The organism is Bradyrhizobium sp. UFLA05-153, from assembly GCF_054185185.1.
In genome coordinates, this window is sequence record NZ_JBBIAM010000013.1 from 1 (window position 1) to 57,160 (window position 57,160).

The following is a 57,160-nucleotide window of genomic DNA, read 5'->3' on the forward strand; positions in this document are numbered from 1 at the left end:
AAGAGACGCAACGCGACCATCACCGGCACTTCCCCGCGCGCAAGCGTCAAAGACACCAGCGTTTGGCAATTTGCCGTTTTGCCGAGAGCCGACGCGTATTGAGCTGCAACACCAACCGAGCGTTCGCCCTTCTTTGGGATTGCGGTGTCATCAATAACCAGCACCGCATCCTTGCCGCCGACAAGCCGGTCCGCCTGGTTGAGCAGCTCAGATTCCAGCGGTGATGCGTCCCAGACGCCATCGGCGATGAAATGGTGCAGCTGATCGTAGTTGCCGGTTGCGAGGCGTTCCGCCATCGGCTGAACGCTCTTGCGATCGCCAGGACCGATCAGTCCCGCAACGTACAGAGGACACATCCGCTGCCGAGTCTTATGACCCAGCCGGTCCAAGAACGGCATCAGCCAGCGTTCGAGTTCGTCTTCCCATCCCGCCATGGTCAGCCCTCCAAGAGCCGACCACCCATGAATCATTGAAAAATTGATTCGGGAATCCTAAAAGCACGGCAAAATCAACGATCTGCCAAAGTAGTGCTAGGCAGAATCGACAATACGACCCGGTCTCAGGTTCGACACACATCACTAAACATAATGTCGATCCAACCTACTTTGACGCGCCAAGGAAGCGATGGTTCGTGATCTCCCTGAGCAGCGGCAATCGTTAGGTATGCGCGTGGATCGCATCTGACGCGCGGCGCATGGGTGCCGCAGTCACACGCTATGGCAAAACGCAACAGCCGGTCGATCAGCTTCCCGACATAAGCGATCCGGGTCCACATTTTGGATCGACGCGGCGACCTCGTTGGCGCCGTCGACCTTGACTGCACAGATGATGAAGCGGCGAAAGAGCGCGTCCGAACGGTCGACGGCGGGCGAAATCGCGGTGAATGATTGGGCTTCCTCGCGATCGTGGATGTGAGCAGCAGTCGACCGGTTCGCCTAGACAAGCAGACGACTATTGTCCCTCCGTTGCAGCATGTCCGCTGGACTGGCCTCGCAGGTCCGTACTTCGTTGAGTTTGCGTCAGCGCCGCTGGCGCATCGGCCCACCCGCGAAGCGCTGGTTCCTGATCTCGCGAAGGAGCAACATGCGCTTGGTTTGTGCTGCATTGAGCAAGTCTTCGAACAGGACCAAGACCTCGCGCGCCTGCACGTAGACTTCAGTGGTGATGGCGTGTTGATCGAAGCCGTAGGCTGCAAGGCGGGCGTCGATTTCGCTCGTAGCCACCGGATCAATCTGCCAGCTCAGGGCATTTTGCAGCGTGTAGTACTCGGCTTCGCGTTCGAAGTCGGGATCGATCCCGACCATGTCGATGCGCCGTAACGCTGCCTCAATCGCCTTTTGACGATAGGTCTCCAGAAGCTTGTGACGCAACACGCGGTAGCGTTGGATCTCCCAAGACAGTTCGGCGACGTCGATGGCGAGCAGCCACTCGATGGCGGATCGCGGCGCAAGGTCTGCGAAGATCGCCTGCCGCAGCGCCTGGTAGTGGTCAAGCTGTTCGCCCGGCAGTAGCAGGGGTGGCGGTGCCAACACTTCAAACTCGACCGGCAGCGCGGCGGCGGTCAGTTGGTGCGCCGCTTGGATGGGAACGTTCATCGTGGTGAGGCCTCCGAGCCAAGGTTTGCGGGGAGGGCTGCGGACCTGAAGGAGGCGTTGGCCGGGCCGTGGACGGGGCTCGCCGCCCACAGGTCCTGCGCCGCCGGCAACGGCGCGATCTGCAGGTTCGCCCACCAGGCCCGTTCGTTGCCGTGCCGGTGCAGCTCCTGGTGATGGGCGCGGCACAAGGGGACCGTGAACTGGTCGCTGACCTTGCGGCCAAGCGTCCGGGGTTGGGCGAATTTCAGATGGTGGGCATCGCACGGGGTCTGCTGGCAGATGAGGCAAGGCTGCTCCCGGACAAACAACAGGTGCGCCTTGCTGCGCTTGCGGGGCGGCTCCTTGGGATGGGCGAGCCCTGCCTCGGGCGTGGCCGGCAGAGCTGGCTGCAGCGCGGCCTCGCCCTCCGCGCGACCTACCAGCTCAGGCGGCACACTTTGCGCTCGCTCCGAGGCGGGTGCTGGGTCGGCAGCGGCGTCCTCAAGCTTGGTCCGATAGGCGGCCTCGACGACCCGGGCGTCGGCCTCCAGCAGCGCGTTCTTCAGTGGCAGGCTGGCCTTGGCCCAGGCGAGCAGATCTTCGCTGGCAGCTAAGGATGCGAGCTGGGTCAACAGCTGGTCCCGCAGCTCGGCGGACTGCGGCGGCTCCAGCACCGGCGCACGGTTGAGAACGCCTTTGGCGGGCTTGGCCTTGACGAGAGGAGGTCCGTGCGGTCCGGCCTCGGGCACGCTTGCCAGCGCATCCGGCGCGTCCAGATCGTCTTCACCCGCAATCCCGACCAGGGCGAACAGGGCATAGCGCCGTGCATAGGTCAGCGCCGCCCCCATGCGGTGCGGCGCCTCAACGTCTCTGGTGGCGCAGACCGGCCAGACCGAGGCAATCCACTCGCCCGAGGAATGGGCGAGCAGGGTGGTGAGGTGGATCTGGCCGGTGGTTTCCTCGATCCGGGTGGTCTGGATGGTGGCGATCTCCTGCTGGCTGAGGGTCTTGCGCACAATGTCGAGGCCCGAGGCTAGCGAGGCGTAGCGGAAGGTCCGATCGTCATCGCGCAGGAACGGCGAGCGGATCTGAGCGGTCAGGGTCTTTTCCGGGTTGGTCAGTTCGGCTTGCGCGCGGGCCAGCGCCGCCGCAATCGCGCCGATATGCTCACTGGCCTGGTGCATGGACGGCCTCCATCTCAACCGGATCAAAACTGACCGCGCCGGCTTTGGAGCGCTTGGCGCGAATGCCGTGGCCAAAGGCCTCCTTGGCATCCTCGGGCATCAGCTTCTTGAGCTCGGCCTTGGCCTGCTCATGGTCGCCGTAGGCCTCTCGGGTGCGCAGGTAGGTCGCCGCGCACTCCGCCCACAGGTTGGACGCGGTCATGTCGACGACCTTAACGGCGGCGAGCCGTGGGCGCGGGGTCTCGATGGCGAACAGCAGCGGCGGCTCGCCGCTCTGCACGCAGCGCCAGAACTTCTTTTCCGCGCTGAGGCCCGAGCCCCGACGCAATCGCGACGGCAAGCTTTTCGGTCGCAGCTGGAGCGCTGCTATCGCTGCGCGCCAAACCATGGCGCACCGCATTTTGGCTGGATCTGTTTTTTCCGCCCGCCGTCCTTGGGCCGAGCTCAAAAGAGCAACAAACTTGCTGCAAAAGGAGCTCAAGCCCTGTGAGCTGTTGCAGTCGGGCCGTCTGCCTATGCGGGCTTCTTGGTCATCTCCTGGCAGGCTGGCGTACCCACCGTCAGGCAGGCATCGCTACTACCCGTGGCGGTCCCGGCCGCACTTGCTCGGTTTGCTAATTTATGGCACCATAAAATCATGAAGTCAAAAATAAATAGCGCTAAGAAATCGAAGCGTGGCCGACCTCCCGTCGATAGCGAGGCGGTGAACGTCCGCATGGCAGTTGATGCATTGCAAAATCTCGACGACTGGCGCCGAAAGCAGGATGACCTTCCCGGCCGCCCTGAGGCCATCCGCCGGCTGGTCGAGATCGGATTGAAGGCGAGGGCGAAATGAATGACGGTCCGGAAAAGAGCTCCACAAAGCTTCGCTACTGCATTGAGGACACGCTAACATTCCTAATCGAGCAGCTTAAGCAGGCCATGTCGCCAGCCGATCAATTCGCTGCAGTAACTGTAGCAAAGGCCGTGATCCCATTGCTGGCCTCTCACTTGCGAGAGGACCAGCGCTCTAATGCGCATGTGGCCTTTTCATATCCCTTTGGCGATTATATTGCGCAACCCGATTGGTCAGACAGATGGGACGATTTAGCGAGAATGCCGCCACCCTTATTTGCTCAGACAGCGTCGGAGCTGATCGATTGCCTGGGTGAATGCATCAATCAAATCGCTCAGCTTCCGGCGTCTGACGAAATTGAACTGCGCGGCGGTCCCTGAGCGCGACAGCCGGGGGCCTCTCATTTGCTCGCGAGGACGGTCCTGTCACAAACCTGTGGCATGACCATTGCATAGTCAAAATCAACTGGGATTTCAGCGCCCAGTTAGAAAATACGGCGCTGCCGGGACCTGTATTTCCAGCCCGATAGCGCCTTTTTCAGGAAGTGTATTTTCGGAGTACCCATGCCATCGAACACCATTGAATTGATCGTTTCCGCTTACGTACGTTTGAAGAACCGCCGAGCATTGGAGGACATGCGTGAACTTCGGCGCCAGTTGGTCGGAGGCTTACAAGCCGCGTCCGGCATCAATCCGGGTCCTGCCCTGAAGCAGGTTCAGGAGGACCTGCGAGTAATCGAGCAAGGGCTAGAGCAGCTCCAAGTGCAAACACACTGCAGATTTTAGGCTAGATCGGCTGCCGCAGGATCGACCCTGGTCGCGTGTCGGCTGGTGCTTGGTCTGCTCAGAGTGCGGCGCCGCAGGATCTGTGAACATCGTACCCAATTGGCATGACATGCCCGGCCGAACTGCGTCATCAAGCATGGGCTATAGATTTTGATTCCTGCGATGAATCTCACCACGGAACTCTCTTCGTGAGGCTTTGAAGCTATGACCGCCGTTTCACGGGGGATCCACTGGGTGCTGCGACAAGCCCTGCTCTATGGCTCTCTGCACGAGCGCAGCGGCCGGCTATATCACCCGGGAGGCAGCAGGCCTTTATGCAGCCGGCATTTGGCAGACCAAGTGATCAAAGCCGGTTTCATTCTGAGGAATGGACAGAAATACGAGCTAACGGAGAAAGGGCGGCGCGCCGCTCAATAGTGCTCAGGACTGGAGTGAGTAGCGATGATTTAGTTGCGGCCGCCACCACCCCGGACTCGAGAACCTTCTACGGCGCCTGTCTCCCTAATTTCTCCGGTGCTTGCGACCGCCTCGCCAGTTCATGACCGCATCTCAGGCACCGGAAATCAATTTCCTGCGGCTGGCCGGTCCACTTCGATTGGGTGAAATGCGCTGCCATCGGCCACATACGGCAGTTCGGGCACCCAATTAAAACCTGATCGGCATTGAGTACGGGCGATCCTTCGCCAATGTGCAGGGGATTCCCCGGTCAATCCCAACCGGGCGTTTTTTTTGGATCGTTACCGAGGCCGCGCTGAAGAACCGACAGAAGCATTTCGTCATCGATGGCGAAGCCGTGATCCTCGGCGTCGACGGCATCTCCGACTTCAACGCGCTGCACTCGCGCAAGCACGATCACGAGGTCCAGCTCTACGCCTTCGACATCCTTGCTATGGGCAGCGACGATCTGCGCAATCTGCCGCTGCACCTACGCAAGACGAACCTGGAGCGGCTATTGGCGCGCCGGCCGGACGGAATCACCGTGGCGCCTTTCGAGCGCGGTGAGATCGGGCCCGACCTATTCCGAGCAGCGTGCCGCATGGGCTTGGAGGGGCTGGTCTCCAAACATCGCGATCGGCCGTACCGTGGCGGCCGGCAGAAGCATTGGATCAAAGTGAAGAACCGCAGCCATCCAGCGATGGAGCGCGAACTCTAGAAGTCCATGAAAAAACCCCCAGCGCTCGCACGCCGGGGGCGGATGTTAAGTATGACCTAGGTTAAACAATGAACCGTCAGTAGCAGACAATCATTGCTGCGTTTGTGAAGTGGTTCACACATGGCAGAAAAGCCTGCCAAGTGATCCGCGCTATAAGCGACGCCCCCGCTGAGAAGCAGTGATCGGCATCGTCTGCTCGCTGGTACAACCCAGTGTGCTGGGGATACCGATAGATGGTTTCCCCGTTGCCATTTTTTCCCGATATGGTGGCGTTGCGCTCGGATGGGCGCTCTAAGGAGCGGGCGGCTCCGGCGTCACCAGCCCTGGCCGGGGCCGTCTGCTTTGGCACGCGCTGTTAAGGTGGCTGGCGCTAGGACCGTTAATGGATTTGCCGGAACGCCTCTTGATTGGTCTGGCTATTGTAGCGGCATTGTTTCTGTGCGCGGTCGTTTCCGCGCTTTGGATAGTGGGCTAGGAGGTAACGCACGGATGTCCGATCGAGAAATCGAGCATGAAACCGTCGTCAAGCAACTCCTAAGGAAGGCAGCCAGACGAAGGCGTCCAAGTCAGCTCTACTCAGTAGTCCCGCACGGCCAAGAGACTGATGCAAACCGTGAGTTCGCACCGCATCGCGAGCCGAACGGCCTCGTATGGTTCTTCCTCTTTCTCCCTGCATTTGTGATTGCCTGGGCGATTTGTGTGAAGATGGGCGCGATTTAGAGTGGCCATCCCGCCGGCTGGTGGGGTTCGGCTTTTTAACCTCCATCACTTACGTAATTGGATTCGCGTTGTTGCGCGACTGCAATTGGGCGAACGTTTCGAGGCATACCCGCACGCTTAGGAGTGTGATGCCGTGCTGAGTCGCATTCGGAATGTGATATTCAAGATCCAGAAGCGAACTCCCTCGCGGCGCTTCTCAGACAGTTGCCAGCGGGTGAAGCGCTTGGCCCGCCTGATGAGCGTTATGCAGAGAAGGAAGGTGCGAAATTGAGCCAAGATACGTTGGCCAAGCTCATTGTTCTCATCCTGATGCTGAGTGCATTCACAGTGTGGCGCGCCTCGGACCGGGCTGGCTCTTACCCGACTGACATCTCAGCAATCCGCAGATAACGATCCAGATGTCCTTTAGGTCGCGCCGCCCAAACTATCTGGCATAGGCACCGGATTACGCAGTGTAGGACTATTAGGCGAGGCGGCCTGCGAGCACGTCCACGAGCTGGTGGAATAGTAACGGCTTCGAGCCGCCTAGGAGCGCGTGGGGCGACCAGTAACTAGCGACGCGGGCCTATCTCCAAGTCCACGACCTGCAGTAGCTCGCCACCACTCCGAGCCGCGAGGAATCGTCATGCGCGCCTTAACCGACACTATGTCCCTGCGTTCAACCCGAAGGGAAAGGAACCGCATTGGGGCCGCCGCAAATTGAAGTGGGATCAATGGACCGTTTCCCAACGCAGTTCCCGAATTAACCCGCGGTCGGGACATCAAGCTTAATCCGAGAACTTGATTGCTGTTGCGCGCCAGAGCGCTAGGCTTTCTCTCACCGGACATTGCCCTCGTCCGGGTCCACCCCAAGGCGAAGTCGTCGCGCCAGCATTATTCGGCGCGGCGGCTTCGTTTGATCGGCACGAGCCTTCCTGTGCGTAAGCTACTGTCGGCGGTATTCAATGCCTGCCTCTGGATTATCTTGCTCGCGCTGGCCATTGTCGGCGTTGCGCGCGTGGGCGTCGAGTCAATGGAGCGACGAGGCCAACCGCACCTTGCGCGACTCCAGCGCTGAAGCAATTCTGTCGCGTCCGGGCCACACCCGCGATGTTCCATCTCGCAACGTGCTTTCCGGAGTCAACGTCGCCGCCGATTCGTGGAATCATCCGCCCTAACCGGGGCTGGAATTCGAGCAGCATATTTTACATTCAATTTCCCCGGACAGGCCGCAGGATAGGGGCAGGGTTCTGCGGCCTTTTTCACGCGGTCGATGTCGCTAACGGGGGCCGACCAAGGGTGTGAACCGATCATGATGCGCATATTGCTTCTTGGCATCGCGTCGTTTGTGACGGCGATGATCTTCAATTCTCCCGACGCGAACGCGGTATACTGGCGCGGCATCACTGCCCCGACCGATATCGCTGTTAACGGATGGCCAATCATCAAGGAGCCGCCGCCCAGCCCCTGCCAATTAATCCGGGTAAATGGATACTGGGTCCGGCAGTGCATAGACCTAAGGGGCCGCTGGTGAGGTTGATGCTTGCTGCCAAAGCGTTGGCGCGCGAGTTTTGATGAGTTGGTAGTTGAAGAGCGGCGGCGACGCGGCCTCGGCCGAGCTTAGCGCCAGCATCATCCAGTTCTACATGCAAGGGTTCCTTCACCTTGATCTAGGGATACATTCGAATGGGCAATAGCCGAAGATCCCTTCGCGTTGAATAGTGAGACCGCTGCTGCTGGGGGCCAAACGGAGATGTCCGATGGGTGCGGCAGGCTGGCGCGTTGCGCATATGAAGAGGGCTTTCCGCGCCCGCGCAGTTCTTATCGGCTTGCTGGAAGAGCTGCCGTTTATCTGCCCGGCGGCAGTCGCGATCGGCTCGCTGATCATGATCGGTATCATGCTCTACAAGGATTGGCCGCGGTGAGTTGCGGCAATCAGCGCCGCGGCGTCGGTGCGTTTCTCGATCGGGCGGGGCTAACTTCGTTGTTGGAGCGTTGAGTGATGCCAGAAACCGCGCCGTTGCCAACCTTCGATCAGACGATGGAGGCGTCTCTTCATAGGGTCCAAGATTACCCGCATCAAGAGACTTCGCATGAGGATCGTGTGTTCGAATTCTTGCTGTTGAGCGCCCTGCTAACGTTGACGGGCGTTTGGATTTACTTTCTCGCACGTGCCTTCTGGGCCGCTGCCGTATGGATCGCAGGCTAAGTTCGAAGGGCGGGCCGACGATCGGCGCACTCGTTGCAGAACCTCAGCCAACTGTTGGACGCAGGCCGCGGCGACCGGTTGAGCCGTTATTGTCTGCACGATGCGGGTGTCCATGAAGCCCTTGAGTCGGTTGCGAACCGCGCCCTCGAATGCGATCACGTCATCGCCGCTAAGCTCGTGTGCGTATTGGCGCACCAATGCGCGCTGCTCTGGGGTCAACATCTCAGCAAACCAGTCTGTTTCGCTGCCATCATTTGCCTCGTGACAGCTCTCTCGTAACGGCAGCTCGAACGTGGTTCTTGGTCACCGCCTTGATCAGGCCAACGTCGAGATCTGCCTGAAGCCGCGCGGCCACTGCGTGAAGGCTGGTGACCTCCGAGCCGTTCAAAGAACCGGCTGAGTGTCGTACCATCTGTTTGTCGGCATCGCTTAGATTGTAACTCATTCATCTGTTCCTTTGTGTGGACTCCGCTGCCGATACATCCACGGCCAGCGAAACTGTTAATCGTCACGCAGCTTCACGCCGCTCGTAGGCCACGAAGTCTTTGTAGAAGATGCCGCGCTCAACCTTGTCCTCGCTCGCAAGTGCCCAGGGCCAGAGCTCGAGCCTGCGCCGGGCTTAAACACTCGAATGACGTTTGCGCCATTTTCATTGACGCGCTTAATCCATGGCGCATCGTGCGGGTTCTCAAAAATCTCCGCCATATCGTTGAATGTCTCCTCGTATAGCGCGGTGCCCTCGATAGGATCGAAGGCGCGGCTCGTCTCGCGCGGCTTGGGAAGGCCGGTGCTATTGCTGGTGGGCGCATAAACCTGGCAGCACGCCAAGATCCTTGCAGATCTCCTTGCGGCTTAGCTCGGAAACACCCTTCGCTGTTTCCAGCGCCAGCTCGAGCTTCTGGAGATCATCGACCGCGCTGCCGTGAATGCGGCGCAATTCGCGATCCCTAAAATAGGCGTGATCGCCCTCCATGACGCCGCTCATCACAGGCGCCATCTCAATGATGGCCTGCACCCATTCGGGATCGAGGGTCTCGCGGTTTTGCGAAATGTAATGACGGCGCTTCTCTTCCGGCATCGCGGCGAGATGCCCGCGGATCTCAAGCCGGCGCAGATATGAGACCGCATCCGTCTTATCGATTGGCGGCACGGTGATAGTTGCGCGGATTGCCTTGACGTCGGCGGTTGCCTTCCGGATGGCCTCGCGGCTTCGGTGGAGCGCCGGCATTGCGACCGATAGAGCGTATTGCTCCACTTCTTGAAGGAGTCCGGCGTCGGTGAACCGGCCGCTCTTCCGGCCTTCGTTGAACCTGTCCTCGAAGGCGTCGATGGTTGCGAAGATCGTTCGTGTATGACTGCTCAAGGCGAGCGCCGACACTCTTGGGCGCGAAATTCCATTGCCACAGGGGAATGCGGACAGCATTCGGGCCTGAGGCACCCCGACGAAGCGTTAAACGTCCTCTGAAACCGGCATCACTGGCCATCAATTCTGCAATGGTGGGCAATTGAGCGGTCAAAGTCTTTTGCGAGTCGGTCAGTTCGGTTGCGCGCGGGCCGGCCCGCCGCAATCGGCCCGATGTGCTCTCACTGGCTTGGTGCATGGACAGCCTCCATCTCAACGAGATCAAAGCTCGTCGCGCCGGTTTTGGAGCGCTTTGCACGAATGCTGTGGCCAAAGGCCTGCTTGGCATCTCGGGTAGCAGCAGGTTGAGCTCCGCCTTGACCAGCTCGTGCTCGCTATGGGCCGCGCGGGTGCGCAGAAAAGTCGCCGCGCAGTTGGACCACAGATTGGAGGAGATCATGTCGACGACCTTGACGGTCGCTAGCCGCGGGGCGGGATTTCGATCCCGAACAGGAGCGGCGGTTCGCCGCTCTGCTTGCAGCGCCCACCTCTTAATTCTCGTGAGCGCGCCCGCATGCCTGGAAACGGAAGCAGCCGTGGCGAGGGCAAGCAAAAGCCGCTGGTCTCACGCGCGATCATCTTATGCGAGCTCTCATTCGCTCCCACGGCTTGCGACGCTCCATTAATTGGAGCGCAAACAAAATCTGACAGGCTTGCCGCCAAAGTGTCGCTTCATACCGGCTCAAGCGGTCAAGCGCGTAGGTGGGTAGGTTCGACAAGCGAACGAAAGAGAGGGTCAGGTCGTCAGGTTCGCCCTCTGACATGATCGAAGTAGAGCCGTCGGCATCGGAGTCCTCACCCTGCTGAGACTCCGCCCCATCACTAGCCGTGGCAGCGAAATTTAAGTGTAGCCTCTCGATTGTTTGCTGTTGACATTGACGCGCCTGACGGCGTTGTCGAAATTGGAGCAGCTGTTGGGCCTGGATCTTGAAGAGCCCGCTTTCAATGGTAGTAGCCCGACGCAGGCGCCACAGCAGGCTTGCCAATCGAAGCACGAGCTCGCGCTCGACCGATGATTGCGCATCAAAGTCCGCGGTAATGGCGATCTCAAACGCGGCGTAATCTTCCGCGTCTTCCACCGCATCGATTACCGTTTCGGCGGTAAGCCCATGGCGGACCGCATTCCGTCGCGACCGCTGCTTGCCTTCCTCGGTCGCTGGGCCGGTGCTGAGGCGCGCATTGCGGCGGTTGGACTCGAGCTGTCGAAGGGAGGTCATTCGTCTTCGGCCTTAAACTGGGTTCGTTTCGTTCTTTTGATCGCCGCGCGTGGCATCCGCGTTGAACCGGCCACCGTTGGTACTCCCATCGAGCTGGATCCCACGGCTTGCCGCGGTCTCAATGGCATGCGTCGTCCGCCAGAGTGCGGCAGCGACATCCAACGGCGCGACCCGGTAATGTTGCCACCAGGCCCGTTCGTTGCCACGCCGATGAAGTTCGCGGTGATGGAGCCGGCAAACTGGGACGGTAAACCTGTCGCTGACCTTGCGACCCATTGCGCGCTGCTCGGCGAATTTGACGTGATGGGCGTCGGAAGGCGTACGACCACAAATCAGGCAGGGCTGAGTGGTAATAAATTTGAGATGGTGGCGATCGCGCTCACGGACTGGCTTGCTAAGGACGACGACCGTGTCAACGCTCGATTGTCCCCGTATCGGCTCGCCTTCGGTACGTAGCGGGCTCTCCTCTTTCGCAACGGGAACGATCTGCGCTTCCTCAAGCAGCCTGAGCTTGGCGTCAAAAGCTGCCTCGACGGTCTGCGCGTCCGCGCTGGAGAGTTGGTTCTTGAGAGGGAGGGCTCGGTAGGCCCAAGCGGTCAGCGAAGTGGCATCCCCGAACAGCTCAACTTCAACGGCCAATTGATTACGCAGGCGCGCTGAGGCTTCGGGCGTGAGCTTGACAGCTTTCTGCCGCCGTTCGCGGGTGCGACTTGCGACGGTCAGTCCGCTCCAGCTCGCTGTCGATGCTGGTCGGGGAGAGGCGGAGACGGGAGGGGCCGATCGGTCCGCAAGCGTGCTGTTGGAGCCCGGCGAGGGACTAGTCGAAGCTAGATCCGGCGCGTCCAGATCATCCTCCCCGGCAATACCAACCAGCGTGAACAGGGCGTAGCGCCGCGCATACGTCAGGGCCGCGCCCATTCGATGCGGGGCGACGGTCTCGGAGACAGGGCACACCGGCCAGTCGGAGGCAATCCATTCCCCCGAGGTGTGGAGGAGCGTGGTGGTCAGCTTGATCAGCCCGGTCGCCGGTTCGATCGAGGTCGCCTGGACGGTGGCGATCTCGTGCTTGGTCAGGCATTTCCGGACGATCTCAAGCCCGCTCGCCAGCGAGGCATAGCGGAATGTCCGCGCCTCCTCCCGTGGGAAGGACGACACAATGATCGCGCTGAGGGCTTTTACCGGGTTTTCCAGCTCTGCCTGCGCCTTCGCGAGGGCGCCAGCGATTTGGCTGAGGCTGTCGCTCGATCGCTGCATGTCGATGCCTCCCGAAGTAAGTGCGACTAGTGTCCGGCTAACAGCTCAAAGCTGATCGCACCGGATTTCGTGCGCTTGGCCCGAACGCCGTGCCCGGAGGCCTCTTTGGCATCTTCCGGTACGAGCGCCTTGAGCTCGCTCTTGGCGCGCTCGTGCTCGACGGCGGCTTCACGGGTGCGCCGGTAGATCGCCGCGAACTCGGTCCACGAGTTCGAGGCGCTCATGTCGACCACGCGGACCACTTCCAGGCGCGACCTTGGCGGCTCAATGCCGAACAGGTGTGGCGGTTCGCCGGTTTCCACACAACGCCAGAACTTCTTTTCCGCAGTTAGCAGCAGGTGCTGATAGAGTGGGTCGGCGGGGACGGTGATCTCCACCCATTTGCCGCCGCCGGTGATGATCGACAGCACGGCAGTGCGCGCCGCGGTCACCCACATATTGTGCTGCAGCTGGGCCATGTGTTTCTCGGCGGCACCCTCTTCGGAGAAATTCCAGGGCAGCATGAATTTGGCCTCGAACACCGCGCCTGTGGCTTCGACCCGGCCGTCGAGCGTCGCCGCCATCCAGCGGTGCACGGCATGAAATACCTGCCATTGGACTTCCGTGACGACCTGTCCGGTGTTCTTTTCGTACCAGCGCCGGTTCAAATGCTCTGTCACGGTGCCGAGCTGGACCAGGAGGTCGCCCGACAAATCTTCCGGCACGACCTCGCCCCGCTTTTCCTTCCAAAGGCGGAGGAGCGCTGCCTCGTCCTCGCCCATGATGATCCGGGCATCCGAGCCCCCTATGAAATGACGACGGCCATTTAGTGGGTTGGCAAAAGCGCACATCGTTGTAATCCTCAATTCTTCGAATTCAAGGATGGTCCATTCGGATGGTCCATTCGATACTAAAAGTATCTATCTTGATGGAAAGAAAGTCAATACTAAAAGTATCGATTAGGCAGATCAAAGCCGCCCGCGCACTGCTGGGCTGGTCGCAGGAGGATTTGGCGGGAGAAGCCGATGTATCAATTCCGACTATAAAACGCCTGGAAGCATTGGATGGGCTTCTTGGTGGTCGGACTGAGACTGCCGAAAAGATTGGGATGGCGCTAACGTCTGCCGGTATCGAGTTCATCGACGAGAACGGTGGCGGGCCGGGGGTGCGCCTTCGAAAGCCGCCAAAGCACAAGCGGTGAAAGCCGGCCGCGACGTCTTTGTGCGAAACGAATCCAATCTTCCCCGCCATGAACGGAGCGGCTAGAGCCGTCTTGGAGCCCGCCAGGGTGGGGAGAACGGCGGCGAGCAGCCTTCGCAAGTCAAAGCGTGACGCAGGGAAGAAGAAGCGCTGTCGGTGCTGGAGCGCGAGTTTGCCGCGCTCTATTCGCCGATTGGGCGGCCGTCGATCCCGCCGGAGAAGCTGCTGCGGGCGATGCTTTTGCAGGCGTTTATTCGATCCGCTCCGAGCGGCTTCTGATGGAGCGGTTGGAATACGACCTGCTGTTCCGCTGGTTCGTCGGAATCGGCATCGACGACGCAGCTTGGGACCATTTTCTCAAAGAACCGCGACCGGCTGCTGGAAGGCGATATCGCGGCCAAGTTCCTGGCGGCGGTGCTGGCGCAGTCCAAGGTGAAGAAGCTTCTATCGAGCGATCACTTCTCGGTCGATGGGACGCTGATCGAGGCCTGGGCCTCGATGAAGAGTGTCAAGCCGAAGGACGGCTGTGGCGAGCCGCCGGCCCAAGGCGGCGGGCGCAATGCCGAAGCGGACTTCCATGGCCAGAAACGCTCGAACGACACCCATGCTTCGACCACTGATCCGGACGCCAGGCTGTACCGCAAGGGCAAAGGCAAGGAGACGAAGTTGTGCTTCATCGGGCACGGGCTGATGGAGAACCGCCACGGCCTGCTGGTCGACGCCTGCCTGACGCAGGCCGACGGGCATGCCGAGCGGGTGGCCGCGCTGCACATGATCGAGCCTCATGCCGACCGGCCGACAGCGATCACGCTTGGCGCCGACAAAGCCTATGATGCAGAAGACTTCGTCAACGAACTGCGCTCGATGAACGTGACGCCGCATGTTGCGCAGAACACCAGCGGCCGTAGCTCCGCGATTGACGGGCGAACGACCCGGCACGGCGGCTATGCCGTCAGCCAGCGCATCCGCAAGCGGATCGAGGAGGCATTCGGCTGGATCACGACGGTCGCCGGGCAAGAGAAGACCAGCTTCCGTGGTCGCGATCGCGTCGCATGGGCCTTTACCTTCGCTGCCACCGCCTACAATCTGGTGCGGCTGCCCAAGTTGATCGCGGAGACCGGCTGACCAAGGTGCCCGGCTTCGCCAAGGCCTTTGTCGGCCGCTGGCGCATCGTCGAAATGGACGTCTGGGACAGCGAATTCCTCGATCTTGTCGAAGAGGCGCATCTCACCTTCCAGGGCAAGTCCGATGGCGAAATCGCCTTTGGGGCTTTCAAGGGCTTCCTGGACGTGCGCTACGGCACCCGCGACGGATCGGCCTGCGCCGAGTTCTCATGGGAAGGGCACACGACGACAATGATCCGTCCTGCGGTCGCGGATGGGCTATGATCGGCACTGCGGGCAGGCTCGTCGGCTTCTACATCCACAATGGCGACGATTCGGCCTTCGTTTGCGAACGCGGCTGAGTTCTTCAACAGCCTGCTAGGGTCACATTCCTGGCTACCGGTCCTTGTTGTGCCCGTCGTAAGTTGGGCACCTATTCCCAAGCCTTGCGACCAGCCACTGCCCTCGAACTTGGCCACGCGCACACGCAGCGGACATCTCGCTGCGTGTTCGACAAATCTGTGGAGTCCTAAATGAAGCTGGACAGCAAGAAAGATGAGCGCGCCTATCAGGTGAAATTCGGCCCCAAGACCGAGTTTGCCATTCTGCCAGGCGAGAATCCCCTCGAGTTCGAAATTCTGCGCGGGCAGGTGGCTGGCGAGCATGCGCCTGATGGTCCTCTCGAAGAGGACCTGGTCCTAACCATTGCAAAATGCATCTGGCGCAAGCGGCGGTACCAGCGCTTTTTAGCATCCAGAGTAACTGCCGCCAAATTCGAATCCGGCCACGAGGCATATGATGAAGCGATGGCGCTTAACGCATTCTATCATGCGATAGATGGCGCCGTCTCCTTTCCAGAAATTCGGCGAACTCTCGATCAATTGGGCGGGCATTTTGCCGATCATCTCCATGCCAAGTGCCCCAAGGGGGAGTTTGGGACGCCGCAGGAGTGGGTCAAGGCGCTGCAAGAGGAGGTCCAAAAAGTGTTGATCCCGGCGGCCACTCGCTTCGGATGCCCACCGGACGAGGTGCTGATCAAACAATCGTCGGCCGTTCTCACAGACGATGCGTTTGCACGTGAACTCGAGTTCGAGGAGCGCATCGATAGAAAACTAGAGCAGACGCTCGATCGCCTTGAGAAGGTGAAAGCGGCAAAGCGGCGGGTCTCCTTTCATGAAGCCCAACGCTTCAATCGTTCGCATCCGGTCCGAATTGTCGGATTTGCAAAGTAGTTGGCCTGCGCGGGCGCTCAAAACATCGAGCGCGAACCCAACAGGTAATTGCACAGCGAGTACAAATGGAGCAAGTCATGAAACGCGAAAGAGCGGCACTGCCGAAGCGGGGCCGCTATGTTTTGCCAACCGAGTCAGCCGAACAATTTGAAAGCGAGCATCTCGCCTTCGAGAACGCTATCAAGCCGCGAGACAAGATTGAGCAGATGCACGTCGAGGACGTCAGTTATCATAATTGGAAAACCTCTGAGCGGCGACGCATTGGCTTTGCTATCTTTAAGGCGGCGTTGATCGAAGCACTCTACGACCTTCTCACTCGGCAGCTGGGCGCGCGTGACAGCGGCAACGCGCAAATCTTGGTCGAGCGGTGGGCCAAGGGAGACAGCGGTGCCAAGGTTGAGGTGATCGAAATCCTTAAGAGGTATGGCCTTGACGAAACGGCGATCGAGGCTGAAGCCTATACCCGTTGCTGCGGCAAATTGGCAGTGGTCGAACAGTCGGAGGCGTTGCACGCATCGCGCCGGGACAAGATCCTGCCGAATCTTGCCTTCTATCGGGAAATGATCGCGCGACAATCGCAACGGGAAACAAATCTCTCGCAGGAAGATGATAGGCTCGCGCGTATTGAACACATGAAGGAGGGGGAGGACAGGCGTGGCCACTGAACGACAGATCGCGGCTAACCGCGCGAACGCCAAAAAGAGTACTGGGCCGAAATCGCGCGGCGGCAAACGCCGCGCAAGTCAGAACGCCTACCTTCACGGGTTGGCTGGACAGAGCCCGATCGACCCCGAATGGATCGCAAGGGTGGAACAGCAGGCGCGTGAAATCGTCGAATCGACCGGCGGCAAGATTAATCTCTCTCACGCCCGATCGATCGCGCAGGCACAGCAGGAAGTGCTCAGAGCCAGATCAATTTCAACCGCCCTCGTTACGAAAGCGCTCGCAAGCCATGTTGACGGTGGCACTGTTCCCCCGTCGTCTGGTCGATCGGCGCAAGACGCGGATGGCGCTGGGCCAATTGAGCGTGCGGTCCAGCTTATTCGCCTGCTCGACCGGTATGAGTATCGAGCACTCGCATGGCGGGACCGAGCCATCCGCCTTTGTTTCGAGGGATGAACAGGAGCAATAATAATTTGGCGAAACGAACCCAATTTTTCCCAATGAATTCAATGACGATCGAAAGCTATCAGTGGTTTCCGCGACCGGTTGAACCTGCGCCGGAGGGGGATACTCATTCACGCAGCGCGGAAATCTGAACGCGGCGCGACGGAAGTTTGACAAGGCCTATTCGCTCGATCCAGGTAATCCGGTTGTCGCCAACCTTGAGCTTCTCAACGGCAGTCGCAGGTTCATTGAAAGGCCGCCGAACAACCAGCCTTGATAAGCCCTAGGCGACTGTCTGATCTGGTCTGACTAAGTTGGGGGCCGGAGCCCGGGAGAATTGACCCACTCATCGATGTGGGCCGCCGTGTCGGCTTGGCTGGCCTTCCTCTGAAGCTCTTCTCTCTCCTTGCCGGCAGGCATCGTCTTCGCCTGCTCACGGCTCTCTTGCGCGACTTTCGAGAGCTGATCCTGAAGAGAAACTGTCTGCCCAAAAGCGTATCGCATGACGCTGCTCCCGCGTTGGCGAAATCGCGATTTTCCAATTTACGGCTGACGTGATGCTGGTTGAGGAGAGTTTCTACCCTCTCGCTCTCGAACGCCAGTTCTTTTTTGACCGGCTTCAAAGAGATGGACTCAAGAATCAGTCAGAGGTGATGTCGCGATTTTCGATGCCCCGCTGAAGCCTGCCTTGAAATTGTTGGTCAATTGGCGCGGCCCGTCGCTTGGGTTCGTAGCGCTCCACCAACCTCAGAAGACGCCTTTTGATAAAGGGATCAGTGCTCGGCGAGATCTCGCAATATCTTCGCACGCTGCTTGTTAAAATCATCGTCCAACATCGTCGTCCCCGTACAAGAAAATGATACTGCAATCGGGGTAGTATAGCGCCCCATCGCTCTTGAGGAAGTCCCCAAGCAGGCGTCTTGTTTGACGAGTTCGTGAAGGTGGGAATCAGTGGCCGGCTGCTCTGTCGAGAAACTCCAGCAGAGCTGGCGCCACGTCGTCGAGTTCGACGAATCGGCGGCGAATCTCATCAGCGACGTCGGCGGTCACATCGCGCGACCATCCCTCCATCGGATTGAAGGCAACGATGCGGACGGGATGTTCGTATTGGCCCTCGACCAGGTGCCGCATCAGCGTGGTGCGATTTGCGTCCTCCTCGGCAGTCTCACACCAGGCACACCCGAGCCGGCCGCCGAAGTCTTCAAGCACAAGATAGACGTCATGGTTGACCGGCGCGTGCGGCACGATAGAGGGTGAGCGACTCATGGGGTCTCCGCCAGGAAGATTTGGCTTCGCGTGATGCCGAGAACTTTGAGCCTTTGCGGTGAGAAAGCGATGGATATAAAGGGTTAGTCGTGGCCGACGCCGCGCATTGCGCTGCAGCAGATCGGTGCCGTTCGGGTGTCGAATGGCTTCGACGGACGACCGCAAAGTTGCGGCGCAGCCATCCAGACCTTTGGTGCGTGCCCACGACGGCTACTTCTTCAACAGTATTCCCACCGTCCGCGCCATCCGCCTCACCGAGCCGGCGTGACGGCCCAGTGCGGCGGCAATCTTCGATGCGCCAACTCCCTGCCGGGCGAGCCTGACCAATTGTCGGACTTCCTGCTCGGTCCATTGCTTTGGCTTCGGTGTTTTCATGGTGCTGCGCTCGACCGGCACCAGTTAACCAGTGAGCCCAGTGGCCAACACCTGGGAAATTTACGGGTAGCCTCCACGCGCGGACATCATCCTTCTGAAGATGCAATCGAGGGAACGGCCGAGCCGGCCTTTGCCAGAGCGCAATGCCTCTTGCGCCCTATCCCTCGTATTGGTCCGGTCCCATCGCCCAGAGCGATTGATCGTGGCCGGACGCGTAGTTGCGGTTGGTCAGCGCCGGATTGCGATTGACCATCGGCCGCATGAACATCGGGTGGGTCGCGCTGCGCACCTCGTGCTCGACCGTGAAGAGATGCTTGCCGCTGTCGAGATCGACGATGTCGCAAAACCGATACTGGTATTGATTGTCCTCGCGGGAGATCAGATTGCGTGCCGATAGCCTCCGGTAGGGGCCGGAGAAATCGGTGATGTACATCTGCACATGGTGGCCGTCATAATCCGGCTGGGGCCGATCGGTCTCGCGGAAAAGGAGGTGCTGGCCGCGGCCCGTCTTCACGGCGGCGACCTGGCCGTCGCCGTTCCTGAGCTCGGCGGGCATGCCCATGATCTCGGGATAGAAGGCGCAAATTCCAGGGGCAGATCCTGCCGGCACCTCAAATTCGACATAGGGAATGCCGAGAGCGATGCGCCCGAAGCGCGCGGCGTCCGGTTCATGGCAGCGCAGGCGATTGCCCCACGGACAGGTCGCCTCGACATAATCATTGTGCTCGGTGAACGCGAACGCCGTGCCCTCGAGCTTTTTGGCGACCGCTGCCAACCGCTGTAGCAGCGCTTCACGGCCCGCGATGACCAGCCCGATATGACCGCGCAGCACCTGCGGCTTGCCGCTCGGCAGGTGAAACTGGCTCTGACCGGCATTGATCCACATGTTGGTGTCGGACACCATCAGATAAGGATCGCGGGTGAGCCCGAGCCCCGCGACATAAAACAAGGTGGCGAGGCGCTGATCCGGGACCTGGACGTTGACGTGCTCGAGATGGACCGCGTTGCCGAGATCTTCAGCGGATCGATCGAATTGTTGAGGCATGGATACGGCTCTGGGTACGATGACGGACTGGCCATACTAGAGCAGAAGTTCCGTCAGCCGAAACCGTTAGCCGATCACATCTGCGGGCAAGCACGATGCTGGTTGCCACCTTGCCGCGGCAGCCAGTCCCTGTAATCTGGCAAAACATAGGGCAAAAAACGACACGGGAAGGCATCGATGGGGGGAGTTCTGGAGGGCGTGCGCGTTCTCGATTTCGGGCGCTATATCGCGGGGCCGTATTGCGCAACGTTGCTGGCCGAATTCGGCGCCGAGGTCATCCGCGTGGAAAAGCGCGACGGCAGCGAGGATCGCTTCGTGGCACCGGTCGGCGAAGGCGGTGAAGGCGCGCTGTTTCTGCAGGTCAACCGCAACAAGAAATGCATCACGCTGGATCCGATGAAGCCGGAAGGGCAGGAGGTGATGCGCCGCCTGGTTGCGAGCACCGACGTGGTCGTCGCCAACCTGCCTCCACAGACTCTGCGCGCGATGAAGCTCGACTACGACTCGTTGAAGGCGATCAAGCCGGACATCATCCTGACGACGGCAACTGCGTTCGGCGGGCCGGGACCCTGGTCCGACCGCGTCGGCTTCGACGGTGTCGGCCAGGTCATGTCGGGCTCGGTGTACATGACGGGCGCCGGCGATCCCCCTTACCGGGCCGCGGTGAACTGGGTCGATTTCGGAACTGCGTTGCACTGCGCGTTCGGGACACTTGCCGCACTGATCGAGCGCGGCAAATCCGGACGCGGGCAGATCGTCGAGGGTGCGTTGCTTGCAACCGCGCTGTCCTTCACCAATGCCACGCTGATCGAGCAGGCCGTGATATCAGTCAATCGCGTTCCGACCGGCAATCTCGGCCAGACCGCAGCTCCAGCCGACATCTACCGCACCAAGGACGGCTGGGTGCTGTGCCAGGTCACGGGTCATCCGCTATTCAAACGCTGGGCCAAGCTGATGGGTGAGGAGGAGCAATGGCTCGGCGATCCGCGCTTTGCCGACGATATCAGCCGCGGCAATAACGGCCCTGTCATCAGTGAGCGGATGGCGCGCTGGTGCGCCGAGCGCACCACGCAGGAGGCTGTCGACACGCTGGGACGTGCGATGATTCCGGCCGGGCCCGTCCTGAGCCCGCAACAGGCGTTGGATCATCCGCACATCCGGGCCGCCGGATTCATGCAGGATGTCGACTATCCAGGCTTGCCGAAGCCCGCACCGGTGACACGCGCTGCCGTCCGGCTGTCGGAAACGCCGGGTGAAATTGCAACGCGCCCGCCGACGCTCGGCGAGCATACCGATCTCGTGCTGGCCGAACTCGGCTACGATGAGGCTGCGATTGCAGCGCTTCGGCAAGGTGGCATCATTTAGAACATGACCCGAACTCGGAGGGCCGCGTTAGCGAAAAGTGTGAAGCGGTTTTCCCTCGCGACTAATGCGGAACGCGTTTGGGTGGAGATCATGCTCAAACAATTCAGCGAACGCATACGGTCAGCCGTCGATGGCTAATTCGAAGCCAGCGCCGTCTTGGCGACTTCGGCCATCCAGCTTGATGCCACCGGCAAGATCGCATCGTTGAAATCATAGCGCGGGCCGTGAAGCTCGGCGCCGTCGCGCAAGGGCCCGTTGCCAATCCAGACGAAGGCGCCAGGGCAATGTTGCAGGTAGAAGGCGAAATCCTCGCCGGCCATGCTGGGGGCGAGGTCGTGGCGCAGCGGTGCCCGCGCCTTCTCCGCGGCGATCCGCGCAAGACCCGCCTCCGCCGGCGTATTGACGACCGTGCCCACGCCCAAGGCGATGTCGGGTGTGACCTTGACACCAAAGCTCGTCGCGATGCCGGCGCAGGTCCGCTCGATGCCTTCGACGATGATATCGCGCACCGCGCCGCGATGATGGCGCAGCGTGCCGCGGATCACCACGCGTCCGGCGATCTGGTTCGCCGCCGTGCCGCCCTCGATCGCGCACAGCGACAGCACGGCGGTGTCGAGCGGATCGACATGGCGCGCGACGATCGATTGCAGCGCAACGATCAGATGGCCGGCGGCAACAACCGGATCGCGCGTCAGATGCGGCATGCCGGCGTGGCCCGCGTGTCCCTCGATCGTGAGCGTGACGCGTCCGCCGGACGCCATGACGACGCCGTCGTGGATCGCGATGGTGCCGGCGTCCAGCCCCGGCCAGTTGTGGAAGCCGAAAATCCGCGTCATCGGAAAGCGCTCGAACAGGCCGTCTGCGACCATCGCGCGCGAGCCGCCAAAACCCTCCTCGGCCGGCTGGAAGATGAAATCGACCGTGCCGCTCCAGCTTGTATCGGCCGCGAGCAGCGCCGCAGCGCCAAGCAGGGATGCGGTGTGGCCGTCATGTCCGCAGGCATGCATGACGCCTTGATGGCGTGAGGCGTAGGCAAGCCCCGTCTCCTCACGGATCGGCAGCGCATCCATGTCGGCGCGCAAGCCGACGCGGCCTCGCGCCGATCCGCGCGTCAGCGTCGCGACGATGCCGTGGCCGCCGATGCCGGCTTCGAAGGGAATGCCGAGCTCGGCAAGCCTGTCCTGCACGAAGGCCGATGTCGCCTTCTCCTGCAGGGACAGCTCGGGATGGGCATGCAGATGCTGGCGCCACGCGGTCAGTTTCTGGTGAAGCTCAGGTGTCAAGGCAGGTGTCTTTCGGATGGTGCCGGCACCGCCACCATAACCGAATCTCTCATCTGCACATCCCCGCACGCCGGAATGCCTCGCGTGCAACAAAACGCTTTCCACTACGGCGAAAGCTGTGCCAGCCTCTTCCAGTCGAAGCCGATGCCGTGTCCGGGGCGCGCTGGCGCCAGCGCCATGCCGCGGTCGAGCACCAGCGGGTGCTCGATATAGCGATCGAGCCCGAAACCATGCGCCTCGAGATAGGAGCGGTTCGGGCAGGCCGCGAGCAGGTGCACGGTGATGTCGTGCGCGCCATGGCTGGTGACGGGCAGGTTGAAGGCCTCGGCGAGCCGCGCGATCTTCATGAAGGCGGTGACGCCGCCGCAATTGGTGACGTCGGGCTCGGGATAGGACACCGCGCCCGCGGCGATGTAGTTCTTGAACTCCCACAGCGAGCGCAGATTTTCGCCGGCCGCGATCGGCACGCCGCCGGACTTAAGGATGCGGGCATGACCGGCGACGTCGTCGGGAATGATCGGCTCCTCGAGCCAGGTGAGATCGAACGGCTGCAATGCGCGGGCGGCGCGGATCGCCTCCTCGACGCTCCATTTCATGTTGGCATCTGCCATCAAGGGAAAGCCGTCGCCGAGATGTTTTCGCATCGCCGCGACGCGCGCGACGTCGGATTTGAGATCGGGCCGGCCGACCTTCATCTTGATGGCGCGATAGCCCTTGGCGAGATTATCGTCGGTCTGCTTGAGAAGCGCTTCGACGGAAAGATCAAGGTCGATGCCGCCGGCATAACAGGGCACGCTTGCATCGAAACCGCCGAGCAGGCGGAACAGCGGCAGGTCCGCGCGGCGCGCCTTCAGGTCCCACAGCGCGATGTCGAGCGCGGAAAGCGCGAGCACCGCGGCGCCGCCGCGTCCGCCATAATGCAGGCCCCACCAGACGTGATGCCAGATCGCTTCGGTATCGTCGGCCTCAAAGCCTTCGATCAGCTCAGGGATTTCGCGTTTCAGGATATCGGTGATTGCGCCGCCATTCCGGCCGACGGTGTAGGTGTAGCCTGTTCCTTCCGCGCCATCGGCATCGCGCACGCGGCAGATGATGAGCTCGAACGCTCTGATCTCGCCATGCGTGCTGTCGGAAAGGGTGACGGGGAGGGGGATCCGGTAGAGCCCGGTCTCGGTCGTTGCGATGCGTGCCATGCTTCCATCCCGGCGTTTTCCTTGCAGGCTAGGCTGCCGGGCGCCGCCCGGCAATGCCGTCGTTGCAGGAACTCGCCGGAGCCCGAAAGGCAGCAGCGCGAAGAGCTCGATGTTCCATCAGCTACACAAGACGGGGGCGATCTCGCGCCCCGTAGGCTGCGGACGTCAGACCATCGTTGGCGGGATCGATCGGACGCCGCGCGGGTCGATATTGGGGTTCGAGGCGACGTAGTCGATCTCCCCACGCGAAATGCCGATGTCGATCAACTCCCTGTCGCCCAGATCGGACAAGGCGGCCTGCAGTCGCGCGCGTTTGCGCCGCTCTTGAAACGCCTCCCAATATCTTTCGAGAAAGCGGACGACGCGCCGGGCAGAAGCGAGCCGCCTGTCCAACCGCGCTGCATTGTAGGTCGTGCTCATGGCGCAATCTCCGGATACCCAACTGCCGGCACGCGCATCATCGCCGCCGCATCGCTAGCGGGCAGTCTTCAAAATCGCCTGTGACCGCAACATGGTTGGCTTCGCTATTAATTGAGAGCGCGCAGCCAACACTTCTATCTGGCGGAGGTAGGCGCAGCTGCTGCAACGGTTACGTCGAAGGCAACCGCGATAGCTCCGATCCAGAACAGCTTCGTGATGGAAATCTCCTGCGCAGAAAATTTCGCAAGCCGACTTCCGTCAACGACTTTAGCTCGCTGCCGCGGGGTTCATTGTGAGCGAATTCACATGCAGCCGCGTATTTCGAACGCCCGCGACAATTCGTCTCGCCGAAATATGCAAGCCCGCTTTCGCAAGAGTTGTGCGTCAGATTTATTCAACCGACGACGGCTGTTGCGACGCTCGACCGGAACGTAGTTTCGCCGCGCGCGCGTTGTTTCGATCGCGGGCCGCCGAGCGCGAAAGCCGCGGCGTTCCCATCAACTCATGCGCGGCGATGATGGGCTCGGCGACGTATAGGCCAGGAAAATCAGCGTGCCGATCAGCAGTGCCGCGGCCATGAACAGCAGCACCGCCGGCAGCCCTGCGAGCGCCGCCACCGCGCCGGTGGTCGACTGCATCAGGGCCGTGCCGAGGAAGAAGGCGAGGTTCACCGCGGCGAGTGCCTTGCCGGCAACTTGCGCGTCGACCAGTTGCCGTGACATGCCGAACAGCAGCGGCTGCGCGGAGGTTGCAAGGCCGATGAGCACGAACAGTACGAGGTCGTATTGCGGCGGCATGACGGGAACGCCGAGCAGCAGAGAGACCGCGTAGTGCGGCGCGCCGAACGCCATCAGCGCGAGCAGGAATGCCGCGACGAGGTGTGCGCCGGCGACCAGCTCGCGGCGGCGACCGAGCCTGCGATCGACGATGCCGATGCAAAGCGGGCCGACGATCATCGCGATCGTGAACGCGCCGAGCTGGTTTCCGGCCTCGACCCGCGACAAGCCCTTGATCTCCATCAGCCACGGCCCGCCCCACAGGCCCCGCAGCACCAGCGAGGTCGCAAGCGACACCAGCGCGAGCGCGATCAGGCCACGCAAGGGGCGTGAGAACCCGAGCCGCAGCACCTCGATCATCTGCGACAGGGGCGAGGAATCGTCCTTGTGCTCGGCGGGCTGGTTCGGCACCAGCGCGAAAACGGCGAGCGCCACCAGGATGCCGGCCAGCCCAGAGATCCAGAATCCGGCGCGCCAGCCGTAATGATCGACCACGAAGGCGAGCGGGCTCGACGACAGCAGCATGCCGATATTGCCGATCGAGAGAATCGCGCCCGACCACAGGCCGAACCGCGCCGCCGACAATTGCTTCGCAGCGAGCGTCATCGGGCACATCAGCATGCCGGAGGTGGCAATGCCCAGCAGCAATTGCCCGAACGCGAAACTTTTCGGCCCTGTCGCAAAGCCGGAAGCTGTGGCACCGAGCACGGTTCCACCAAGCAGGCTGAGCGACACCGGGCGCACGCCAAAGCGATCCATCGCCGCGCCGACCGGGATTTGCGCTGCGGCAAAGGCGAAATGATAGACCGAGGTGAGACTGGCCAGCGCCTGCGGGTTGACGCGGAAATCCGCCGCCATCAGATCGAGGCTGACAGCCGGGATGGTGCGCAGCAAGGTCGAGAGCATGTGTCCGCAGGCGAGCGCGATCAGCGCAAAGATCAGCGCGCGGGTGCCAACTCCCGTTTCCTCCGTGGCCACCGCAGTCATGAGCGTCCCGTCCCGGCAAGGGTTTTCGGTGGCGTTACACGATTGGGGAGACAGTGCCAACTGCGGGAAAGACAGCCCCGCTATTCCGTATGGTGCTCCGGGTCTTCAAAGAAGATCCGGAAGCGGGGTGGCCCAAGCAACGTCATGTCTGCTCTGGCCCAAAGCGGACATGGACGACGCCTTGGCTAGGGCCAGCTTCTGACCCTGGCGGTGTGAAAATGCGGTGGTGCTGCTACGATTCTCCCGTGACTCATTGGGAAACTGATGAGGCGCTTCGTTGAGGACGCGGATCTTGGGCGGCGGACACTATCAACGCTCAAGCCGCCGCCAGCGGCTTCTTTACCCGTCCGAGCGCGAATTGGCCGACTGGACTCTCGACGTGAAAGTCAAGCTTCGTCATTTTTGCAAAGAGATCGATATTGGTGGTGCCAATGGCGCAGCCGCCAAGGCCCATATCAGTCGCGGCGAGATAGAAGGTTTGAATCAGGGCGCCGACGTCCTTCAGGATCAGCGAGTATGCGATTGAACTGTATTTCCAGGAGATTCGCCCAAAGCGCGCGGCAATGGTGATCAGGACCTGCGGCGGACCGGGCGCGTCCATGGCAAATACGGCCGCCGCAGAGAGCGCCTGGAGGTCTTGGGGGGAGGCATCGATCGCTGCCAAGGCATGGCCGCCCGCGTCGTAGTGGTAAAATCCGCGTGCAAGCCCCTCACAGTTGGAAACCGCAAGGTACAATTCCAGCTCGTAGGCGCTGCCTGCTGCGGGATAGGGTCTTGTGCTGTAGGTAACTTCGGGACCGCCGTCCAAATTCGCGCCGCTCTTCCATTCCGACAGCACGCGGGCTGTGGTTTCGAGAAATTGCGCCAGCTCGGCGAGCGTCAGCGGATGCTCGTCATCGAAATCCCGCGTCGAATGGCGTTCGCGCAACAGCTCCGCGAAGGGCGAGTTCGGCTTCGGCGTGGAAAATTTGCGGAGGTCAATCTTCTTGCCGGGCCAAGGCGGACGCACTGCCGGCAGCGGTGGAACGACGCCCGCATAGGCGAACGTGCCGCCAACCGGATTGGCATGCCGGCCCTCCGTGCTCCGCGTGTGAAACACGAGATCGTGGAAATCCCAAAGAACAAGATCGCCGTCACCTTCACCCACCCGAAGGCCGTCGCCGTCTTTCCCATTGAGCTTGATCAGCAGCTGGCCGTCGAGCAGCAGTCCGAGCAGATCGAGGTTCGGGAAGGCCACATGGCGGCGAAGCTTGCTGATCTTTTGCGGCCGTGAAAGGGCAGCGATGGTGGCGGCAATGGCGGGATCGCAAATCCGAAACAGCGCGCCGGCGCGCGGCGATTCCAGGACCATCTCGTTGCCGTGCCGGTGCAGATAAGCAAAGCGCGACAGCACGACGGTATCATCGTTCCCAAGCTTTGCGCGTTGCGGCCAGTACTCGGAGACCTGCGGCTCGATGATTACGAGGTCCTGCTCGTCACGCGGAGAGGATAGGCGGTATTCGAGAAGTCCGTGCCGCGCCAGTCGCTGCACCAGGGCATGAACCTGCCTCGCGACGACTCCTTTGCCGGCAAAGGAGGCGAGCGGCAGGCCGGTGGCGAGGTGTCCCGCACGGTCGATCGCCGCCGCGCTGAACTGTCCCAGATTGACCGAATAGCCGCTCAAGGCGGCGGCGATGCTTCCGTCTGCCTGCATGTGAAGGGAAAAACGACCGTTCACTCGGGCGGTGATGACTGGTGCGATCTTCCTGGCCGGCTTTTTCCGCAAGTTGCGCAACGATGCCAACCTTCAGGTGTGTGGAAGGAACGGAGTAAGTTCGTTTTCCAGTCGCGGGCGATCCAGCAACCGAAGCTTCACCGGAACGTCGTACAGCCGGCCGGGCGCGAGGCGGCGATAGAAATGCCGCAAGCCCGGAACGAGCACCCTGACGACGGGGACCTCGACGTCGGGCCGCGTCTGGTCGAGCACGAGGAAATCGTATCCTGCGCCGGTCGCGATATCGATGCAGGCATTGACCTGGTCGCTCGTATTGTCGTGAACCTTGAGGCTCGGTGCCGGCGGGACGATCGGATTGTCGCTGGGGATAAGAAACGGATAATCGTCCAGCCGCAGCGGCGTGACACCGTCAAGCGTCGGCTTCTCGCCACTTCCGCCGCCCATCATGCCAATTGACATGAACTGGGTCAGTTCGGTCAGGGAACGCAGCAGGGCTATGCGGCGATCGAAATGCGAGCCGGAGCCGAACTCGATATTTTCGTGTCCGTTCTGCATCCAGTGCATGATCGCCACGTAAGAAGGAATGCCGAGATCGCTGGTGATGTCGAGCACCCAAAGCCTGCGTCCCGCATCGGCAAACTGGGCTTGCAGATCCCGGACATAGGAATCGTCGAATTGCGTGAGGTCGACCTCGGCACGCTGCAGCCGGTTGTACCACCAGATAGCGTAGGCATCGCGCTCGACCAGTTCGAGGAAGCCCTGCACGATGGCTTCCTCGCGGGTGTTGCCGGCTGCGCATCCATTGGAATCCGTGTGGAAGCCGCCATAGAAGAAGTACAGCAAGCCGGTCGGAAGATATTTGAAACGCTTGTCGCGTAACGACCAGACCGGCGACCACTCGGTCCTGGTCGACGGATCGAGCGGCTCAGGAACCGGGTGTGAATCGTCCGGCTGCAGCGAATGCCGATTTTGAAACTGCATGTCGCTGAAAAGCTGGACATCGTTGGGAAGAAGGGCCTGACCAGGAGCGAAATCGGTAAAGCGGCGCTTCGTCCTGATCTCGTCACCCTGGAAAATCCCCGAGTAGCGCTCAATCGCCTCCATCAGTGCGCTGGCTTCGCCCTGCTCGGCTGTGGAGCCCTTGCCGAAGCTGCCGCCGCTCAGTCCCGACCTCAGCTCGTCGACGCTCAAGGCCGGCGCAGAGAAATTGTGGTGAGCGAAAAAATTGGTGTTCATCGGCAGATCGGCCTCGATCCGCTCAAGCCGCGAGACCACGCCGGTCAACGGACTCACATGTTTGCGGAAGCGCGCCACGGTGGCTCGAGACGTCACGGTGCGATATCCGCCGCTGGTCATGATGAGCTTTCGGCCCTCGGCAATCTCGATCGACGTCGCCGCCCGGCGCGGACTCTGCAGCTTCTTGCTGCCGCAAGTGGGACATTGCGGGCGACGCACGACATAGTGCTTGGCGATGACCGCGCCAGTCAGGTCGAAGCTTGCAATGTGATCGCGCAGGTCGGTGCGAAAACCCGAGGCAATCGCTTTCGCGATCTCGACGGCAGCAAAGTGGACAGCGGTCTGTCCAACGGTGTCGTGGACCAGCGGCGATATGGCGACCGGCTGCGCCAGTCCGCGGTCGAGAAATCCCTTGATTTCCCGATTGCGTATCATGCGATCGAACAGGCAAGTCCAGCAGGCGCTCTCGCCCGGTTTGAAGAAGGGGCCTACCAGCGGAAATACGCCTGACGGTTGCACGAGGATCCAGGGCGTCCCATCCGCCACGCGCTCGCGGTTCATCTCAGCCAACCGCCGGTCAAGATAGTCGTTCACCAGCGTGATCGTGAGTGCAGGCGAGCGCTTGGCGATTTGAACGCCGAGTTTGCTCAAAGCCGCGCTCAGATCCTTGGCGCCTTTAACGTCGATCGATTGCACCCGCACGGGGCAATCGCGCAGATTCTGTTCCGCGACCTCGGGAGGCAGGCCGAGGCTCGCCCAATAGCCGGCGACCGCGCCCGTGAATGCGGGCGATGCTGCCGTGGTGGCATAGCGGCGTTCGACCAGCCGCCCGATCGCTTCCTCGATCTTGTTCGTCGGAAAGCTTCTTGAAAGCTGGCGGATGATTTCCGAAACCGCGCTTCCGTTGCTTCCGATTGCAGCGGCCAGCGCACAATAGAGCTCGCCGTGCAGGAAGTACTTGCGATCCTCGGAATAGAGGCAGACCGCATCGGGAGGAAGTGCGTAGGCGGTGTAATTCGGTGCGAACCGCAAGATGTCCTTGCGGGTCTGCCTCGCAACGCGGCTCTTGCGATTGGCTGTCATCGGGTCAGCACGCGGATCTTGTTGTCCATCATCTCAGATCGCCAGTGCGCAACGAGCCGTTCGCTCGCCCACAGGAAATCTTCGATTGATTTGGAACACACCCGCTCGTCCCCGGCAAGCCGCCCACCGCAGTTACTGCGAGCGTTGCGACCAAAACGAGAAAGCGGCCGGGTCGCTTCCGAGCCCGGCCAACAAGAGGCTTGCCGATACACGATCGAACAGCGCGTCGCCTAGCACCAGCGGCAGCGGCCCCACGATGCACAGCAGCCCGCGCAGGATACTACGGCGCAACCTACCACGGCACATCCGGCACATCGACAACCGACGCCGCATCGGCAACCTCTGCAGCCGCAGCCTCTGCAACCGCGGCAACCGCGACAACCGCCGCATCCGCGCCAAGCAACTTGTATGCGACTGCTGGCGTCTTCCTTGTCGAAGAGATGGAAGGTGGCGAGGCTGACGTCAGTCATTTCCTCTTCACCGAGGGTGATCGCATGCCCTGGTGAAAAGTGCGATCTCTGCTGAATGTCGCCTGTTGGTACGGCTGCTGCTGATGCGCTGCCGGCGAGCGAAAAAGTTAGTCCGGCGGCTCCCAACGCCGGCACGGCGGCCTTGGCTACGCGCTTCTTTTTCGACGCTTGCTTCACCCGCTGCATGGTCGCATCCTCCGAAGGTTGCAGGAAGGATATCCATGGGATGAAAGTCTACGCCGAGCGGAGAGGGCAGGCAAGATTCACGAACATACCAAAATGCAGTAGCGCGCTCGTTCAGATTGTATTCATCTTCATGAACGGGTTCGCCTTTGATCCCTCGTCCCGCCTGCGCTGCGGGCTTCAGTGCGCGACTGATGCAGTGCCGCAATTGTCTCCCGCCTGAACGGAGAAACTGGCTTGGTCGATCAACCCGGACACTTCGCCTGGTACGAACTCATGACCACCGACGTCGTGGCAGCCAGCGCCTTCTATGGCAAGGTTGTCGGCTGGGACGTGAAGGACGCCTCTACCGCAGGGTTCGCTTACACCGTGGTTACCGCCGGCGACTCTCCGGTCGGTGGTCTCATGGAACTGCCGGAAGAGGGACAGCAATTGGGGGCGACACCGAGGTGGGTCGGCTACGTCTCCGTCGATGACATGGATACGAAGGCCGCGCAGATTCGCCGTCTTGGGGGCGCCATTCTGGTATCGCAGACCGACAGCAATATCGGCCGAATTGCAGTGGTCGCCGATCCGCAAGGAGCGACGTTTGCGCTGGTCACCGGACTGACATACGGCCAGCGGCAACCCGGCGGGTTGGACCAGCCTGGGCGCGTAGGCTGGCATGAGTTGCTGGCTGAAGACCGAAACAAGGTCTTTGACTTTTATGGCCAGCTCTTCGGCTGGCAGAAGGCCTACGGCGAAACCGATCCGGCAGACCTGTATGAATTGTTTTCGGCGGCCGGCCAGATGATCGGCGGGATGCTCACCAAGCTTCCGAGCGTATCGCAGCCGTGCTGGCTCTATTACTTCAATGTCGACGACATCGGCGCGGCGGCCCAGCGCGTCAATAGTGGTGGAGGCCGGATTCTCCAGGGTCCGATCGAATTGCCTGATGGTTGCTGGATAGCGCGATGTGCCGATCCTCAAGGCGCCCTGTTTGCCCTGCAGGGTGCTCGCGGTCAAAAAGGCGCCGAGCGACCTTCAGCGAAAGTCGGTTGGACCGCCAAATGGGGTGGCATTGCTTCACAGGGCAGGATCGTGCTGCCCAGGCCGAAGCGCTAGGGGCGCCTGCATGACGAAAGGGCCGACCGCTTGAAGCGATCGGCCAAGTCTAGGGACGAAACGCCCGTCGGGCGCGGCAAGGCGAGCGAATGCTCAACCGATCGCCTAATGTCATCCGCTCAACTGACACAGCCTATGATCTAGGTCACATAAGAAAGTTGAGCAGGGCGAACGAACTGTCTTCACCCGGTGATCGCGCCCGCATGCTGTCCGCCTGCTCGCGAGATTCCGTGCAGCGCCTCCGCGGCACCGTCGCCTGGCCTGCACACGGCGATATCGCCGAGCGCGATGATTCCGACCAGCCGCTTGTCGCGATTGAGCACGGGCAACCGCCGCACCTGGATGTTGGCCATGTTGCAGGCAGCGGAGAGCAGATGGATTTCGTTGAGGCGATGGACCTCAACGACGAAGGCCTCATTCAACGCCACTGCATCTACTGGGGGTGGTTCGGCTTCGCCGTTCTGCAGCGCAACGAGTATCACAGAGCGTCAGACGCGTGACGGCGTTCGCGCGCTGAACGTCACCGTTGGCTCGGCCTATGTTGCGACAAAATAGATCGCAATGACGATGGCCGCGGCTCCGACCAGCGCCGTGAACAGCATGCCTAGGGGCGAGCCTGTCTGCCCTCCGTCGTCTCGGCGACGTCGGGCTACGATGATTCGGCTGGGCCTTCGCGTACCATGATCGCGTGTCCTTCACAGGGATGAACGACCGTGTGACGCCGGGCGCGCGCCTTCGTTCCTAACGAATTCGGAATACGGAACTTCGCGTCAGTCTTGTTGGGAACACGGGTGTTGCCGATCGAGGAGATGACATATGCGTGTTCCCGCCGAGATGGCAGGCCCACGCGACGCGACGGCTACCATGCCTCATCGAGGCCGAGATGCTCGAACACGTCGCGACGAAGCTCAACGAAGTGCGGATCGCCCCGGTGGCGGGGATAGGGCTGGCTGTTGACGATTTCGGCCTTGATCCGTGCAGGTCGGTCGGTCAGCACGATGACGCGGCCGGCGAGCAAGAGCGCCTCCTCGACATCGTGCGTGACCAGCAGCGCCGTGAAGCTCGAGCGCTGCCAAAGTGACACAAGTTCCGCCTGCATCGCGATGCGGGTCAGCGAGTCGAGCTGGCCCAAAGGTTCGTCGAGAATGAGCAGCTTCGGGTCGTTGACAAGCGCACGCGCCAGAGCCGCGCGTTGCGCCATGCCGCCGGAAAGCTGGTGGGGGTAGGCATTGGCGAAGTTCGTGAGCCCCACCAGGCGCAAGGCGTTTTCGACACGTCCGCGATGGGTGCGCAGCAACCCGCGGGCTTCCAGGCCGAGCGCAACGTTGCTCCACACCGTCCGCCATGGATAAAGCGTGGGGTCTTGAAAAACGACGACCCGCGACGGATCGGGTGCTTCGATCTCCCGTCCTTCCGCTAGCAGGGAGCCGGCCGTTGGAGTGTCGAGCCCCGCGACCAGCCGCAGCAAAGTCGATTTTCCGCACCCGCTCGGTCCCAGGAGAGCGACAAATTCGCCGCGGCCGACCTGCAGGCTGATGCGGTCCAATACCGGCAGGGGCTGCCCTTCGAGATCGAAGCGATGGCTCACCTCGCGGATCGTGAGCGTCGATCCGCGGACCGCATGATCGCTTGCGGTCGCCGCTACCATCGCACCAGGCCTTTCTGCCAGGATAGCAGGCGGTCCCGCAAGCGGAACAGCAGCGTGATCAGTCCGGAGCACAAGAACGCCATGAGCAGCAGCGCGGCGTACATATTGGCATAGGCCGCCCAACCCTGCGCCCATTGCAGATACCAGCCGAGCCCCGCCTTCACGCCCAGCATTTCGGCTACGACAAGAACCGCAAACGAATTGCCAAGACCCATGAACAGGCCAACGAAAACGTGCGGCATTGCCGCCGGAATGGCGACCTTGAGCACGAGGAAGCGCTGGCTTGCTCCCAATGTCCGCGCGATATCGTAATAGGAGCTCTTCACGCCGGCGACGCCCGACCAGGTGAGCACGGTGACCGGAAACCCGGTGGCGAGCGCAATCAGGAAAATGCTGGCGCTGAAGCTCGACGGGAAAACGAAAAATGCGAGCGGCAGCCAGGCCGTCGCGGGCAGCGGCCCGATGAACCGCAAGACCGGGTGGATCCAATAACCGGCGAGCGGCGACCAGCCGATCGCCACGCCGGTCACGAACCCCACCGCCGCACCGAGCAAATATCCGGTCGCGAGCAGACGAGCTGAGGCGAAGATGCCTTGAGCCAGCCGCCCCCAATCGTCGATTGCGACCTCGACGATAGCCTGCGGCGGCGGAAAAAACGGCAACGGCAGCAATCCGAGCTTTGCTGTGACGGCCTCCCAAGCCGCCACAAACAGCGCCAGCGCGAACAGCCACGGAGAAAGCCGCTGGAGCCGCTGAAAAGCAGCAAAACGAAGGCCGGCAAAGGCCGCCAAGGCAAGGGCAAGCGCGAATGCGCCGCAGGCAATGGCGAAGGCCCCCGTGTAGGCCCAATCGCTTTCGAGCTTATCCGGCCAGAACGCAGTGAGCGCGGCGACCATGGACCATGCGGCGGCCACCGACAGTCCGCCGATCAACGACCGGGTGGTTGAACTTTCAAGAAAGCCGAAACCCGACCTCTCTGATGGCCTCGGCACTTCATTGATAACCGAGCTCACTGCGGATCTTCCCAATCGGCTCAGCTTAGAACGTCAAGATAAATCCGGTCGGCGAACTTGGCCGGGTCGGTGCTTCGCTTGATGACGTTCACTGCCTTGAGTTCATCGGTGTAGAGCAGAAGTTGCTTCTTGAGCTCCGCCCCGACGGGATGATTGTGGTGAGTATGGCTGCGATACATCGTGGCGAGATCCTCGACGGACCCTCTCCCGCCGTAGCCTGAATAGATTGCCGCGGCATCGGCGGGATCGCTGGCAACTCGGTCTGCCGCCTCCAGTATCGATCGTGTCAGAGCAGCCGCCACCGGCATTTCGTTTCGGGTCAGGCTGCCACGTATCGCGAGAACGCAGCAGGTGCGATCGACGAATTCACCCGTCAGGTTCGTTGCGATCTCGTTGAGCTTGCCGTCCTTGAGCCACAGATAGGGTAGTGGATCGATCTCGGCCAGCGCCTGCACTTCGCCCTTGTCGACGGCAAGCGCGAGCAGATTGGCCGGGTACTGACGCCACTCTACCTCCTGGGCCGGATCGATGCCCTTCTTGGCGAGGTAGATCGAAAAGAAGTTCTTCGCAGGGCTCGCTTGATCGCTAATCGCGATAGCCTTGCCGCGCAGGGACTCCAGGCTGTCAATGTTGGCAGCCTTGGAGCCGAGGAGCCGGATGCAGCCGCCGTGCACACCAGCGGTGATCCGAACGTCGAAGCCTTGCTCCAGCGGCTTGAGCCAGCGCAGGGCCAATCCCAAACCGGCATCCGCCTTGCCAGTTGCAATCGACTCCAGCAACTGGTCGGTCGAACCGCCGAAATTGACGAAATCGACATCGAGGTTGTGTTTGGCGAAGATACCCCGTTCCTTTGCGACTGGCGCAGCGACCGTGCAGGCTGCGTTGGCGTTCCAGGCTAGCTTGAGTTGGCGGGGCAGGCCCTGCAGCTCTTCACCGTTCGCGGCGGCGCGACAAATAAAGGGCTCGCCAGGAATATAATTCAGCGACCCAGTCCCTGATACCGTCAGCGCGCGAGCCGCTCCGAACATCCCAAATGGCGCCGCGGCGCCAAGGGTACAAACCAACGTCAGCACCGATCGGCGGGAGAAAGCGTCCCGCTTCGTTTCGGACAGACCTTTCGTCAAGCTGTTGCCAATTTCGCGCTTTTCCATGTGTCGCTCCCAAACTCGCGTGTGAATGGAAAAAACCCATCGGAACCGGGTGGCGCTTTGCGGGGCCTTAGCTCGCCTCTCTTTGGTTGGGCATCATCCGAGCCCGTCTGCTACACAGCTATGAAGAGGTTCACATTAACGCAAAAAATTGCAGGGAGATAGCTGCGCGGCGATTGAGGCTCTCGTCAATCGTGTTGACCTACTCGCGGCAGCGTCCGTCGCATTTGATCGCGATCGGCGCGCGATGCCTATCTAAAGCCGAGTCCAGCATGCTCTGGAATGGTCGGCTCGTCGCAGCAGAACGGAAGTGACTGGTTAGGCTTTGCGCCTTTAACCCATGTCGGCTTCCCGCTTCGCTTGCTTGATCGCGGGAATGCCATCAATGTTGCGCCGGGGGCGTCCTTGCAAGGAGGTCGCATGATCACCGCCGTTGTACGATACAAACTGCCACCGCAGATCGACTACGCCGCGTGTCACGAGCACTTTCACAAGATCGCACCAAACTTCCGCGAAGTGACAGGGCTGATCAGCAAGCACTTCATCTGGTCCGAAAGCGGCTGGGCCGGTGGCGTGTACCAGTGGGAGCGCATCGAGGACGCCAAGGCATTCTACACCGGGCCCTGGCTCGAGGGCATCATCCAGCGCTACGGCATGAAGCCGCAGATCGATCTATACGAGGTCTTTGCGGTGACCGACAACGCGCGCGGCAAGATTGAGCTGTTCAAGGAGACCGTTGCCTCCAAATGACTCCGAGCAGATCTCGCAGCAAGTGCTGGCGGCTCAACATGTCGGCTAGTGAGGATAGACCGGCGCGAAACGCGACCGAGAATTATTTCCGCGAGCTGGGAGCGAAGCTACTCAGCGGCGCTTCTGATCCGCAGCGGCTCGTTGCGCTTTGCGCAAGCAACGCGCTTGATATGGACATAGCAGCATTCCCACCCTCATCCAACGATTCGGAGTTCGCTTTTCCGGGAACGCCGCTGCCGGAGCCGCATTGAACTTTGCTTGTTGTGAGGTCGCGTGACGACTTCCGGGATTGGCTCAGAGCCGAAGGACGCATAAGCCGTTGCCACGCCCGTTGTCCGCAGCGGACCGGACATCGGTCCTCGGAATTTGGGTCTCAACGTCTGAGCGTCGAAATATCAGCTATGAACCCTTGCGAGCTCTCCAAGGATTGATTAGCCTTCTGCTCGCGATGAGCCTTGAAGGCTCATTCGTCCCTCGCGCGACTGGCGAGCTTACGTGGAATTGACCACGGTGAAGCGCGAAGGGTTCTAACGCCGTTCGCCTGGGCACCTTTCAGCTGACCATTCAGCGTCTTAAGGAGCCCGGACCATGCCCTCATTCCGCAACGAACTGCACCTCGATGATTCGGAAGTTGCCCTTGCTCTCGAAGGCGAGGAGCGCCGCCAGCAAGACGGCGTTGAGCTGATTCCTTCGGAGAACTACACCTATCCGGAGGTTCTCGAACTGCTTGGATCGGTCTTCACCAACAAGTATTCCGAGGGTTATCCGGGGCGCCGGTATTATGGAGGGCAAGAATTTACCGATCAGATAGAGAACCTTGCTCGACAGCGAGCCTGCGCGCTTTTCCGCGCCGAGCATGCCAACGTCCAGCCTCTGTCCGGGTCGCCGATGAACCAGGCCGTGTATCTGGGCCTGTTGAAGCCTGGGGATACGATATTGGCAATGGACCTGTCACACGGCGGCCATCTCACGCATGGCGCGCCCGTGTCCCACATGGGGCGGCTGTTCAACTTCGCTCGCTACAAGACGCACCCGTCAAAGGGCGGCGCCATTGATTTCGATGAGCTTCGCGCAACAGCTCGGCGCGTCCGCCCGAAGTTGGTGCTGTGCGGCTACAGCTCCTATCCGCGCGACCTGGATTACGCCTCCTTCAAGAGCATCGCCGACGAAGTGGGTGCACTTACCATGGCCGACGTGAGCCATTACGGCGGCTTGATCGCCGGCAACGTTCTGCGTAATCCGCTCGATGCGGGTTTCGACATCATGACGACGACCTCACACAAGACACTTCGCGGGCCGCGCGGCGGAATCATTCTTTGCCGTCGGGAGTTTGCTGGCAAGGTCGACGCGTCCGTGTTCCCCGGACTGCAAGGAGGGCCGCACATGAACGTCGTGGCCGCGACCGCCGTAACGCTGAAAAAGGCAGCGACATCCGACTATCAGGCCTACGCACGGCTGGTCATGCGCAATGCGAAGGTTCTTGCCGAAGCGCTGATGGAGCGCGGGATGAAGTTGATTACGGGCGGGACCGACAATCACATGATGGTTGTGGACACGGTGACGAGCGCCGGGTTGGACGGCGGCGCGGCCGAAGACATTCTCGATGCTGTCGGAGTGACCGCAAACAAGCAGATCATTCCCGATGATCCGCGTCCGCCGCTCAAACCAAGCGGCGTTCGCCTCGGTACGCCGGCAGCGACCACGCGTGGCATGGGGGAAGCTGAAATGCGCCTTATCGCCGAACTCATCGCGGAGTCTCTCAGGTCGAAGGGCGATGCGGCAGTAGTAAGACGGCTCAGAGCGAAGAGCGTTGAGATGTGCCGCGCTTTCCCTGTGCCGGGGATCGCGCGGCCGGTCGGCGCCGCACCAGGGCCCGATTCCACAGCACCGTGAAATGACCTTCGCCGCCGTCAACCGCATAGAATGATGTTCGGCTGTTGATCGCGGCAACAATCATCCCGATGTCGCTCCCGCGTAGGGCCGCGACGTCAGGGGCCCATGCACGATGAAAGGGCCGATCGCTTGAAGCGATCGGCCAGTCTAGGGAGGAAACGCCCGTCGGGCGGCAAGGCGAGCTAACGCTCAACCCGTCACCTAACGTAGTCTGCTCAACGGAGACAGCCTATGAACTAGGTCACACAAGAAAGGGTGATCGACTTGTCGCGAGGCAGCCCGAGTTGAAGGAGGCGGCATCACGTGAGTTCCCTGAGCAGTCTCCGCGCCTCATCCAACAAGTCCCGAACTTGCTTTTTCTCGGCGATGCCCTTCTTCGTGAACAGCCCATGCTTCCGCGCATTCCTGTTTCCCCTCGGCGCGCCCGATCCCGCCGCGCCGCCGTGCATGCGGCAACGCAGCTTGCCGTGCACCGCCGGCGCACGGCAGGACCGGTCGCTGCGCGTTCTGGCGCCGCAACGCGGGCTCGCCAGCATCGCGCTCGTACTGCGGGCGTGACCGCCGCTCATGCAGTCGCGTCTTGCCTTGCGGCGACGTGCTCCCGTTCGCCGACAATTGGCATCGATACCGTCCGCGCCTCCGCCAGCGCGGCAACCGCGCCCGGCTGCGACACGATCATGTGCGCGTGCTGCGTGACGTTGCCGACGATGGCCTTGCCGCCGTCCTGCACCGACAGGTTTTGCACGGTGATGGCCGGCTCGCCGTTGTGCCGGTAACGGTTGAGCGCCTCGATCTGGGCCGGAAAAATGCGCACGAGCTTGCCGAGCGCACGGGCGGCGCTATCCTGGTTCTGGATGTCGCCGGCGCGGGCGAGATGATGGGCACTTCGCATCGCGGTGACGTGCACGGCGACCATCTGCGCCGCCAGCATGGCCTCGATGGAGTCCCTGGGCTTGATGGCCTGCATCATCGAAATCATGAATGCGAGATTGGCGTGGTCGAGCTTGTTGCCGTTCACGCTCGCCTTCACCAATTGCTTGAGGATGCCGTACATGGCGTCGCTGTCGGCGACTCCGAACGTTTCAGCCATCAGCCGTTCGCCCGCCTCCGGATCCGGATGGTCGATCGAGATGCCACGCTTGGAGATCTTGATGCGCGGGAATGCCACGGTTTGGGGGTGATCCGGTGCGGCGATCGCTGCCGCCGTGTCGTGATCCGAAGATGCCGTCATGTCGATGCTTCCTTTGGGCCCGCGCAGGCGCGTTGAGCGGATGCGCGCAAGGCCGATCGCCCGCCCGCGGCCCGCTGGACCGATTGCTGATGTCGATGAGGATGAGTAGCGCGTAAGGTATCGCGACGCGCCGTTGCCGGGCACGCCGTGGGTCACTTCACGGATTTGGCAATGATGGCATTATGCCGGTGATTTGCCCGACGTGTCAAATTATTTCGTAAAATCGTAAGTCGCCCCGCCGGCTGCCTGCCTCCGCTGGCCTACAGCCACAGGATCTGCTTGCGATAGCTGAGGTCGGTCAGCAGCGGCTTGGCCGGGCCCTGGTGGAACACCGTGCCGCGCTCCAGCGCGAAGACGCGGTCGGCGAGGGCGAGCACGAGGTCGAGATTGTGCTCGACGATCACGATCGACATGTGCCGCCGGAGCTGGTCGAACACTTTGAACAGCTCGAGCGTCACCGCCGGCGCAAGTCCCTCGAAGGGTTCGTCGAGCAGCAGCAGGCGGACATTGCCGGACATCGCACGGGCCACCGCCACCATCTGCTGCTCGCCGCCGGACAGATAATCAGCCGCGACGTTCATGCGTTCCTTCAGCCGCGGGAAGGTGTGCAGGATCTGTGCCTCGTCCCAGACCACGCCGTCGCTGCCGTCGGTCTTGCGGGCGAGGCGGCCGAGCGCGAGGTTCTCGCGCACGGTCATGCCGGCGAACAGGCCGCGGCCCTGCGGCACATAGCCGATGCCGCGGCGCGCAATGTCGGGCGCCGCCAGATGCGCGATGTCCTCGCCGCGATAGTCGATGCTGCCTGATGCCGCTGGGACCAAGCCGGCCAGCGTCTTCAGCAGCGTCGACTTGCCGGCGCCGTTGCGGCCCAGGAGCGCGACGATCTCGCCTTCGCGCACGTCGAGCGAGGCGTCGCTCAGGATGTGGCTTTTGCCGTAGAACGTGTTGACGCGCTCGAAGCGCAGGATCGGTTTCGTCTCGCTTGCGGCATCGTCGCTGCGTTGATGCGCGACGGCGGGAATGCCCGTGCCGGTGTAGATCTCCTGCACCCTGAGGTCTGCGCGCACCGCCTCGGGGCAGCCCGACATCAGTACTTCGCCCTGGTTCATCACCGTGACGACGGCTGAGAAGCCGAGCACGCGATCGATGTCGTGCTCGACGATCAGCACCGGGATGTTGGCGGCGATGTTCGTGACGAGGCTGGAGACGCGCTCGCGCTCGGCGGCGGCAAGCCCCGCGAGAGGCTCGTCGAGCAGCAGCACCTGCGGCTTCGAGCCGAGCGCGATGCCCAGATCAACAAGCCGCTGTCCACCATAGGAAAGCTCGCCGCCCTCGATCTCCTCGATGCCCTCGAGCCCAAGGAATTTGATCAGCTCCGCAGTCTCGGCGTGGATGTCGTCGTACGCGTCGATGTCGTTCCAGATGTTGAAGCGCATCGGCCGGCGCGCCTGAAGCGAGAGCCTTAAATTCTCGTAGATGGTCAGGCCACGGAACAGGTTGGTGATCTGGAACGAGCGCGCCAGCCCCTGATGGCAGATCAGGTTCGACGGCAGGCCCGCGACGTCGCGGCCGTTGAGACGGATGCTGCCCTGATCCGGCGCGTAGAGGCCGGAGACCAGGTTGAACAGCGTGGTCTTGCCGGCGCCGTTCGGCCCGATCAGTGCGTGAATTTCGCCGGCCCCGACGGTGATGCTCGCATCGTGCACGGCGCGGATACCGCCGAACTTCTTCGAGACGCCGCTCACCTCCAGCACCGTCCCGGTCAGCGCTTGCGGCCGCAGGAAGGCCGGCAGCTCCAAGCCGTCATAGATCTTGCGCCGGCTCATCGCGGCCGACTCTTCGCCGGGAGGGTGGACGCGACGCATGATCAGCGTGCCGATGCCGACGAGGCCGCCGGGCGAATACATCACGAAGGCGACGAAAGTGATGCCGAACCAGAACAGCCAGTCCGACGTCCAGATCGAGAACAGCTCGCGGAACAGGATGAAGAACAGCGCGCCTAACGCGGGGCCCAGCATGCTGCGCATGCCGCCGATCACGACCATCGCAAGCAGTTCGCCGGCGAACGGCACCGAGACGGCCTCGGCCGAGACGAGATAGTTCAGGAACGCGATCAGCGCGCCGGCGATGCCCGTGACGACTGCCGAGATTACGAACACCGCGAGCTTGTAGCGTTCGACCGGGTAGCCTTGGAACGTCGCGCGCAGCTGGTTCTCGCGGATCGCGACCAGCACATGGCCGAAGGGCGAGCGCACCAGGCGCAACAGGACGTAGAGTACGACAAGGCCGATGACGGCGACGACGGCGTAGTAGGCGAGCGAATTGTCGAGATCGAGCGGGCCGATGCGGCCGCGCTTCAGCCCGCCGAGGCCATCCTCGCCGCCGGTCAGGCTCGTCCAGCGGAACGCGGTCGTATAGACGAGCGCTGCGAGCGCCAGCGTCAAAAGTGAGAAATAGACGCCGCGCCGGCGCAGGATCAGCGCGCCGACCACCACTGAAGCCGCGGCGACGACGAGCGTCGAGAGCAGCAGCGGCAGCCAGATCTCGCCGGGGAAGAAGCGAAGCTGGATCAGCCCGGCCGCGTACGCGCCGACGCCGAACCAGGTGCTGTGGCCGAAGGAGACGAGGCCGGTATAGCCGATGCAGAGGTTCAGCCCCATGGTGGCGATCGCAAGGCCTACCACCCAGGTGCCGGTGTTGAGCGACAGGCCGAGGGCCCTGAGCACGAACGGCAGTGCGATCACTGCAATCGCTGCGATCAGCAGCGGCTTCAGCCTGTCGAAGGTGGATGCGCGCCTCATTCGAACTTCTCGATGCGCTCGCCGAGCAGGCCGCGCGGGCGCACCAGCAGCACCAGGAACATCAGGATGTAGATCGAGGCTTCGCCCGCGGCCGGCTGGAAATGAATCGCGATGCCGCGCACGACGCCGACGAGGAGGGCGGCGATGACGACGCCCCAAAAGCTGCCGAGGCCGCCGATCACGACGACGACGAAGGCGACCGTCATGATCTCGGCGCCCATCGCCGGATGCACGGTGGTGATCGGCGCGAAGAAGGCGCCGCCGAGCGCAGCCATGCCGACGCCGAGCATGACGATTGCGGTCATGTAGGGCTGGAGGCGGATGCCGAGGCTAGCGACCATGTCCGGCCGCTGGATGCCGGCGCGCACCACGCGTCCGAACGAGGTCTTGTGCAGGAGCAGCCAGATGCCGACGAGCACCACTGCCACCACCGCCAATATCAGCAGGCGATAGCGCGAGAACAGGAAATCACCGAGGATGACCGAGCCGCGAAAGCTTTGCGGAATCTCGGCCGACACTGGCGCCGCGCCCCAGATCATGCGGATCGCCTGCTCGGCGACCATCGCAAGGCCGAAGGTCACGAGAAGACTGAGGATCGGGTCGGACGTATAGAACCGGCGCAGGATGAAGCGCTCGAAGACGATGCCGAGCAGCGCGACGGCGAGCGGCGAGATCACCACCGACGCGCCGAAGCCGAGATGGTGCGTCAGCTCGACGAAGACATAGGCGCCGAGCGCATAGAAAGCGCCATGCGCGAGATTGACGATGCCGCCGACGGAGAAGATCAGCGATAGTCCGAGCGCGATGAGGAGGTAATAGCCGCCGAGCACGAGGCCATTCACCACCTGTTCCAGCAAGAACTCGAACTGCATGTTGCATCCATCGCCTTGGCAAAAGCGGCGCCGGCTCTCCGCCGTCGCCGCTGGTGCCAACTGACTATTTTGCGCGAGAGCGCGCGTCAGGCCTTCATGTCGCAGGGGTTCTGTTCCCTGGTCGGATAGATCTGTTCCAGCGGATCGTTCGCTGCCGGCACGGCATCGCCCAGCACAAGCATGTCCCACTGGTCCTTCATCTGTTCCTTCGGCTTCACCGTGAACGGATAGGCCTCCTGCACGAGCTGATGGTCCCAGGAGCGGAAATAGGCCTTGCGCGCCTTGCCGATGTCGAACTGCGACTGTTTCTCGAAATAGGAGATCAGCTCGCCGCTGTCGGTCGATTTGGTCGTGTTGATCGCCTCCGCGAGCAGCTTCAGCGTGACGTAGTCGATCCAGGCGTGGTTTTCCGGCGGCTTGCCGTATTTTTTGCCGAAGGCGGCGACGAACGCCTTCGACGTCGGGTTGTCGAGCGTGTGATACCAGACCGTCGGCCAGGTGCCGCTGAGATTGCCGGCGCCCGCCGCCCAGGCATCGCCGGTGTTGAGATTGAAGCCGACCAGCGGATAGGGCAGGCCGAACTCGGCATATTGCTTGACGAGATTGGTGACCTGGTTGCCGGCGAGGTTGCAGCACACCACATCGGGCTTGGCCTGCCGCACCTTCAGAAGATACGGGCTGAAATCGGTGACGTCGGTCGCGATCAGCTCGTCGCCGATCAGGTTGGCCTCGTGCGTGCCGAAGAACGCCTTCGCCGCCTTCAGGAGGTCGTGGCCGAAGATGTAGTCGGCGGTGAGCGTGAAGAACTTTTTGCCCTTCACCATGCCTTTCTGCGAGAGCGCCGTGCCGACCGCATTGACCATCACGGTGTTGGGGATGTCGCAGTGGAATGAGTATTTGTTGCAGTTCTTGCCGCGCAGCGCGTCGGAGCGCGCACCGGTCGAGAAGAACACCTTCTTGTTGCGCTCGGCGACCTGCATGATGGTGAGCGAGGAGGCTGACGAGATTTCGCCGAGCAGCACCACGGCGCCGTCCTGCTCCAGCATGCGCTGCGCCTTGGTCGCGGCGGTCGCGGGGTTGATGGAGTCTTCCGAGAGCAGATCGATCTGCTTGCCCAGAATGCCGCCGGACTGGTTGATCTCCTCAGCGGCGAGCTTCACCCCGAGCTGGGCGTAGCCGCCGATCACGCCGAGAAAGCCCGTCAGCGGCGTCAGGTGGCCGATCCTGATCTTCTCCGCCTGGGCGCGCGCGATCGCGGGGAATCCGAGCGCGGATGCGCCGGCCAACGCCGCGCTCGCCTTCAACAATGTCCGTCGGCTGGTGCGGATCATCTCAAAGCCTCCTCCCCAGTGCATCGCGGTGTCCCCCTTCAGCATCGACATTGCGATATTGTGAGAGACGTTTTTTTAATGCGGAAGGATAATCCCGAACGGCATCGCCGGTGTCAACCGGCAAAATCACCGCTTGCGCGCGCCTTAGACTTTTTTCGCAGCCGGCCTGGACGCAGTTGTTTTGGCACCGAACTCCGCGGAGAGCCGGTTGGCCGCGACTTGTACGACCTGTGCGCTTGCATGCAGTGCCTGGTTCGACAATCGCCAGATCGGTCCGGAAATGCCGAGCGCCCCGATCACCTGTCCGGTGAAATCCAAAACCGGCACCGCAACGCAGCGCACTTCCGGATTGAACTCGCCGTCGTCGAAGGCAACGCCGGTACGCTGCACCTCGGCGATCTCGCGCATCAGCACGCCGGCATCGGTGATGGATTTGGGCGTCGACGGCTTCAGCTCGGCACGATCGAGGAAGCGCTTGAGCTGCTCGGGGCGGAGCGAAGCGAGAATGATCTTGCCGAGCGCAGTGCAGTGCGCAGGCCGGACCACGCCGACGCGGTCCGTGAGCTGGAATGCGCCGGGCCCGCTGGTCCGCGCGATGACGATCACGGCATCGCCCATGCGCACGGCAAAATGGCTACTTTCGCTGGTCTCGCGGGATAGAGCCTCCAGCACAGGCGTTGCGACATTGACCATCTCGATCTCGTCGAGCGCGGATGCGGCAAGCGCGAACAGCGGACGGCCGATGCGGTAGCGCTTGTTGTCCTTCTCCTGGCGGAGATAGCCGAGCGAGACCAGCGTTTTGGCGAGATGAAAGGTGGTCGAGTTGTGCAGGCCGACGAGCTTGCTCAATTCCGCAAGGCCGATCCCTTCGCGGTGGCGCGCAACCTCTTCCAGAATCGAGAAGGCGCGGCCGAGCGACTGCACGCCGCCGGCGCGCTGCTTGTCGTCGGCGTCGTCGCCATCCGCCTGTGTCGGCGGGACCAGTTTTGCAACGGCCGCCTTGCGCGGGCTTGCGGGCTTTTCGCTGGTGCTGGGCTTGGTGCGCGATCTCAAGGAAAAGGCCCCCTTCGATGAATCCATCATGGCTCCAGTCCTGACACTAGCACGCGGCAGGCGCGGGGCACCGCGGGTTTCCCCAGAAGATAGACTATCACAATATAAATTGACGTACAGCATTATGAGAAATAGGGTGCCGGCGGCTCAACGATGGCCGCCGCGTCGAAGAAGTCGAAGAAGAAGCCGTCGGGCCACAGGGAGACGAGTTGAATGTCGCGAAACATGCTCAACGGCGCCCAGGTCATTGTCGACTACCTGATCCAGGAGAAGGTGCCGCAGGTGTTCGGGCTCTGCGGCCACGGCAATATCCAGTTCATCGACGCGCTGTATGAGCGTTCGTCCGAGATCAAGACGATCTCGGTTCATCATGAGAGCGTCGCCGGCTTCATGGCCGACGTCTATTACCGCGTCTCCGGGCGGCCGACCGCAACCTTCACCTCCTGCGGGCCCGGCTCGGCCAATTTACCGATCTCGCTTGCGAATGCCTTCCTCGATTCCGTGCCGTTCATGGCGATCACCGGCAACGTGCCGACCAGCCAGTTCAATCGCGGCGCGTTCCAGGAAATGTACCGGCACCATCAGGCCGACTTTCCCTCCACCGTGCGTTCGATCTGCAAGAAGGTGTTTCAGCCGACGCGCGGCGAGATGGTGCCGCTCGCGGTGCGGCAGGCCTGGAAGACCATGATCACGGGACGGCCGGGGCCGGTGGTGGTCGATGTTCCCTTCGACGTCTTCATGGAATCGGCCGCAGAAGAGGCGCCGAAGGCGATCGAGTGGAACGCCAACATCTCGAGCCGTTGCGGCGCCGATCCCGACGGTGTGGTCGAGGCCGTCGACATGCTGCTCTCGGCCGAGCGGCCGGTGATGCTGGTCGGGCAGGGCGTGCGTTACGGCGGTGCTGCGGACGAACTGCGCTGGCTCGCCGAGCGCTTGCAGATCCCCGTCGCAGCGTCGGCCTCAGGTCTCGGCGCGCTCGACGTCAACCATCCGCTGGCGCTCGGGCTCGTCGCCCGCGCGGGACATTACCAGGCCAATCATGCGACGCGTCAGGCTGATGTGCTGCTCGCGCTCGGTGTCCGCTTCGACGACCGCACATCGAGCTCGTGGATTCCCGGTTATTCCTTCACCATCCCGCCGACGCGGCTCATCCACGTCGACATCGATCCCGAGGAGATCGGCCGCAACTATCCCGTCGCACTCGGGCTGATGGCCGACGTCCGCACCTTCCTGCGGCAGGTGCATGCCGAGCTTGATCGTCGCGATAACCTCTTCAGGAAATCCGATGCGCGAAAGAAATGGCTGGCGCAGATCGATGGCTACCGCAAGGAGTGGGACAAGTTCGTCGCGCCGGGATTCTCAGACGACACCACGCCGATCAATCCGCAGCGCGCCGCGGCCGAGATCGACAAAGCGTTGCCGGAGGATGCGATCCTTGTCAGTGACATCGGCGTGCACCACAATTGGCTCTTGGGCTTCTGCAAGCCGAAGCGGCCGGATTCGCTGATCGGCTCGATGGGCTTTGGCCCGATGGGCTTTGGCGTCGCCGGCGTGATGGGCGCGAAGTTCGCCGCGCCCGATCGTCCCTGCGTCTCGGTGTGCGGCGACGGCGCCTTCTTCATGCACGCCAACGTGCTGGGTACCGCCGTCGAATATAATCTGCCCGTGGTGTGGGTGGTCTGGAACAACTACGCCTATGCATCGATCCGCGGCTTGCAGCGCGGCTATCTCGGCGGCCGCGAGCTCGCAACCGACTTCAAGGATCCCGTCACGGGCGAGCGCTACAATCCCGATTTTGCGGCGATGGCGCGTTCCTGCGGCGTCGAAGGCGTGCGGGTGGATCGCGCCGCAGATATTGGCGAGGCCATCCGCAAGGGCATCGCCGCCAACAAGCCCTATCTTATCGACGTCGATATCGCCGCAGACGTCAACCCGGCCGGCGCCGGCGTGTGGGAGCTGCCGGGGCTCGGCCAAAGCAAGGCGGGCATCGGCACGCGCTATCAGCCGGACTGATCGCGCGGCAGCGACTTTCAAGACAACAACAGGGGACACGGGAATGACGCTCGCAGGCAAGAAGGTCGTAGTGGTCGGCGGCTCCTCCGGCATTGGGCTCGCCACGGCCGAGCTCGCCAAGAAGCAGGGCGCCGACGTCATTATCGCCTCGCGCAACGCCGCAAAGCTCGATGCGGTCGCCGAGCGGTTGAATGTGATCGCGATTCCGGCCGACGTGACCAGCGATGACAGCATCGCCGATCTGTTCCGCCGCACCGGCCCGGTCGATCACGTCGTGCTGACGGCGGCAGAGCTCAAGACGGGTCCGTTCAAGACCGTCGCCATGGACGACGTGCGCAGCACGATGGAAGGAAAATTCTGGGGCGCCTGGCGGGTGGCGCGCGAAGCAGAGATCAGGCCTGGCGGCTCGCTGACGTTGGTCACAGGCTTTCTCAGCCTGCGGCCGCGTCCGAATTCGGCGATCATTAGTGCAGCGAACGGCGCGCTGGAATCGCTCGCGCGTGCGCTGGCGCTCGAGCTCGCACCGGTTCGCGTCAATGCGGTGTCGCCCGGTGTGATCGACACGCCGATCCGCGCTGCGATGCCCGAAGCGGCGCGGCGCGAAATGTTGGCAAAGACGGCCGCCGCGCTGCCGGTCGGCCGCGTCGGTGCAGCAGAAGACATCGCGCAGCAGATCCTGAGCTTCATGGCCAACGGTTTTGCCACGGGCTCGATCGTGTATGTCGACGGCGGCGCGCTCGTGAGCTGATCCGGAAGGGAGTTCGACCATGGCAGACGAAACCAACGGCGCCTTCATCCGCCACATCGCCGAAGTGCCCTGGCGCGAATTCCCCAACCATTTCGGCGGCGCGCTGTCGAAGCCGCTGGTGATGCCGGAGAATGCAGGCTCGCGCCACATCGACTACCGGATCTCGATGTACCAGCCGATGGCCTATGTCGCCCGCCACCATCACAAGGTGCAAGAGCAGGTCTACCACGTGCTCGAAGGCGAGGGGCTGATGGAGATCGCCGGCAAGAACCATGTCGTGCGCAAGCACGACGTGATTTTTCTGCCGCCCGGCGTCGAGCACGCGATCTCGAACTCGGGCCTGGTCGATCTCGTGTTCCTGGTGGTCACCTCGCCAGTGATGGATGACGAGAAACCGGTCTGAGCAGGCAGCGTCGGAAGGGAATGGGGATGTTGGCAGTTTGCCACTGATTTGCCCGACGTGTCACTATGCCGGCGGCCTCCGGCTACTTTGCATGGGGTCGTTTTCGAAGATTTTGTTTTGGGGGCAGGCGCGCCAGCGCGAGCTATCCCGAGCCGCCGCCAACGCGCTGCGCCAGCCGATCGAGCAGCGGACGCTGGCCGGCATTGATCTTCTCGCGTGCCGCATCGAGCGCGAACCATTCGGCGCGGTCCACCTCGGGAAAGCTCTGCCGCTTGCCGCTACGCGGCGGCCATTCGATCTCGAAGGTGTTGCTGCGAATGTTGTGCGGATCGATGTCGAACTCGGCGGCGAAGGCCGTGACGATCTTGCCGCCGCGCTGCTTGACCTGACCGAGCTCGATCAGCGGTGCCGTCAGCTCCGTTCCGAGCTCTTCAGCGAACTCCCGTCGTGCGGCTGCGTCGGCCTCCTGTCCATCGGCGTATTCGCCCTTTGGAATGGACCAGGCGCCGAAATCCTTGTTGCGCCAGAACGGGCCGCCGGGATGAACGAGGAGAACCTCTATACCCGGCGGCCGCATTCGGTAGGCGATGATCCCGGCACTCTTGGAAGGCATCGCGGGTTCCGCGTTCGCGTTCTTGAGTTCCGTCCGGAATGATGGACGCCGCATTCAACGCAGAATCCGCGGGCACATCAACCGGTCGACGCGCGGGTCTGCGCGCTAGCTCGACGACCGCTCGCGCGATGCGATGCGAACGCGAGCCTTCGCGCCTCTGGCTGCACGCGCGGCGATCGTGCTGCGTGCCTTGCTGAGCCGCGCGGCACCCGCCGATGGCCTGCTTTTCCGGATCAGCAAGGCGAGCCGCTTGCGCCCCCCGTGAACCGCAAGCTGTGCGGCGGTCTCCGCAGCTTGCGCCTTCTGCAGCAGCGCGGTGACACCAGCCGTAGGCAATGCCGAGACGAATGCGACCTCTCTGGTCTTGGACAGCCCGCCGATGCCTTCGCACGGCGCTTCGCTGGGCAGATCAATGCGGATCGCGAGCATGTCGGCGTCCTCGATCCAGTCTTCCGCCTTGGTGCCGGTGATGATGCGGACGTAATCGCGTGTCTCGCGCGGAAGGGCGCTCTGCTTCGCCAGCCATTTCTGTATGCGGCCGCTTCCGGCGTTGTAGGCCGCTGCTGCGAGGCCAAGGTTGCCGAAATCATCCCGCAGCTTGCGCAGCAGCCTTGCGGACGCGGGCAGCGCCTTGAATGGATCGAAGGGATCGTCGAGCCCGACTTCGGCTGCGGTTTCCGGCATGAATTGCGCGACGCCTCGCGCCCCGGCGTGACTGACCTCGTTCGAGCGGAAGCGGCTCTCCTGCCAGATCAGGCGTGCAAAGAACGGGACCGGGATTTCGCTATTCTCGGCGGCCTCGCGCAGCGCGTGGCAGAATGCATCGTGCGGCGACTCCTCCGCCTTGCGTTCGGTGGTGGTATCCGCTGGCGTGTCCGACGGGGGAGAACTCTCTTGTGCGCGTATCGTGTTCGACTGTTCGTCGGCCTTGGCACTTTCAAACAGCGCTGCCAAGGCTGAGGAGATTTGTTCGGATGGACTGGTTGCGAGGAGGAGATTGTTGGCGCGCGATGGCGGAGTGGCCGGTCCATCGAGGTCGAGCATCAGGACGAGGAACGCGGCGAGCGCCGCGAAAACAAATCGCATTGCTTGTGTGAACCTCAATTGTGGTGAGTTGGCTGCAAGTGCGCTGCCGATAGGGACTTTTTAAGGAGTCGATTGCGGCGAAGCTGCGATCTTTGCTGTTCCCCGCAGGAACACCGTATTTTCCTCGCTGAGGAACTTCATCGCGTCCCGTGACTTTACGGAGAATGTTAGGCTGAGGATGCAGCATGTTGCGATCCCTTGTCGCTGCGGTGCTCTCGTTCCTTGCGATGACGCCTGTCATCGCAGGTGGGCTCGATCCCGCTGCCATCAATGATGCAGCCATGCCGGCGAAGCCGACGGGCTCAGACAAGCCGAGCAGCTCCATCGTCAAGCTTCAGATCCTGCTCGATCGCGCGCACTTCTCTCCGGGCGAGATCGACGGCAAGCTTGGCGAGAACGCGCAGAAGGCCCTGTCCGCGTTTGCCGAAGCAAATGAGCTCAATCTCGACAAGACGATCACGCCGGATCTCTGGGACAAGCTCACGGCGACGAGCGACGGTCCGGCCATCGTCGATTACAAAATCACCGAAGCGGACGTGAAGGGACCGTTCCTCATGAAGCTGCCGGCGAAGATGGAGGACATGAAGAGCCTGGAGGCGCTGAGCTACACCAGCCCGCGCGAGGCGCTCGCCGAGAAATTCCACATGAGCGAGGCGTTGCTCAACGCGATCAACCCTGGGAAAAAGTTCGACATGGCAGGCGAGACGATCGCCGTTGCAAACGTCATCGGTCAGCAGAATGCGATGCCGGTCGCGCGCGTCGAAATCGACAAGGCGCGGCAGACGCTGAAGGCATTTGACGCAAGCGGAAAGCTGCTCGCGTTCTATCCTGCGACGGTCGGCAGTTCAGAGAAGCCGACGCCGAGCGGCACGCTGAAAGTGACGGCCATCAATCGAAATCCGACCTATCGCTACAATCCGGATTACAGGTTCAAGGGTGTGAAATCGAAAAGACCTTTCACGATCAAGCCCGGTCCGAACAACCCTGTCGGCTCGACCTGGATCAACCTGTCCGCCGAAGGCTACGGCATTCACGGCACCCCCGATCCCGGCAAGGTGAGCAAGTCGGCCTCGCACGGTTGCATCCGACTGACCAACTGGGATGCGCTGACACTCGGTGCGAACATCAAGCGTGGAACGCCGGTGGTCTTTCTGGATCGGCCGGGAGAAGCGATAGCCCCTGCGCAGAGCCGGCCGCTGGCAAGGAGCTCGCGGACGTAACGTGCTTGCCGGCTGATCGTCGACCTCAGCAGACGGGTGGCTAGCCCTTCGGAAAGTCCTTGCGCATCGCGGTCTCGGCGGCGTCGCCCGGCGACAGAACAGTCTGGTCGAAGGCCGGCTGCGGCCTCGTCATGATGTCGTAGAGCGAGATGCCCTTGATGGGTTTTGCCAGCAACTCGCGCACGCATTCGGCGAGCGTGCCGTTGTAGACGAGATAGGGCGGACCCCTGTCTTTGAGGCGCTGGCCCTTCAGCGACGGCCACTTCTTCAGTTCGGCCGGCGCATCATAGGCGATACGCGCGCCTTCTCGAAATGAGCCTTCTCTAAACATGCGCATTGAGCCCCCGGCGGCTTGATCCGCTGGAAATCTAGGGCCGCGGGGTAAAACGCTTGTTAAAGAATTAGCTCAAATCAGCCGGCAACGAAGGCGAGCAGGGTGCCGTTGGCCGCGGCCGGCGCCACGCAGATCGCAGCGCCGCTGCGCGTGGCGGCTGCACCGAGCGCCTTCTCGGTCGCCAAGAGATCGCCGCTCGCCAGCACGAGTGCGGCACCGCCTCGTTCGGCAAGACCTGCGAGCGACACGCCGGGATAGCGCTTGCCAAGCTGGTCGAGCGTCAGGAATACGAAATCGGCGCGGTCGCCGCCGGAGGGCACGGTCACCGCGCCGTCGGCTTCGGCTTTTGCCTCGCGGTCGATCAGGCGCGACAGATGCGCGGCGTCCTTCGCAGGCTCGGGGCTCGCGATCAGGACCTGCTTCAGCCGCTTCGCTCCGTTGGCGTGCGTCATCAGTTCGGGAATCCACACCGTCTCGCGCGTCTTGTGCTGGCAGGCGAAGATGCGCACGCCGCCCGGCGCTTCCGCCACCGGCCAGTGGAAGACGCGAAATTTCGCCGCCGACACGGTGCCGTTTGGCAGCGTCACCGGCCGCTCGAAATCGACCGGGCCGACCGGAGGAAATCCGTGCGCGCGGATCTCCTCCGCTCCGGCCGTGGAGTCGACCGCGGTAAAGGCGATGCGCTCGATGCCCTCGCCGTGCTTTTCGAGAAAGGCGCGCGCCGGAGCATTTTGTTCCGTCGGTGCGAGCACTCCGAGCAATTCCATATAGTCGGGGTCGAACATGATGGTGTAATTGCCCGATCCCATATGCGCGCTGTGGGTGCCGCGCGGCGAGACGGTGAAGCCGAGCCGCTTGTAGTTTTCTGCGGCCTTGTCGAGATCCTTCACCATGACCACGGCGTGGTCGATTCCGATGACGTTTTTGAGGGCCACTTGATTTCCCCGGCATGAATGGGTGGATTAGGCTGGCGAGCACGACAACGCACCCGCAAGCGGCTGTCAACTGCGACAGCCGCAGATGCGGTGTCTCGTGACGCTTGGGACAATTTGGAAAGATTGATGATGAGTGGTTCAACCGTCACCTGGCCGCATTCGCTGTGGGCCGCGGTCACGCCGAACGGGCCCGAATTGCCGGAGCTGATTGGAGCTGAGAAGGCGGATGTGGTCGTGGTCGGCGGCGGCTTCACGGGGCTGTCGACGGCGTTGCACTTGCGCGAAGCCGGCGTCGATGTCGCGATCGTAGAGGCGGCTGAGCCGGGCTGGGGCGCCTCCGGCCGCAACAACGGCCAGGTGATCCCGACTTTGTCGCGTCCCGATCCCGAGGACATCATCGCGCGGCACGGCGCGGTGGGCGAGCGCTTCGTGCATCTGTTGCGCGACAGCGCATCGACGCTGTTCGAGGTGGCGCGGCGTTATGGCATCGAGGCCGAACAGGAGCAGGCGGGCTGGGTGCAGCCGGTGCATTCGCCCGGCCGCATCAAGATCGCCGAGCGGCGGGTGCGGCAATGGTCGAAATTCGGCGCGCCCGTCGAACTGCTCTCGCGCGAGCAGGTGAGGGACATGCTGGGCTCGGAGGCCTGGTATGGCGGCTTCTGGAACAGGACAGGCGGCCACATCAATCCGCTGGCGCTGGCGCGCGGACTGGCGCGCAGCGTGCTCGGCCTCGGCGCGCGCATCTACGCACGCTCCCCAGCAGTGAGTTTTGAGCGGCGCAACGATAAATGGGTGGTGAAGACGGAAAAGGGCGAGATCTCCGGCCGTGCACTGGTGATGGCGACCAATGCCTATAGCAGCGAATTCTCGAAACAGCTCGTGCCCGACATCGCGCACGAGGTGATGCCGGTACTGTCCTGGCAGATGGTGACGCAGCCGCTGTCGGACAATGTCAGGAAGACCATCATTGCGGCGCGGCAGGCGATGTCGGATACCCATGGCGAGCTCTATTTCGCCCGTTACGACGCGCGCAATCGCCTCGTCACCGGCGGCGCCGTGATCGGGCCCGGCAACAAGGCGGAGCGACTGAAGGCGCGCGTCGCCGAGCGCTTGCAGCGGCTCTGGCCGCAGATCGGCGAGGTCAACTTCGACTATGTCTGGAACGGCTATGTCGGCATGACCTCGGATTTCCTGCCACGGATCCACAAGCTCGGGCCGGACGCCTATGGCTGGACCGGCTGCAACGGCCGCGCGGTGGCGCTGACGATCCCGCTTGGCGATCAGCTTGCGAAAGCCGTGCGCGGCGTGCCGGACGGCGAGCTCGCGCTGCCGTTAACCAATCCGGTGCCGATCCCGGCGCATGGCCTGATGCGCAAGCTCGCGCCGCTGATGCTGCTGGTCTACCGGCGCCGCGACGCGCGCGAGATCTAAAGGCGCGATCCGGAAAAGTGTGCAGCGGTTTTCCGGAAAGATCATGCGCGAATAAAGCGCTAGAGCGCGATGATGACTCATCGCGCTCGCGCGCGGCGCGATCGCCGCGGCTACTATCCGCGGATCGCCGCATTCGCGCGTTCGGCGGCGACGGGCATCACCGCCTTCGCCGTCTTGTTGCCCGAGACCACTTCATTGACGCCGATCATGAAGGCGTCCAGGAGGCGCCGCTGTTGCGGATGGAACAGGATCGCCTTGGCGCGCTCGACATCGGCGTTCTGCAAGTTCGCCAGCGCTGCTTCGGCTGCCTGCGCGCCAAAGGCGTCCTTGAAGCCCTTGCTCGACCAGGCGGAGACGCGTGTCGTCGCAAGACCCGCAGCGGCAGTTTGCAGCGAGGTCGGCCTGCTCGTCGCCCAGAGCAGGAACAGGAACGCGGCCCGCTTGTTCTGCGACTTTGAATTCACGCAGGCCTGCCAGTGCGACATGAAGGGGACGGGCGTCTTGCCGGGAAGGTGCGGGAAGGGTGCAAACCCCGCCTGCTTGGCGACGCGGCTCTTCCCCGGATTGGAGATGTCAGTGGCGAAGTTGCTGCTGTCGATCGCCATTGCGGTTCTCGCCTGGAGGAAATCGTCGAGCACCTGATACCATTCATAGGTGCCCACATTTGCAGGTCCTGCCTGGCTGAGCAGCCGCGCGTACATGTCGATGGCCTCGATCGCCTCGGGACTGCCGAAGGCGGCCGTGCCGTCCTTGTTGACCATGGACCCGCCGTAAGAGAACACGAAGCCCATCGCCGGCGGGGTCGAATTGCCGCCGGCCTGTGCCCGCATCGCAATTCCCGCCATGTCGCTGCTCTTGACCGCCTTGGCGGTTGCGAGCAACTCGTCGAAGGTCTGCGGCACCGGCAGGTTCTTGGCCGCCAATGCATCGGTGTTGATGAACAGCGTCATCGCCTCGGAGGTGATGGGGACGGCGTAGCGCTCGCCGTCGGACCAAACCGGAAAAGCGCGTGCGGTCTTCAGGAGATCACTCTCGTCATACCAGGCGGGATCGGCCAGCGACTTGTTGGCGTAATGGGCGTTGAGCGGCTCGAGCCATCCGCCCGAGATGCCTTGGCCATAGGTCGTGAACATGAATACGTCAGGCGTATTGCCGCCGCGCGCGAGCAGAACCGGGATCGCGCTCAAATAGGTGGTCTCAAGCTGGAAGTCGGTGACGACCTTGATGCCGGTGAGCTTGGTGAATTCCGGCAGCAGTGGCGTGATCGCGCTCGACCACGGATGGATCGCGCCCATCAGCGTGATCGTCTGCCCCGCAAATTGCTTCCAGTCGATCTTGGCATTGGCATAGTCCGCGCTGGCCTCCTCGGCGAGACTGCTCCGCGGCCACGTCGTGAGGGCCGGCACGATGATTCCTGCCATGCCCAATGTCTTGATGAAGCTGCGCCGGCTGGTCGGTGCTCGGCCGTTACGCGAGTTTTCATTTGGCGCCATCTTGATGCTCCTCGTTGCGGTCAGTCGTTCACAACTCGCAACCTGTGACGCGCCCCGGCTTCGTCAAAGCCGAATGATCAACTCCGAAGCCGGAGTAACATGCGGAGAATATTGAGTTTCCGGTTCCCCAATGCGGGGCGGTTCATGCTATTATTCTAGCCATGCTCTGGCCTTGGCACCAGAAAATGCGCCTGCGAGCATGGAAGACTTAGCGCCAATGTCAATCCTTGCTTCGGGCCATATCTTGCGGTGGTTTGCACGGCCGCTGATCCCAGTGGTCGCGGGGCTCGTCATTCTGCTCGCAGTGACCGGGATTCTCGGCCTGCGCTACTGGCGCGATCGGGAGGCGCTCAATGTTTCGCTCACGCACAGCCGCAACGTGTTCGAGACGTTCGATCGTCTCAAAGCGATCATCGCCGACCTGGAAGCCGAAAGGCACGGGTATCTGCTCACTCTCGACCCGGCCTATCTGAAGGCTTACGGCGTCTCTGACGAAAGCGTGCGACGGCAGGCCGAGGCGCTGCAGGCGCTCGTCGCGAAGGATCCGTTGCAGAGCCTTCGCGCCGAGCATCTTGCCTTGACCCTTTCGGCGAAGCTCAAGGAGATCGACGACATCGTCAAGACGGCGGCGCGCGAATCCGGGCTGGCGGCGCTGGCGATGATTCGCGGCATGGAAGACATCCGATCGCAAATCGATTTGATGGTCGATCAGGAACGGCTCCGCCAGGTCGATCTCGACAAAGCCGCCGACGAGCTCGAGCAGCGCAGGACCCGGCTCACCATCGCGACTGTCGTTTTCGTCGTCGCTTTGGCCGGTGCGGCGCTGGCGCTGGCGCGCATCGAGGCGAGACGGCGGCGGATGGCGACCGAGGAGAACGTCCAGCTCCAGAGCGACCTCCTCGCGCGCGACACGAAGATCCGGCGCCTGTTCGATTCCAACATCATCGGGATCATCATCTGGGATCTGGAGGGACGCATTTTCGAAGCCAACGATGCGTTCTTGAGGATCGTCGGATATGACCGCGAGGACCTTGCCGCGGGCCGTCTGCATCGCGCCACGCTCACACCGACCGAATGGCATGGCCACGACGCGCAGCACGTCGCCGAGCTCGAGCGGATCGGGACCGTCCAGCCGTTCGAGAAGGAGTATTTTCGCAAGGACGGCAGCCGCGTGCCGGTCCTGATCGGTGGAGCAATGTTCGAGGACAACAGAAGCCAGGGCGTCGGCTTCGTTCTCGATCTGAGCGAGCTCAAGCGGGTGGAGGCCGAGGCGCGCGAGAACGAGCGGCGCTATCGCGAGGCCCTGATGGAGCTCGCGCACACCAACCGCGTCACGACCATGGGCGAGCTGACCGCATCGATCGCTCACGAAATCAGCCAGCCGATCGCTGCCACTGTGGCGAACGCGCGAGCCGGGTTGAACTGGCTCGGCGCGCGGCCGCCCAATCTGGACGAAGTCGGACAGACGCTGGGCTGGATCATCAGCGACGGCATGCGGGCCAGCGATATCATCAGCCGAATCCGTGCCCTCATCAAGAACGCGCCGCCGCAGATGGAGGACCTGGAGATCAATCAGCTGGTGCGCGAGGTCATGACCTTGACGCACAGCGAAGTGCTGAAGCACGACGTCACGGTGCGGATGCAGTTCGCCGAAGGCTTGCCACCCGTCCAGGCGGACCGGGTTCAGCTCCAGCAGGTGGTTCTCAACCTG

The 57,160-nt window shown here is 62.2% G+C and carries 49 protein-coding genes, 4 pseudogenes and 1 riboswitch (1 of these 54 cut by a window edge); of the genes and pseudogenes, 21 read left to right on the top strand and 32 right to left on the bottom strand.

The features are described 5' to 3' along the window. The 4 genes and pseudogenes from Q2941_RS10290 to Q2941_RS10305 form a co-directional block, all read right to left on the bottom strand. The coding region (locus tag Q2941_RS10290; RefSeq protein ID WP_458192367.1) for an IS701 family transposase at positions 1 to 470 on the bottom strand (470 nt) is incomplete at its 3' end. A 549-nt stretch (positions 471 to 1,019) separates the two neighbouring features. After that, positions 1,020 to 1,595, bottom strand: coding sequence for a hypothetical protein (locus tag Q2941_RS10295; protein WP_458192368.1), 576 nt, complete (start codon positions 1,593 to 1,595; stop codon positions 1,020 to 1,022). Further along, complete coding sequence (locus Q2941_RS10300; protein WP_458192369.1) at positions 1,592 to 2,758, bottom strand: ERF family protein; 1,167 nt, start codon at positions 2,756 to 2,758, stop codon at positions 1,592 to 1,594. The genes Q2941_RS10295 and Q2941_RS10300 overlap by 4 nt, the downstream gene beginning before the upstream one ends. Next, positions 2,742 to 3,068 (bottom strand): annotated as a pseudogene (locus Q2941_RS10305) (YqaJ viral recombinase family protein); the annotation flags it as partial. The gene Q2941_RS10300 and the pseudogene Q2941_RS10305, both read right to left, overlap by 17 nt. Before the next feature lie 216 nt (positions 3,069 to 3,284). Here Q2941_RS10305 and Q2941_RS10310 point away from each other — a divergent pair. The 5 genes from Q2941_RS10310 (at position 3,285) to Q2941_RS10330 (ending at position 8,155) form a co-directional block, all read left to right on the top strand. Further along, positions 3,285 to 3,593, top strand: coding sequence for a hypothetical protein (locus Q2941_RS10310; RefSeq protein ID WP_458192370.1), 309 nt, complete (start codon positions 3,285 to 3,287; stop codon positions 3,591 to 3,593). Continuing rightward, entirely contained in the window at positions 3,590 to 3,973 is a 384-nt protein-coding gene (locus Q2941_RS10315; RefSeq protein ID WP_458192371.1) for a hypothetical protein, read from the top strand. The genes Q2941_RS10310 and Q2941_RS10315 overlap by 4 nt, the downstream gene beginning before the upstream one ends. A gap of 1,093 nt (positions 3,974 to 5,066) precedes the next feature. After that, entirely contained in the window at positions 5,067 to 5,531 is a 465-nt protein-coding gene (locus tag Q2941_RS10320; protein ID WP_458192372.1) for an ATP-dependent DNA ligase, read from the top strand. A gap of 1,504 nt (positions 5,532 to 7,035) precedes the next feature. After that, positions 7,036 to 7,308: a hypothetical protein gene (locus Q2941_RS10325; protein ID WP_458192373.1), complete on the top strand. Its 273-nt coding sequence runs from the start codon at positions 7,036 to 7,038 to the stop codon at positions 7,306 to 7,308. A 682-nt stretch (positions 7,309 to 7,990) separates the two neighbouring features. Continuing rightward, positions 7,991 to 8,155, top strand: coding sequence for a hypothetical protein (locus Q2941_RS10330; protein ID WP_458192374.1), 165 nt, complete (start codon positions 7,991 to 7,993; stop codon positions 8,153 to 8,155). Between the two features lie 1,074 nt (positions 8,156 to 9,229). Here the strand turns inward: Q2941_RS10330 and Q2941_RS10335 are convergent. The 4 genes from Q2941_RS10335 to Q2941_RS10350 form a co-directional block, all read right to left on the bottom strand. After that, a complete protein-coding gene (locus Q2941_RS10335; RefSeq protein WP_458192375.1) occupies positions 9,230 to 9,802 on the bottom strand; it encodes a hypothetical protein in 573 nt (190 codons plus the stop codon). Between the two features lie 614 nt (positions 9,803 to 10,416). Further along, positions 10,417 to 11,058 (bottom strand): hypothetical protein, encoded by a 642-nt coding sequence (locus Q2941_RS10340; protein WP_458192376.1) that lies wholly within the window; start codon positions 11,056 to 11,058, stop codon positions 10,417 to 10,419. A gap of 12 nt (positions 11,059 to 11,070) precedes the next feature. After that, on the bottom strand, positions 11,071 to 12,312 hold the full coding sequence (locus Q2941_RS10345) for an ERF family protein (protein ID WP_458192377.1): 1,242 nt from the start codon (positions 12,310 to 12,312) through the stop codon (positions 11,071 to 11,073). Between the two features lie 26 nt (positions 12,313 to 12,338). After that, positions 12,339 to 13,142 (bottom strand): YqaJ viral recombinase family nuclease, encoded by an 804-nt coding sequence (locus Q2941_RS10350; protein ID WP_458192378.1) that lies wholly within the window; start codon positions 13,140 to 13,142, stop codon positions 12,339 to 12,341. 44 nt (positions 13,143 to 13,186) lie between these two features. Between Q2941_RS10350 and Q2941_RS10355 the strand changes: the two genes are divergently transcribed. From Q2941_RS10355 to Q2941_RS10380, 6 genes and pseudogenes are all read left to right on the top strand, one after another. Beyond that, positions 13,187 to 13,492, top strand: a complete 306-nt coding sequence (locus tag Q2941_RS10355) for a helix-turn-helix domain-containing protein (RefSeq protein ID WP_458192379.1) — start codon at positions 13,187 to 13,189, stop codon at positions 13,490 to 13,492. A 143-nt stretch (positions 13,493 to 13,635) separates the two neighbouring features. Beyond that, positions 13,636 to 14,616 (top strand): annotated as a pseudogene (locus Q2941_RS10360) (IS5 family transposase); the annotation flags it as partial. A gap of 53 nt (positions 14,617 to 14,669) precedes the next feature. Then, positions 14,670 to 14,956: pseudogene (locus Q2941_RS10365) on the top strand (hypothetical protein). A gap of 171 nt (positions 14,957 to 15,127) precedes the next feature. Beyond that, complete coding sequence (locus Q2941_RS10370; protein ID WP_458192380.1) at positions 15,128 to 15,826, top strand: hypothetical protein; 699 nt, start codon at positions 15,128 to 15,130, stop codon at positions 15,824 to 15,826. A 77-nt stretch (positions 15,827 to 15,903) separates the two neighbouring features. Then, on the top strand, positions 15,904 to 16,491 hold the full coding sequence (locus Q2941_RS10375; protein ID WP_458192381.1) for a hypothetical protein: 588 nt from the start codon (positions 15,904 to 15,906) through the stop codon (positions 16,489 to 16,491). Next, positions 16,481 to 16,945, top strand: coding sequence for a hypothetical protein (locus Q2941_RS10380; protein ID WP_458192382.1), 465 nt, complete (start codon positions 16,481 to 16,483; stop codon positions 16,943 to 16,945). The genes Q2941_RS10375 and Q2941_RS10380 overlap by 11 nt, the downstream gene beginning before the upstream one ends. A gap of 936 nt (positions 16,946 to 17,881) precedes the next feature. Here Q2941_RS10380 and Q2941_RS10385 read toward each other — a convergent pair. From Q2941_RS10385 to Q2941_RS10395, 3 genes are all read right to left on the bottom strand, one after another. After that, positions 17,882 to 18,199: a hypothetical protein gene (locus Q2941_RS10385; RefSeq protein WP_458192383.1), complete on the bottom strand. Its 318-nt coding sequence runs from the start codon at positions 18,197 to 18,199 to the stop codon at positions 17,882 to 17,884. 210 nt (positions 18,200 to 18,409) lie between these two features. Then, positions 18,410 to 18,574 (bottom strand): helix-turn-helix domain-containing protein, encoded by a 165-nt coding sequence (locus tag Q2941_RS10390; protein ID WP_458192384.1) that lies wholly within the window; start codon positions 18,572 to 18,574, stop codon positions 18,410 to 18,412. Positions 18,575 to 18,731: 157 nt separating this feature from the next. Next, positions 18,732 to 19,619 (bottom strand): VOC family protein, encoded by an 888-nt coding sequence (locus Q2941_RS10395; protein ID WP_458192385.1) that lies wholly within the window; start codon positions 19,617 to 19,619, stop codon positions 18,732 to 18,734. A gap of 177 nt (positions 19,620 to 19,796) precedes the next feature. Here Q2941_RS10395 and Q2941_RS10400 point away from each other — a divergent pair, with 177 nt between their 5' ends. Beyond that, positions 19,797 to 20,984, top strand: coding sequence for a CaiB/BaiF CoA transferase family protein (locus Q2941_RS10400; protein ID WP_458192386.1), 1,188 nt, complete (start codon positions 19,797 to 19,799; stop codon positions 20,982 to 20,984). A 134-nt stretch (positions 20,985 to 21,118) separates the two neighbouring features. On the opposite strand, the gene Q2941_RS10405 is transcribed toward Q2941_RS10400, so the two are convergent. The 6 genes from Q2941_RS10405 to Q2941_RS10430 all read right to left on the bottom strand — a co-directional run bounded on the left by Q2941_RS10405 (position 21,119) and on the right by Q2941_RS10430 (position 29,676). Next, positions 21,119 to 22,267 carry an amidohydrolase gene (locus tag Q2941_RS10405; protein WP_458192387.1) on the bottom strand — a complete coding sequence of 383 codons (1,149 nt, stop codon included), beginning with the start codon at positions 22,265 to 22,267 and terminating at the stop codon, positions 21,119 to 21,121. Positions 22,268 to 22,371: 104 nt separating this feature from the next. Then, complete coding sequence (locus tag Q2941_RS10410; protein ID WP_458192388.1) at positions 22,372 to 23,460, bottom strand: mandelate racemase/muconate lactonizing enzyme family protein; 1,089 nt, start codon at positions 23,458 to 23,460, stop codon at positions 22,372 to 22,374. Positions 23,461 to 23,625: 165 nt separating this feature from the next. Then, entirely contained in the window at positions 23,626 to 23,880 is a 255-nt protein-coding gene (locus Q2941_RS10415; protein ID WP_458192389.1) for a DUF1127 domain-containing protein, read from the bottom strand. Between the two features lie 497 nt (positions 23,881 to 24,377). Continuing rightward, a complete protein-coding gene (locus tag Q2941_RS10420; protein ID WP_458192390.1) occupies positions 24,378 to 25,643 on the bottom strand; it encodes an MFS transporter in 1,266 nt (421 codons plus the stop codon). 316 nt (positions 25,644 to 25,959) lie between these two features. Next, positions 25,960 to 27,336 carry a SagB/ThcOx family dehydrogenase gene (locus Q2941_RS10425; protein ID WP_458192391.1) on the bottom strand — a complete coding sequence of 459 codons (1,377 nt, stop codon included), beginning with the start codon at positions 27,334 to 27,336 and terminating at the stop codon, positions 25,960 to 25,962. A gap of 93 nt (positions 27,337 to 27,429) precedes the next feature. Beyond that, positions 27,430 to 29,676, bottom strand: coding sequence for a TOMM precursor leader peptide-binding protein (locus Q2941_RS10430; RefSeq protein WP_458192392.1), 2,247 nt, complete (start codon positions 29,674 to 29,676; stop codon positions 27,430 to 27,432). Positions 29,677 to 30,566: 890 nt separating this feature from the next. Between Q2941_RS10430 and Q2941_RS10435 the strand changes: the two genes are divergently transcribed. Beyond that, positions 30,567 to 31,433, top strand: coding sequence for a VOC family protein (locus Q2941_RS10435; RefSeq protein ID WP_458192393.1), 867 nt, complete (start codon positions 30,567 to 30,569; stop codon positions 31,431 to 31,433). A 182-nt stretch (positions 31,434 to 31,615) separates the two neighbouring features. Here the strand turns inward: Q2941_RS10435 and Q2941_RS10440 are convergent. The 4 genes and pseudogenes from Q2941_RS10440 to Q2941_RS10455 form a co-directional block, all read right to left on the bottom strand. Beyond that, a pseudogene (locus tag Q2941_RS10440) lies at positions 31,616 to 31,789 on the bottom strand (CBS domain-containing protein); the annotation flags it as partial. Between the two features lie 503 nt (positions 31,790 to 32,292). Next, on the bottom strand, positions 32,293 to 33,081 hold the full coding sequence (locus Q2941_RS10445; protein WP_458192394.1) for an ABC transporter ATP-binding protein: 789 nt from the start codon (positions 33,079 to 33,081) through the stop codon (positions 32,293 to 32,295). Then, positions 33,075 to 34,013: an ABC transporter permease gene (locus Q2941_RS10450; RefSeq protein WP_458192440.1), complete on the bottom strand. Its 939-nt coding sequence runs from the start codon at positions 34,011 to 34,013 to the stop codon at positions 33,075 to 33,077. The genes Q2941_RS10445 and Q2941_RS10450 overlap by 7 nt, the downstream gene beginning before the upstream one ends. Positions 34,014 to 34,114: 101 nt before the next feature. Next, entirely contained in the window at positions 34,115 to 35,245 is a 1,131-nt protein-coding gene (locus Q2941_RS10455) for an ABC transporter substrate-binding protein (RefSeq protein ID WP_458192395.1), read from the bottom strand. Between the two features lie 279 nt (positions 35,246 to 35,524). Between Q2941_RS10455 and Q2941_RS10460 the strand changes: the two genes are divergently transcribed. Further along, a complete protein-coding gene (locus Q2941_RS10460) occupies positions 35,525 to 35,992 on the top strand; it encodes a hypothetical protein (protein WP_458192396.1) in 468 nt (155 codons plus the stop codon). Between the two features lie 468 nt (positions 35,993 to 36,460). Then, positions 36,461 to 36,546, top strand: a riboswitch (ZMP/ZTP riboswitch). A 34-nt stretch (positions 36,547 to 36,580) separates the two neighbouring features. Then, the gene (locus Q2941_RS10465) at positions 36,581 to 37,885 is read left to right on the top strand and encodes a serine hydroxymethyltransferase (RefSeq protein ID WP_458192397.1); all 1,305 of its coding nucleotides are present in this window, start codon (positions 36,581 to 36,583) and stop codon (positions 37,883 to 37,885) included. 299 nt (positions 37,886 to 38,184) lie between these two features. Here Q2941_RS10465 and Q2941_RS10470 read toward each other — a convergent pair whose 3' ends face one another. From Q2941_RS10470 to Q2941_RS10495, 6 genes are all read right to left on the bottom strand, one after another. Beyond that, entirely contained in the window at positions 38,185 to 38,454 is a 270-nt protein-coding gene (locus Q2941_RS10470; RefSeq protein ID WP_458192398.1) for an HGGxSTG domain-containing protein, read from the bottom strand. Further along, positions 38,451 to 39,116 carry a hypothetical protein gene (locus Q2941_RS10475; protein ID WP_458192399.1) on the bottom strand — a complete coding sequence of 222 codons (666 nt, stop codon included), beginning with the start codon at positions 39,114 to 39,116 and terminating at the stop codon, positions 38,451 to 38,453. The genes Q2941_RS10470 and Q2941_RS10475 overlap by 4 nt, the downstream gene beginning before the upstream one ends. A 260-nt stretch (positions 39,117 to 39,376) precedes the next feature. Continuing rightward, positions 39,377 to 41,917 carry a branched-chain amino acid ABC transporter ATP-binding protein/permease gene (locus tag Q2941_RS10480; RefSeq protein ID WP_458192400.1) on the bottom strand — a complete coding sequence of 847 codons (2,541 nt, stop codon included), beginning with the start codon at positions 41,915 to 41,917 and terminating at the stop codon, positions 39,377 to 39,379. After that, positions 41,914 to 42,789, bottom strand: a complete 876-nt coding sequence (locus tag Q2941_RS10485; protein ID WP_458192401.1) for a branched-chain amino acid ABC transporter permease — start codon at positions 42,787 to 42,789, stop codon at positions 41,914 to 41,916. Before Q2941_RS10485 ends, Q2941_RS10480 begins: the two co-directional genes overlap by 4 nt. An 86-nt stretch (positions 42,790 to 42,875) precedes the next feature. Next, positions 42,876 to 44,120, bottom strand: coding sequence for an ABC transporter substrate-binding protein (locus Q2941_RS10490; protein WP_458192402.1), 1,245 nt, complete (start codon positions 44,118 to 44,120; stop codon positions 42,876 to 42,878). Positions 44,121 to 44,264: 144 nt separating this feature from the next. Next, positions 44,265 to 45,203: an IclR family transcriptional regulator gene (locus Q2941_RS10495; protein WP_458192403.1), complete on the bottom strand. Its 939-nt coding sequence runs from the start codon at positions 45,201 to 45,203 to the stop codon at positions 44,265 to 44,267. A gap of 183 nt (positions 45,204 to 45,386) precedes the next feature. Between Q2941_RS10495 and Q2941_RS10500 the strand changes: the two genes are divergently transcribed. The 3 genes from Q2941_RS10500 to Q2941_RS10510 are packed head-to-tail and all read left to right on the top strand — an operon-like array spanning position 45,387 to position 48,337. Beyond that, positions 45,387 to 47,186, top strand: coding sequence for a thiamine pyrophosphate-binding protein (locus tag Q2941_RS10500; RefSeq protein WP_254107119.1), 1,800 nt, complete (start codon positions 45,387 to 45,389; stop codon positions 47,184 to 47,186). A gap of 43 nt (positions 47,187 to 47,229) precedes the next feature. Further along, positions 47,230 to 47,934 (top strand): SDR family oxidoreductase, encoded by a 705-nt coding sequence (locus Q2941_RS10505; protein ID WP_254107118.1) that lies wholly within the window; start codon positions 47,230 to 47,232, stop codon positions 47,932 to 47,934. 19 nt (positions 47,935 to 47,953) lie between these two features. Beyond that, positions 47,954 to 48,337, top strand: coding sequence for a cupin domain-containing protein (locus Q2941_RS10510; RefSeq protein WP_254107117.1), 384 nt, complete (start codon positions 47,954 to 47,956; stop codon positions 48,335 to 48,337). A 142-nt stretch (positions 48,338 to 48,479) separates the two neighbouring features. Here Q2941_RS10510 and Q2941_RS10515 read toward each other — a convergent pair whose 3' ends face one another. Then, positions 48,480 to 48,950, bottom strand: coding sequence for an NUDIX hydrolase (locus Q2941_RS10515; RefSeq protein ID WP_027526821.1), 471 nt, complete (start codon positions 48,948 to 48,950; stop codon positions 48,480 to 48,482). A gap of 105 nt (positions 48,951 to 49,055) precedes the next feature. Further along, positions 49,056 to 50,036, bottom strand: coding sequence for a lytic transglycosylase domain-containing protein (locus tag Q2941_RS10520; protein WP_254107116.1), 981 nt, complete (start codon positions 50,034 to 50,036; stop codon positions 49,056 to 49,058). Between the two features lie 185 nt (positions 50,037 to 50,221). On the opposite strand from Q2941_RS10520, the gene Q2941_RS10525 reads away from it, so the two are divergent. After that, the gene (locus Q2941_RS10525; protein WP_027526819.1) at positions 50,222 to 51,256 is read left to right on the top strand and encodes a L,D-transpeptidase; all 1,035 of its coding nucleotides are present in this window, start codon (positions 50,222 to 50,224) and stop codon (positions 51,254 to 51,256) included. 40 nt (positions 51,257 to 51,296) lie between these two features. Here the strand turns inward: Q2941_RS10525 and Q2941_RS10530 are convergent, their stop codons facing one another. Further along, the gene (locus tag Q2941_RS10530; protein WP_458192404.1) at positions 51,297 to 51,593 is read right to left on the bottom strand and encodes a hypothetical protein; all 297 of its coding nucleotides are present in this window, start codon (positions 51,591 to 51,593) and stop codon (positions 51,297 to 51,299) included. A gap of 74 nt (positions 51,594 to 51,667) precedes the next feature. Next, on the bottom strand, positions 51,668 to 52,525 hold the full coding sequence (locus Q2941_RS10535) for a VOC family protein (protein ID WP_254107114.1): 858 nt from the start codon (positions 52,523 to 52,525) through the stop codon (positions 51,668 to 51,670). Positions 52,526 to 52,654: 129 nt separating this feature from the next. On the opposite strand from Q2941_RS10535, the gene Q2941_RS10540 reads away from it, so the two are divergent. Beyond that, positions 52,655 to 53,956, top strand: coding sequence for an NAD(P)/FAD-dependent oxidoreductase (locus Q2941_RS10540; RefSeq protein WP_458192441.1), 1,302 nt, complete (start codon positions 52,655 to 52,657; stop codon positions 53,954 to 53,956). Between the two features lie 113 nt (positions 53,957 to 54,069). Here Q2941_RS10540 and Q2941_RS10545 read toward each other — a convergent pair whose 3' ends face one another. After that, positions 54,070 to 55,449, bottom strand: a complete 1,380-nt coding sequence (locus Q2941_RS10545; protein WP_458192405.1) for an ABC transporter substrate-binding protein — start codon at positions 55,447 to 55,449, stop codon at positions 54,070 to 54,072. Between the two features lie 217 nt (positions 55,450 to 55,666). Between Q2941_RS10545 and Q2941_RS10550 the strand changes: the two genes are divergently transcribed. After that, positions 55,667 to 57,160: the 5' portion of an ATP-binding protein gene (locus Q2941_RS10550; RefSeq protein ID WP_458192406.1), read on the top strand. It continues 345 nt past the right edge of the window; 1,494 of the gene's 1,839 nt are visible here — the first part of the coding sequence; the start codon lies at positions 55,667 to 55,669; its stop codon lies beyond the right edge, outside the window.

What these genes read in the sequence shown, in the direction of transcription:
- Q2941_RS10295 (WP_458192368.1), bottom strand. Translation starts at nt 1,595, where the DNA reads ATGAACGTTCCCATCCAAGCGGCGCACCAACTGACCGCCGCCGCGCTG.
- Q2941_RS10300 (WP_458192369.1), bottom strand. Translation starts at nt 2,758, where the DNA reads ATGCACCAGGCCAGTGAGCATATCGGCGCGATTGCGGCGGCGCTGGCC.
- Q2941_RS10315 (WP_458192371.1), top strand. Translation starts at nt 3,590, where the DNA reads ATGAATGACGGTCCGGAAAAGAGCTCCACAAAGCTTCGCTACTGCATT.
- Q2941_RS10330 (WP_458192374.1), top strand. Translation starts at nt 7,991, where the DNA reads ATGGGTGCGGCAGGCTGGCGCGTTGCGCATATGAAGAGGGCTTTCCGC.
- Q2941_RS10340 (WP_458192376.1), bottom strand. Translation starts at nt 11,058, where the DNA reads ATGACCTCCCTTCGACAGCTCGAGTCCAACCGCCGCAATGCGCGCCTC.
- Q2941_RS10345 (WP_458192377.1), bottom strand. Translation starts at nt 12,312, where the DNA reads ATGCAGCGATCGAGCGACAGCCTCAGCCAAATCGCTGGCGCCCTCGCG.
- Q2941_RS10350 (WP_458192378.1), bottom strand. Translation starts at nt 13,142, where the DNA reads ATGTGCGCTTTTGCCAACCCACTAAATGGCCGTCGTCATTTCATAGGG.
- Q2941_RS10355 (WP_458192379.1), top strand. Translation starts at nt 13,187, where the DNA reads ATGGTCCATTCGATACTAAAAGTATCTATCTTGATGGAAAGAAAGTCA.
- Q2941_RS10370 (WP_458192380.1), top strand. Translation starts at nt 15,128, where the DNA reads ATGAAGCTGGACAGCAAGAAAGATGAGCGCGCCTATCAGGTGAAATTC.
- Q2941_RS10375 (WP_458192381.1), top strand. Translation starts at nt 15,904, where the DNA reads ATGAAACGCGAAAGAGCGGCACTGCCGAAGCGGGGCCGCTATGTTTTG.
- Q2941_RS10385 (WP_458192383.1), bottom strand. Translation starts at nt 18,199, where the DNA reads ATGAGTCGCTCACCCTCTATCGTGCCGCACGCGCCGGTCAACCATGAC.
- Q2941_RS10390 (WP_458192384.1), bottom strand. Translation starts at nt 18,574, where the DNA reads ATGAAAACACCGAAGCCAAAGCAATGGACCGAGCAGGAAGTCCGACAA.
- Q2941_RS10395 (WP_458192385.1), bottom strand. Translation starts at nt 19,619, where the DNA reads ATGCCTCAACAATTCGATCGATCCGCTGAAGATCTCGGCAACGCGGTC.
- Q2941_RS10400 (WP_458192386.1), top strand. Translation starts at nt 19,797, where the DNA reads ATGGGGGGAGTTCTGGAGGGCGTGCGCGTTCTCGATTTCGGGCGCTAT.
- Q2941_RS10410 (WP_458192388.1), bottom strand. Translation starts at nt 23,460, where the DNA reads ATGGCACGCATCGCAACGACCGAGACCGGGCTCTACCGGATCCCCCTC.
- Q2941_RS10415 (WP_458192389.1), bottom strand. Translation starts at nt 23,880, where the DNA reads ATGAGCACGACCTACAATGCAGCGCGGTTGGACAGGCGGCTCGCTTCT.
- Q2941_RS10420 (WP_458192390.1), bottom strand. Translation starts at nt 25,643, where the DNA reads ATGACTGCGGTGGCCACGGAGGAAACGGGAGTTGGCACCCGCGCGCTG.
- Q2941_RS10425 (WP_458192391.1), bottom strand. Translation starts at nt 27,336, where the DNA reads ATGCAGGCAGACGGAAGCATCGCCGCCGCCTTGAGCGGCTATTCGGTC.
- Q2941_RS10430 (WP_458192392.1), bottom strand. Translation starts at nt 29,676, where the DNA reads ATGACAGCCAATCGCAAGAGCCGCGTTGCGAGGCAGACCCGCAAGGAC.
- Q2941_RS10445 (WP_458192394.1), bottom strand. Translation starts at nt 33,081, where the DNA reads ATGGTAGCGGCGACCGCAAGCGATCATGCGGTCCGCGGATCGACGCTC.
- Q2941_RS10455 (WP_458192395.1), bottom strand. Translation starts at nt 35,245, where the DNA reads ATGGAAAAGCGCGAAATTGGCAACAGCTTGACGAAAGGTCTGTCCGAA.
- Q2941_RS10460 (WP_458192396.1), top strand. Translation starts at nt 35,525, where the DNA reads ATGGTCGGCTCGTCGCAGCAGAACGGAAGTGACTGGTTAGGCTTTGCG.
- Q2941_RS10465 (WP_458192397.1), top strand. Translation starts at nt 36,581, where the DNA reads ATGCCCTCATTCCGCAACGAACTGCACCTCGATGATTCGGAAGTTGCC.
- Q2941_RS10470 (WP_458192398.1), bottom strand. Translation starts at nt 38,454, where the DNA reads ATGAGCGGCGGTCACGCCCGCAGTACGAGCGCGATGCTGGCGAGCCCG.
- Q2941_RS10475 (WP_458192399.1), bottom strand. Translation starts at nt 39,116, where the DNA reads ATGACGGCATCTTCGGATCACGACACGGCGGCAGCGATCGCCGCACCG.
- Q2941_RS10480 (WP_458192400.1), bottom strand. Translation starts at nt 41,917, where the DNA reads ATGAGGCGCGCATCCACCTTCGACAGGCTGAAGCCGCTGCTGATCGCA.
- Q2941_RS10485 (WP_458192401.1), bottom strand. Translation starts at nt 42,789, where the DNA reads ATGCAGTTCGAGTTCTTGCTGGAACAGGTGGTGAATGGCCTCGTGCTC.
- Q2941_RS10490 (WP_458192402.1), bottom strand. Translation starts at nt 44,120, where the DNA reads ATGATCCGCACCAGCCGACGGACATTGTTGAAGGCGAGCGCGGCGTTG.
- Q2941_RS10495 (WP_458192403.1), bottom strand. Translation starts at nt 45,203, where the DNA reads ATGATGGATTCATCGAAGGGGGCCTTTTCCTTGAGATCGCGCACCAAG.
- Q2941_RS10500 (WP_254107119.1), top strand. Translation starts at nt 45,387, where the DNA reads ATGTCGCGAAACATGCTCAACGGCGCCCAGGTCATTGTCGACTACCTG.
- Q2941_RS10505 (WP_254107118.1), top strand. Translation starts at nt 47,230, where the DNA reads ATGACGCTCGCAGGCAAGAAGGTCGTAGTGGTCGGCGGCTCCTCCGGC.
- Q2941_RS10510 (WP_254107117.1), top strand. Translation starts at nt 47,954, where the DNA reads ATGGCAGACGAAACCAACGGCGCCTTCATCCGCCACATCGCCGAAGTG.
- Q2941_RS10515 (WP_027526821.1), bottom strand. Translation starts at nt 48,950, where the DNA reads ATGCCTTCCAAGAGTGCCGGGATCATCGCCTACCGAATGCGGCCGCCG.
- Q2941_RS10520 (WP_254107116.1), bottom strand. Translation starts at nt 50,036, where the DNA reads ATGCGATTTGTTTTCGCGGCGCTCGCCGCGTTCCTCGTCCTGATGCTC.
- Q2941_RS10525 (WP_027526819.1), top strand. Translation starts at nt 50,222, where the DNA reads ATGTTGCGATCCCTTGTCGCTGCGGTGCTCTCGTTCCTTGCGATGACG.
- Q2941_RS10530 (WP_458192404.1), bottom strand. Translation starts at nt 51,593, where the DNA reads ATGCGCATGTTTAGAGAAGGCTCATTTCGAGAAGGCGCGCGTATCGCC.
- Q2941_RS10540 (WP_458192441.1), top strand. Translation starts at nt 52,655, where the DNA reads ATGAGTGGTTCAACCGTCACCTGGCCGCATTCGCTGTGGGCCGCGGTC.
- Q2941_RS10545 (WP_458192405.1), bottom strand. Translation starts at nt 55,449, where the DNA reads ATGGCGCCAAATGAAAACTCGCGTAACGGCCGAGCACCGACCAGCCGG.